The 57,671-nt window shown below is 46.3% G+C and carries 57 protein-coding genes and 1 riboswitch (2 of these 58 cut by a window edge); of the genes, 7 read left to right on the forward strand and 50 right to left on the reverse strand.

Annotation, left to right across the window (positions count from 1 at the left end; all coding sequences use genetic code 11):
- The 22 genes from DXA13_RS10775 to DXA13_RS10880 all read right to left on the reverse strand — a co-directional run.
- Nucleotides 1-1,508 carry the 5' portion of a HAMP domain-containing protein gene (locus tag DXA13_RS10775; RefSeq protein ID WP_118244291.1) on the reverse strand. It extends 1,186 nt beyond the left edge of the window, so the window shows 1,508 of its 2,694 coding nt (coding positions 1-1,508); the start codon lies at nucleotides 1,506-1,508; the stop codon falls past the left edge of the window.
- Nucleotides 1,509-1,520: 12 nt separating this feature from the next.
- Complete coding sequence (locus tag DXA13_RS10780) at nucleotides 1,521-1,901, reverse strand: DUF4280 domain-containing protein (protein WP_118244293.1); 381 nt, start codon at nucleotides 1,899-1,901, stop codon at nucleotides 1,521-1,523.
- A gap of 59 nt (nucleotides 1,902-1,960) precedes the next feature.
- Nucleotides 1,961-2,656 (reverse strand): hypothetical protein, encoded by a 696-nt coding sequence (locus tag DXA13_RS10785; protein ID WP_118244295.1) that lies wholly within the window; start codon nucleotides 2,654-2,656, stop codon nucleotides 1,961-1,963.
- A gap of 34 nt (nucleotides 2,657-2,690) precedes the next feature.
- Nucleotides 2,691-3,323: a DUF4255 domain-containing protein gene (locus DXA13_RS10790; protein ID WP_181995620.1), complete on the reverse strand. Its 633-nt coding sequence runs from the start codon at nucleotides 3,321-3,323 to the stop codon at nucleotides 2,691-2,693.
- A gap of 43 nt (nucleotides 3,324-3,366) precedes the next feature.
- Nucleotides 3,367-5,244 carry a hypothetical protein gene (locus DXA13_RS10795; protein ID WP_118244299.1) on the reverse strand — a complete coding sequence of 626 codons (1,878 nt, stop codon included), beginning with the start codon at nucleotides 5,242-5,244 and terminating at the stop codon, nucleotides 3,367-3,369.
- 15 nt (nucleotides 5,245-5,259) lie between these two features.
- Nucleotides 5,260-6,657, reverse strand: coding sequence for a hypothetical protein (locus DXA13_RS10800; protein ID WP_118244301.1), 1,398 nt, complete (start codon nucleotides 6,655-6,657; stop codon nucleotides 5,260-5,262).
- Nucleotides 6,650-7,639 (reverse strand): hypothetical protein, encoded by a 990-nt coding sequence (locus DXA13_RS21745; protein WP_243009076.1) that lies wholly within the window; start codon nucleotides 7,637-7,639, stop codon nucleotides 6,650-6,652. The genes DXA13_RS10800 and DXA13_RS21745 overlap by 8 nt, the downstream gene beginning before the upstream one ends.
- Before the next feature lie 4 nt (nucleotides 7,640-7,643).
- On the reverse strand, nucleotides 7,644-9,521 hold the full coding sequence (locus tag DXA13_RS10810) for a baseplate J/gp47 family protein (protein ID WP_118244304.1): 1,878 nt from the start codon (nucleotides 9,519-9,521) through the stop codon (nucleotides 7,644-7,646).
- Nucleotides 9,522-9,549: 28 nt separating this feature from the next.
- On the reverse strand, nucleotides 9,550-11,007 hold the full coding sequence (locus tag DXA13_RS10815) for a hypothetical protein (protein ID WP_118244306.1): 1,458 nt from the start codon (nucleotides 11,005-11,007) through the stop codon (nucleotides 9,550-9,552).
- Nucleotides 11,008-11,061: 54 nt separating this feature from the next.
- Complete coding sequence (locus tag DXA13_RS10820; RefSeq protein WP_118244308.1) at nucleotides 11,062-11,475, reverse strand: GPW/gp25 family protein; 414 nt, start codon at nucleotides 11,473-11,475, stop codon at nucleotides 11,062-11,064.
- A gap of 12 nt (nucleotides 11,476-11,487) precedes the next feature.
- On the reverse strand, nucleotides 11,488-12,264 hold the full coding sequence (locus tag DXA13_RS10825) for a phage baseplate assembly protein V (RefSeq protein WP_118244310.1): 777 nt from the start codon (nucleotides 12,262-12,264) through the stop codon (nucleotides 11,488-11,490).
- Between the two features lie 19 nt (nucleotides 12,265-12,283).
- The gene (locus tag DXA13_RS10830) at nucleotides 12,284-13,339 is read right to left on the reverse strand and encodes a hypothetical protein (RefSeq protein WP_118244312.1); all 1,056 of its coding nucleotides are present in this window, start codon (nucleotides 13,337-13,339) and stop codon (nucleotides 12,284-12,286) included.
- Between the two features lie 48 nt (nucleotides 13,340-13,387).
- Nucleotides 13,388-14,047, reverse strand: a complete 660-nt coding sequence (locus DXA13_RS10835; protein ID WP_118244314.1) for a LysM peptidoglycan-binding domain-containing protein — start codon at nucleotides 14,045-14,047, stop codon at nucleotides 13,388-13,390.
- A gap of 41 nt (nucleotides 14,048-14,088) precedes the next feature.
- The gene (locus tag DXA13_RS10840) at nucleotides 14,089-14,508 is read right to left on the reverse strand and encodes a phage tail protein (RefSeq protein WP_118244316.1); all 420 of its coding nucleotides are present in this window, start codon (nucleotides 14,506-14,508) and stop codon (nucleotides 14,089-14,091) included.
- A gap of 15 nt (nucleotides 14,509-14,523) precedes the next feature.
- A complete protein-coding gene (locus DXA13_RS10845; RefSeq protein ID WP_118244320.1) occupies nucleotides 14,524-14,949 on the reverse strand; it encodes a phage tail protein in 426 nt (141 codons plus the stop codon).
- A 50-nt stretch (nucleotides 14,950-14,999) separates the two neighbouring features.
- Nucleotides 15,000-16,733 carry a phage tail sheath subtilisin-like domain-containing protein gene (locus DXA13_RS10850; RefSeq protein WP_118244322.1) on the reverse strand — a complete coding sequence of 578 codons (1,734 nt, stop codon included), beginning with the start codon at nucleotides 16,731-16,733 and terminating at the stop codon, nucleotides 15,000-15,002.
- A gap of 33 nt (nucleotides 16,734-16,766) precedes the next feature.
- Complete coding sequence (locus tag DXA13_RS10855) at nucleotides 16,767-17,126, reverse strand: DUF4157 domain-containing protein (protein WP_207662164.1); 360 nt, start codon at nucleotides 17,124-17,126, stop codon at nucleotides 16,767-16,769.
- 333 nt (nucleotides 17,127-17,459) lie between these two features.
- Nucleotides 17,460-18,470 carry an NAD(P)-dependent oxidoreductase gene (locus DXA13_RS10860; RefSeq protein WP_181995621.1) on the reverse strand — a complete coding sequence of 337 codons (1,011 nt, stop codon included), beginning with the start codon at nucleotides 18,468-18,470 and terminating at the stop codon, nucleotides 17,460-17,462.
- A gap of 44 nt (nucleotides 18,471-18,514) precedes the next feature.
- Nucleotides 18,515-19,891 (reverse strand): dihydropyrimidinase, encoded by a 1,377-nt coding sequence (gene hydA, locus DXA13_RS10865; protein WP_118244326.1) that lies wholly within the window; start codon nucleotides 19,889-19,891, stop codon nucleotides 18,515-18,517.
- A 189-nt stretch (nucleotides 19,892-20,080) separates the two neighbouring features.
- The gene (locus DXA13_RS10870) at nucleotides 20,081-21,136 is read right to left on the reverse strand and encodes a sugar ABC transporter substrate-binding protein (protein ID WP_118244328.1); all 1,056 of its coding nucleotides are present in this window, start codon (nucleotides 21,134-21,136) and stop codon (nucleotides 20,081-20,083) included.
- A gap of 58 nt (nucleotides 21,137-21,194) precedes the next feature.
- A complete protein-coding gene (locus DXA13_RS10875; RefSeq protein WP_118244331.1) occupies nucleotides 21,195-22,241 on the reverse strand; it encodes an ABC transporter permease in 1,047 nt (348 codons plus the stop codon).
- Complete coding sequence (locus tag DXA13_RS10880; RefSeq protein ID WP_118244333.1) at nucleotides 22,241-23,737, reverse strand: sugar ABC transporter ATP-binding protein; 1,497 nt, start codon at nucleotides 23,735-23,737, stop codon at nucleotides 22,241-22,243. Before DXA13_RS10880 ends, DXA13_RS10875 begins: the two co-directional genes overlap by 1 nt.
- Before the next feature lie 111 nt (nucleotides 23,738-23,848).
- On the opposite strand from DXA13_RS10880, the gene DXA13_RS10885 reads away from it, so the two are divergent.
- Nucleotides 23,849-24,055 (forward strand): GntR family transcriptional regulator, encoded by a 207-nt coding sequence (locus DXA13_RS10885; RefSeq protein ID WP_181995622.1) that lies wholly within the window; start codon nucleotides 23,849-23,851, stop codon nucleotides 24,053-24,055.
- A 50-nt stretch (nucleotides 24,056-24,105) separates the two neighbouring features.
- Nucleotides 24,106-24,234 carry a hypothetical protein gene (locus tag DXA13_RS22400; RefSeq protein WP_278287044.1) on the forward strand — a complete coding sequence of 43 codons (129 nt, stop codon included), beginning with the start codon at nucleotides 24,106-24,108 and terminating at the stop codon, nucleotides 24,232-24,234.
- Nucleotides 24,235-25,063: 829 nt separating this feature from the next.
- Here DXA13_RS22400 and DXA13_RS10895 read toward each other — a convergent pair.
- The 26 genes from DXA13_RS10895 to DXA13_RS11010 all read right to left on the reverse strand — a co-directional run bounded on the left by DXA13_RS10895 (nucleotide 25,064) and on the right by DXA13_RS11010 (nucleotide 51,450).
- Nucleotides 25,064-26,026: an amidohydrolase family protein gene (locus DXA13_RS10895; protein ID WP_118244339.1), complete on the reverse strand. Its 963-nt coding sequence runs from the start codon at nucleotides 26,024-26,026 to the stop codon at nucleotides 25,064-25,066.
- 36 nt (nucleotides 26,027-26,062) lie between these two features.
- On the reverse strand, nucleotides 26,063-27,124 hold the full coding sequence (locus tag DXA13_RS10900) for a sugar ABC transporter substrate-binding protein (protein ID WP_118244342.1): 1,062 nt from the start codon (nucleotides 27,122-27,124) through the stop codon (nucleotides 26,063-26,065).
- A 15-nt stretch (nucleotides 27,125-27,139) separates the two neighbouring features.
- Complete coding sequence (locus tag DXA13_RS10905; protein WP_118244345.1) at nucleotides 27,140-28,114, reverse strand: ABC transporter permease; 975 nt, start codon at nucleotides 28,112-28,114, stop codon at nucleotides 27,140-27,142.
- Nucleotides 28,107-28,670: an ATP-binding cassette domain-containing protein gene (locus DXA13_RS10910; RefSeq protein ID WP_181995624.1), complete on the reverse strand. Its 564-nt coding sequence runs from the start codon at nucleotides 28,668-28,670 to the stop codon at nucleotides 28,107-28,109. Before DXA13_RS10910 ends, DXA13_RS10905 begins: the two co-directional genes overlap by 8 nt.
- Complete coding sequence (locus DXA13_RS10915; protein ID WP_118244349.1) at nucleotides 28,667-29,620, reverse strand: sugar ABC transporter ATP-binding protein; 954 nt, start codon at nucleotides 29,618-29,620, stop codon at nucleotides 28,667-28,669. Before DXA13_RS10915 ends, DXA13_RS10910 begins: the two co-directional genes overlap by 4 nt.
- Nucleotides 29,621-29,709: 89 nt before the next feature.
- Nucleotides 29,710-30,858, reverse strand: coding sequence for a LacI family DNA-binding transcriptional regulator (locus DXA13_RS10920; protein ID WP_118244351.1), 1,149 nt, complete (start codon nucleotides 30,856-30,858; stop codon nucleotides 29,710-29,712).
- A gap of 125 nt (nucleotides 30,859-30,983) precedes the next feature.
- Nucleotides 30,984-31,436, reverse strand: a complete 453-nt coding sequence (gene def / locus DXA13_RS10925) for a peptide deformylase (RefSeq protein WP_118244353.1) — start codon at nucleotides 31,434-31,436, stop codon at nucleotides 30,984-30,986.
- A complete protein-coding gene (locus DXA13_RS10930; RefSeq protein ID WP_118244355.1) occupies nucleotides 31,417-31,671 on the reverse strand; it encodes a helix-turn-helix transcriptional regulator in 255 nt (84 codons plus the stop codon). The genes def and DXA13_RS10930 overlap by 20 nt, the downstream gene beginning before the upstream one ends.
- A gap of 237 nt (nucleotides 31,672-31,908) precedes the next feature.
- Nucleotides 31,909-33,153: a hypothetical protein gene (locus DXA13_RS10935; protein ID WP_118244357.1), complete on the reverse strand. Its 1,245-nt coding sequence runs from the start codon at nucleotides 33,151-33,153 to the stop codon at nucleotides 31,909-31,911.
- Nucleotides 33,154-33,276: 123 nt separating this feature from the next.
- A complete protein-coding gene (locus DXA13_RS10940; RefSeq protein WP_118244360.1) occupies nucleotides 33,277-33,783 on the reverse strand; it encodes a signal peptidase I in 507 nt (168 codons plus the stop codon).
- Nucleotides 33,784-33,796: 13 nt separating this feature from the next.
- The gene (locus DXA13_RS21005; protein WP_181995625.1) at nucleotides 33,797-35,437 is read right to left on the reverse strand and encodes a hypothetical protein; all 1,641 of its coding nucleotides are present in this window, start codon (nucleotides 35,435-35,437) and stop codon (nucleotides 33,797-33,799) included.
- A gap of 260 nt (nucleotides 35,438-35,697) precedes the next feature.
- Nucleotides 35,698-36,264 (reverse strand): hypothetical protein, encoded by a 567-nt coding sequence (locus DXA13_RS10950; RefSeq protein ID WP_118244362.1) that lies wholly within the window; start codon nucleotides 36,262-36,264, stop codon nucleotides 35,698-35,700.
- Between the two features lie 66 nt (nucleotides 36,265-36,330).
- Nucleotides 36,331-36,543, reverse strand: a complete 213-nt coding sequence (locus DXA13_RS21750) for a hypothetical protein (protein WP_243009077.1) — start codon at nucleotides 36,541-36,543, stop codon at nucleotides 36,331-36,333.
- Between the two features lie 11 nt (nucleotides 36,544-36,554).
- Complete coding sequence (locus DXA13_RS21755; protein WP_243009078.1) at nucleotides 36,555-36,932, reverse strand: signal peptidase I; 378 nt, start codon at nucleotides 36,930-36,932, stop codon at nucleotides 36,555-36,557.
- A gap of 266 nt (nucleotides 36,933-37,198) precedes the next feature.
- Nucleotides 37,199-37,283, reverse strand: a riboswitch (cyclic di-GMP riboswitch).
- A 369-nt stretch (nucleotides 37,284-37,652) separates the two neighbouring features.
- The gene (locus DXA13_RS10960; protein WP_118244364.1) at nucleotides 37,653-38,450 is read right to left on the reverse strand and encodes a response regulator; all 798 of its coding nucleotides are present in this window, start codon (nucleotides 38,448-38,450) and stop codon (nucleotides 37,653-37,655) included.
- A 68-nt stretch (nucleotides 38,451-38,518) separates the two neighbouring features.
- A complete protein-coding gene (locus tag DXA13_RS10965) occupies nucleotides 38,519-39,622 on the reverse strand; it encodes a histidine kinase (protein WP_181995626.1) in 1,104 nt (367 codons plus the stop codon).
- A complete protein-coding gene (locus tag DXA13_RS21010; protein ID WP_181995627.1) occupies nucleotides 39,507-40,322 on the reverse strand; it encodes a hypothetical protein in 816 nt (271 codons plus the stop codon). The genes DXA13_RS10965 and DXA13_RS21010 overlap by 116 nt, the downstream gene beginning before the upstream one ends.
- A gap of 421 nt (nucleotides 40,323-40,743) precedes the next feature.
- Nucleotides 40,744-41,532: an acetamidase/formamidase family protein gene (locus tag DXA13_RS10975; RefSeq protein ID WP_243009079.1), complete on the reverse strand. Its 789-nt coding sequence runs from the start codon at nucleotides 41,530-41,532 to the stop codon at nucleotides 40,744-40,746.
- Nucleotides 41,533-41,703: 171 nt separating this feature from the next.
- Nucleotides 41,704-42,768, reverse strand: a complete 1,065-nt coding sequence (locus DXA13_RS10980; protein ID WP_181995628.1) for a sugar ABC transporter substrate-binding protein — start codon at nucleotides 42,766-42,768, stop codon at nucleotides 41,704-41,706.
- A 60-nt stretch (nucleotides 42,769-42,828) separates the two neighbouring features.
- Nucleotides 42,829-43,137 (reverse strand): hypothetical protein, encoded by a 309-nt coding sequence (locus tag DXA13_RS21275; protein ID WP_207662165.1) that lies wholly within the window; start codon nucleotides 43,135-43,137, stop codon nucleotides 42,829-42,831.
- Entirely contained in the window at nucleotides 43,137-43,844 is a 708-nt protein-coding gene (locus DXA13_RS10985) for an ABC transporter permease (protein WP_207662166.1), read from the reverse strand. The genes DXA13_RS21275 and DXA13_RS10985 overlap by 1 nt, the downstream gene beginning before the upstream one ends.
- 62 nt (nucleotides 43,845-43,906) lie before the next feature.
- Complete coding sequence (locus DXA13_RS10990; protein ID WP_118244372.1) at nucleotides 43,907-45,409, reverse strand: sugar ABC transporter ATP-binding protein; 1,503 nt, start codon at nucleotides 45,407-45,409, stop codon at nucleotides 43,907-43,909.
- A gap of 28 nt (nucleotides 45,410-45,437) precedes the next feature.
- Nucleotides 45,438-46,382, reverse strand: coding sequence for an amidohydrolase family protein (locus DXA13_RS10995; RefSeq protein WP_118244374.1), 945 nt, complete (start codon nucleotides 46,380-46,382; stop codon nucleotides 45,438-45,440).
- Nucleotides 46,383-46,443: 61 nt separating this feature from the next.
- Nucleotides 46,444-47,523 carry a LacI family DNA-binding transcriptional regulator gene (locus DXA13_RS11000; protein ID WP_118244377.1) on the reverse strand — a complete coding sequence of 360 codons (1,080 nt, stop codon included), beginning with the start codon at nucleotides 47,521-47,523 and terminating at the stop codon, nucleotides 46,444-46,446.
- 463 nt (nucleotides 47,524-47,986) lie between these two features.
- Nucleotides 47,987-49,267 (reverse strand): HNH endonuclease, encoded by a 1,281-nt coding sequence (locus tag DXA13_RS11005; RefSeq protein ID WP_118244379.1) that lies wholly within the window; start codon nucleotides 49,265-49,267, stop codon nucleotides 47,987-47,989.
- A complete protein-coding gene (locus DXA13_RS11010; protein WP_181995629.1) occupies nucleotides 49,261-51,450 on the reverse strand; it encodes an AAA family ATPase in 2,190 nt (729 codons plus the stop codon). The genes DXA13_RS11005 and DXA13_RS11010 overlap by 7 nt, the downstream gene beginning before the upstream one ends.
- Before the next feature lie 530 nt (nucleotides 51,451-51,980).
- Between DXA13_RS11010 and DXA13_RS11020 the strand changes: the two genes are divergently transcribed.
- From DXA13_RS11020 to DXA13_RS11040, 4 genes are all read left to right on the forward strand, one after another.
- Complete coding sequence (locus DXA13_RS11020) at nucleotides 51,981-53,150, forward strand: DUF6765 family protein (protein ID WP_118244385.1); 1,170 nt, start codon at nucleotides 51,981-51,983, stop codon at nucleotides 53,148-53,150.
- A 171-nt stretch (nucleotides 53,151-53,321) separates the two neighbouring features.
- Nucleotides 53,322-53,771, forward strand: a complete 450-nt coding sequence (locus DXA13_RS11025; protein WP_118244387.1) for a hypothetical protein — start codon at nucleotides 53,322-53,324, stop codon at nucleotides 53,769-53,771.
- 255 nt (nucleotides 53,772-54,026) lie between these two features.
- Nucleotides 54,027-54,374 carry a hypothetical protein gene (locus DXA13_RS11035; RefSeq protein WP_118244392.1) on the forward strand — a complete coding sequence of 116 codons (348 nt, stop codon included), beginning with the start codon at nucleotides 54,027-54,029 and terminating at the stop codon, nucleotides 54,372-54,374.
- Between the two features lie 145 nt (nucleotides 54,375-54,519).
- Nucleotides 54,520-55,725 (forward strand): glycosyltransferase family 4 protein, encoded by a 1,206-nt coding sequence (locus tag DXA13_RS11040; protein WP_181995630.1) that lies wholly within the window; start codon nucleotides 54,520-54,522, stop codon nucleotides 55,723-55,725.
- On the opposite strand, the gene DXA13_RS11045 is transcribed toward DXA13_RS11040, so the two are convergent.
- Nucleotides 55,722-56,471, reverse strand: a complete 750-nt coding sequence (locus tag DXA13_RS11045; protein WP_118244397.1) for a YegS/Rv2252/BmrU family lipid kinase — start codon at nucleotides 56,469-56,471, stop codon at nucleotides 55,722-55,724. The genes DXA13_RS11040 and DXA13_RS11045 overlap by 4 nt on opposite strands.
- 312 nt (nucleotides 56,472-56,783) lie before the next feature.
- Between DXA13_RS11045 and DXA13_RS11050 the strand changes: the two genes are divergently transcribed.
- Complete coding sequence (locus DXA13_RS11050) at nucleotides 56,784-56,984, forward strand: hypothetical protein (protein ID WP_118244399.1); 201 nt, start codon at nucleotides 56,784-56,786, stop codon at nucleotides 56,982-56,984.
- A 442-nt stretch (nucleotides 56,985-57,426) separates the two neighbouring features.
- Here DXA13_RS11050 and DXA13_RS11055 read toward each other — a convergent pair whose 3' ends face one another.
- A protein-coding gene (locus tag DXA13_RS11055) for a glycosyltransferase family 2 protein (RefSeq protein WP_118244401.1) crosses the window boundary here: on the reverse strand, nucleotides 57,427-57,671 show its 3' portion. It continues 691 nt past the right edge of the window; 245 of the gene's 936 nt are visible here — the last part of the coding sequence; its start codon lies off the right edge, out of view; it ends in the stop codon at nucleotides 57,427-57,429.

The raw sequence follows: 57,671 nt of genomic DNA on the forward strand, positions 1-57,671 counted from the left end.
TTATACTCCGCCTGTATCAGCTTTTTTTCTTCCATGGCCTTTTTCATCAGCTCCATCTGCTGCCGGTCGCGGTAATAGTCCACACGCGCGCCATAATAGCAATCGTCTGCCACAACGTAGCGAAGATTTCCTTCACGCTGCAGGTAAATCCACTGATAAGATTTTACCGTAATAATATTTTCTTTTCCGCTTTCTCCATCGATTACCGTTCTAAGCGCCTCTTTGGAATTTACGTCCTGCTCCCCGACCGCTCCCAATACCCTTTTATATTCACTTCCGTCTGGAATATCCGTCAGCAGAATGTCGTTCAGGCTGTCCACATCTGCGCTCTTCATTTCAGCTTCTCCAATCATATAGAGAAGATTATAATCCGAATACACCATCTTTTTTCTGATTCCTTCTTCAATTCTCTGGCTCAGAAAAAAACTTGCCGCAAAAATAGCAGGCAAAAGGATTCCAAGAAGTTTGACAATAACCGGCATCATATGCATATATCCATAAAAAAACCACATTCCAAAAGCCACGACTGCCTCTGCTGATGCAGCCGCCAGAACAAACAGGATTCCGTCAGCAGCCAGAAGACGTACGGACTTATTCAGCGTTTTCCTCAAAAGCAGGCATTGTCCGTTCTCATCAAACCACCCGAATACGCGGTGGTTTCCATCCATATCGACGCCCGCTGTAAAGCGGCCATACTCATCATACTGAAGCGGCAGGACATCACTGTACTCCAGTCCCTCTGCCGGAATGTCTATATGATCCGTATCAAACAGCTTCTTCTCTTCTTCTGTTTCCGTATTCACCATCCAGACGCCGCCGTCGGAAATATCTGTAAAGATGATCTGCCTGTCGCCGAGAGAAATATGGGCATGGTCATTTTTATCCTCTTCCGTTTCCCACACGTATTCTGTGTCTTCATATATTTTTCCATGATAATCGGTTACAAACAGGATGTCATTTGTCAAATCATAATGGACGTCCCTGACATTTCCATATGGTATTGGAATATCCCTTACCTTCACCACAGTTCCGTTCTGGTCCTGACAATAGAATGACGCCGCCCCTTCGTCCTCAGCGGCATAGTACAGATGTCCGTCCTGTACCTGTACTTTCATCATTTTCTGTTCCGGAAGCGTCCATACCCGCACGAGCTTTCCGCTGTCAAAATCACATCGGTAAACTGCAGAATCCACAGCCTTGTCTTCCATGGATACGCGGTATCCATATACATACACGCCTCCTTTGGAATCTGATGTCAGACTGTAATAACTGCTCCACCATTCTCCGTCCAGTTTCTTTTCCCGAATAGAAGCCATTATGGTCCCGCTTTCATCAATATGAAAAAAGTCAAAGTTCTCCCCTTCATTATCAATTAAATAGAAGCCATCCTCTGCTTTCAGAGCATCGCTGACTCCCTTCAGTGTATACAGACGGTTATGCCACATACCGGCTGCTCCGGCCAGCAGTGCAAGCATAATCCCTAAAATTCCAGTTATCCAACGCTTCATGAAATCCCTTCTCTATTTGACCTGAATATTCTTTACTCCCGGTTCCTGTACCTGAATTGTGCCTCCCCAGGCGCACTTAGTCTTAGAATCTCCTGTTGCGGCCGGTTTCCCTCCGATCATCACATGTTTGCTGCCCGGCGACCACGGTTTGATCGTTACGGGAACGCACGGTGCCTTGGTACCGGCTTTAGCCGCTATTACGGCGATTACAGCCGGATTCTGTTTTGATGAACACATTACGAATGTGGGAATATTGATGAACGGTTTCTGATCCTCTACACTGGCGACCGGAAGCCCTGCCATCACTTTTGCCGTTGGAAGCACATTCAGTACACATGGAGCGCTCCCACAGGAGCATTTTAAAATTGAACCTGTACGCAGACAATTTGCCATCGTTTACCTCCCTGTCAGCAGGACCATTGTATGCGCCGCAAAGCCATGCGATGATCCGGTTATTCCATTTCATATATCAATTTATTTGATAAATTCCGCGGAATGAGATAAGCTCCATCTCCATCCACAGCCGTATGGTAAACGAACCTGCATACGGCTCTGTCCGCCATATAGTTTACCGACAGCTGTTTCCTTAATTGAAAGCGTCTGATTATAGTACCGTCTGAACGCCTTTTTTCATCCGCATATCCTGAATTGCCCATGAGAAATACAGCTTCTCCTTTTCCATCTGCCTCAATCCATAAGACATCCGGCCATATTTCCAGCCCCCTGGTAAAAACGAGGCTGATGTACGGCTCTTCTTTTGTTCCTGATTCCGTACGGCAGTCTTCTGCCAGCCATATATTTCCCTCCGTCCCTTCCAGTGGGAGAACGATATCTTCACCGGGTACGCCCGCTTTTTCTGTCAGAGACATGTCACATTCAGACGGATAAGGGTACTTTGTATTGGGAACCATCCAGATTCTCTGCAATCCGCCCACCGGTACCGGGAATTCCTGTTCCTGTTTGAAAAAGAAGGGGCTCTCCACAAGAATTTTTCCGGCAGCCTCCCGGCTTTCCCAAAAGATCCAGACCGCCCCCTTTTTCCTTACCGGCACCCGGTTATCACATGATGTTACGATAGAAGGGAGCTCCACCGGCTTCATGGTGAATCCGTCAATCAGCTGTACTGCTGTTCCAACTTTTCTGCGCATATGGTTCCTTTCTCTTTCTACGATGCCCTGTTCTTTATTTGAATTCCGGATTGATGTCGATCTCTGTCACGCGCGTAATCTTCCGGCGCGTTTCATTTTCAAGGCGGACCGGCGATACGCGGTAAAACAGGGAAAGACGATACGATTCCCCGGCCTGCCCCCACATCTTCAGTTTATCATCGATATTCACTCTCAGCGGTTCAATATGAATTGCCATCGGGTCCGCCTTTTCTGCCGGCCTCAGCGTGCTTTCATCCAATATACAGTAATCACGAAAAATCTCCATAACCTTCATAAGAATCTTCTGTTCCTCTTCCGCCCGATACTGGATATCCACCTTGGAATAGGCAGCAATCATATAGTAGAGATCCAGATATGTAGGAGGAAACTGTAGTTCCTTTTCTCCCATACGCATCTGATAATCAGACACGCGGTCACTTTCCTGTACATCATACATCCAGATCATCAGCGACAGATCCCCCCTCTCAGACGGACTGCATATACCCACTTCTTCAAGGCCGGGCAGTATGGAAGGAACCATATGGTCCTGAAGCAGGCTTACCAGAGCTCTGCTCACCGCAGGCACAGCCATATAAGGAGAGAGCTTTGGAAGCGGCGTCTGGGCCCCTTCTTTTTTCTTCATCCACCATGGAACTTTCATCTCCATCTTTTTCCTCCCCGTGATGTCCATTTTGAGCTGCTTATATAAATCAATACGTCAGATATGCTCCCGGACCGACTTCATCTGCAGGTACGTCTGAAGCTCCTTCTCTTCCCTCTGACTGCCTGCTCTCGTTCTTATCATCCTCTCCCTGCTGCACTTGGGAGCCGCCCTTTTCATCCTCTGTCATGTCATCTTCGGAAGCTTCTCTCTGACCGTCCTCTGCTTCGTATTCCTCCTCGCCGATGTCTTCCGTACCGCTTTCTCCCTGGTTGTCTTCTTCTCCGCTTTCCTCTGCCGGCACTTCCTCGTCCTCTCCTGTAATTTCTTTCAGACGCTTGTCACGTTCTGCCTTTGCGGCTTCAATCTCCTCAATTGTAGCCGCCAGCTGGCCGCCGCGGAAATTTCCTTCCACGATTACAAGGCCTGTCGCCGTATCATAGTACGTACCTGTTCCATGGTACACACCAAGCCTGAATTCTCCCTCGTACCGCAGGGATTCCTTCTCATCGTATTCTTTCCCCGCACCATCATATTTCCCGCTGCGGAAATTGCCTTCATACTGCAGAAATCCTGTATCTGGATTATATTTTTTTCCCTCTCCTTCGTACAGCCCTTTTACGAAGCTTCCTTCGTAGACCAGCATTCCTTTTCCAGGGGCGTACTGCTTCCCCTCTCCGTCATAAAGGCCGTTTTTCAATTCCCCATCGTAGATCATCTCTCCGTTCCAATACACACAGCCTTCTCCGTCATACATGCCGTGGGAAAGCGTTCCGTCATACAGAATTTGTCCCGTCTCATCATACGCAATACCGCTTCCCTCCTCTTTTCCCATGGAAAATGTCCCCTGAAAGCTGATCTGTCCGTTCGGATAATAACGTGTTCCGCTGCCCTCATACAGCCCGTCCTGGTATGTGCCTTCATAAATAAGACGGCCGTCCTGATCCCACTCAGTCCCGAATCCCGTTTTTTTTCCATCCTCCAAAATCCCCGCAAAGACTGTGTTCTCTCCATCCTCAGAAAGCAGCCTCACTTTTCCGCTGTATCCTAAAGTCTCCGCTGATCGGTCCGCCATCTCTTTTACAAGATACCTGGACTGAATTACAGGAAACACAGTTTTTCTCCACAGAATCGGCGCAAAAATGATACAGAGTAAAATCAGACACGCGGCAGCCAGCAGCCTTGCGCAGAGTATCAGCTCCTTTTTATGCTGTTTCACCCAGTCTTTAAAGGTACGATCCTCTTTCTTTTCCTCCTGCACAGCTTCTTCTTTTTCTCTTTCCTCCATAACTGCCGGAAGCAGGCCGACATACTCCTGGTACAGAAGAATCGCCTCGTTGCCCCCGCCTGCCCCTTCCTGAGCCAGGTACTCTGAAAGGTACGCCTCTATTTCCGGGTAAAGTCCATCCGCTCTTTCCTGTGAAAACAGTGTTTCCAGAAGCTCTTTCCATGCTTCCCTCAATGTTTTTCCGGAGCTGTCCCATGGCATTCTGTAGTCCAAAAAAACTTCATTATATTCATCTATTTTAATCCGTGTAATGTCCAGCAGGTCCGCCATATGCTTTTCAGGTATCTGGTAAGCCAGACAGCGTTCCAGCGCCTTTCCGGCTGCGTCGTATCGTTCCCTCCGCCCCATACCGTGTTCCATAAGGCTGGACAGCCTTTCTCCCGGGTGAGATTGAAACACAAGTATCATCCTGTTTTCTTCCTGAATCGCTTCCTCAAAATCAGAAAATACCGTATTCCTTTCTAGCTCCATGACAACAGGAATTAATTCCGGAATCCTGTTCCTTTCCTGCGCTGCAGCGATATCATACAGTTCGGATGAATCCTCCCCGTCTCTGTATGCCTGGTAATACACCCATCCATTCTTCCCGGCCTGCTCTTCAATTGTCTCATATCGATGTTTTATGCTCTGTATTATCACGGATTACTGCCCCCATCATTCGTTTACTACGATAAATACAACTGCGCGTACGTCCGGATCCCCTTCGTTCTCTGCGGACACCCGGTAAACACCCGGCTTATTTGGAGCACGGTAAACGCCGTCTTCATCGATCGTTCCTCCGTCTTCATCCGCCACTTTCCAGAGAATCCTTTTGCTTTCCATATTCACGCATACCACACTCAGTCTGCAGCTTTCTCTCACCTTCATGGATACCATTCCCGGCTGAATAAAAATCCGCTTTTCCCCCTGCCCGAACTCATTTCTCCGCCTGTTCTTTACAGCAGTCCAGTAGACTGTCAGTTCCTTATCATCTGTCTCCTCCAGAAGCCTGGCTCCGATAACAAACGTACCTCTGTCCGGTTTCTGCCTCAGGGCCAATTCCGCCTGAATTCCCTGGATGCCATAAATAGATTTACTTTCATTCCCGTAATCCGAAAAAATCCTGCTGTCCCCTGATATCAGGCTGTCGTCTGCCTCCTGCTGAAGAAAGATCTGGGCGACTCCCGTCCCCAGCTTGTGAGGAATCTCAGCGGAAAAATAACACGTTCCTTTTTTCCCTCCTGATTCCAGCTTTATAGTGGCTTTTCCGTCGGAAAACTGCCAGTCTTCAGAAGAATCCTTCTTATGTTCCCCACCCTGCATACTTTCCGTTTCCTTTTTCCACTGCCGCAGCATTCTCACTTCATCTTCCAGGAAATGAATTCTGGTTTTTATCCATGGCACACAAGACGTATACTGGTTTCCCGGAAGGTTTTCCACGCGATCGATCATATAGAACGGGCCGGCCTTTACAAGAAATACCTTGGCCAGATAAACTCCCTGCTGGAAAATTTCCTTATCCGTCTTTTCCGCTCTCTCCTGAAGATAGCGCTTCTCTTTCTCCTGCTCCTCTTCCCGGCTCTCCTGCTCATCTGACGTCTCCGGCTCATCCCAGCTGTGAGGCTCGTCGTCCGTGACATAAAGCCCATAGCCCTCTTTCATTTTGTTGTATTCCGTCTCTTCTTCCCTCTGGACGGCGGAGTATGTAATATTCTGAACGGGTTCTGCCGGCCTTTCCTGATACCTTATACAAAGGTAAAGCGTCTCACTGCCTTCCTCTCTCGTCGCCTCTTCATACCCTTCGATATCAGATAAACGCACGATAGCCGGTGTTTCAACGACAATTTCTCTTCCCGTACAGTCCAGAGCCAGGCCCATCTCCAGCGAAATACTGTATTCATCCACCTGTATGATCTCCAGCCCTGCCACCGCGCCTACTCCGAATAAATACCGGTTGATCATGCGGCGCTTGTCATTTCCATACTGCTGTTCCTGCCTCATATCCTCTGATGTCAGCAATTTTCCATTAAAATACCTGTTTCTGGTAAATGGAATATATGTCAAATTATTCAATGTCATTTCCTCCTAACACCGCCATGGATACCATCTGCCCCCCGTCCAGCCTTGCCATTTGATACGGCCGGACCACGCTGTTAATTCCCAGATATGTATGTGCTCCTAATATCGTATAATCCCTGAGGACAACCAGGCGTATCGGAAGCCATGCCGGCCGGCCTTCCTCCACGACCTTAAGCAGAGCGTTATAAGCCTGATCCGTAGGTACAACACGCTCCCTGACATATATGGTCAGCAGGGGCGGCCCTTCTGTCTCCTCCCATAAATACGGGCGCTCCCCTGTATAGCATTCTGCCAGTTCCACCATGCCCGACCACGTACCTCTTTTCCTGTAAACTGCGGCGCCTTCTCTAAAGTACGTTCTTAATGCAGCTTCCTTCCACAGGTGAATATCTTTCATATCCAGCCACTCTGCCAGTTCCCGAAAGTCACCGGAATCAGCTGACTTAAGATCGAGCCTGGCAGCGCCTCTGTCAATCCTGCCTTCCATTTCTTCATAAATAGTCTGAAATACCGCCAGATACCGTTCCAGAAAGCTCCCTCTTTCCCTGTATGATTCCGGCAGAAACTCTGTCCAGCTTTTTACTCCAAAGAATATTTCCGCGGCGTGAATGACCGGCCGGCCGTCGTTATTTCCCCACATATGAAGACAGAACCAGAGATACCGGCCTGTCACACGCGTCAACAGGATGTCCTGTGGATTCTGTATTTCAGCCCTCTTATACTTTTGGAAAACCCGGTCTGCTTCTCCCGCTTCTTTTTCCTTCCATATCTTTCTAATGCCGTCGATTTCTTCCTGTTCTGCTGTAAAAATCTCCAGCAGTACCATCATGTTGTCGCCCCGGCTGCATTCCATCGTAAATCGATGCCATTCTGCTTCCGCTTCCCTGCTGTCCAGTATTCTGGATAGGAACAGTTCCCGCCCGGACCATTTTCCCCTTTGGAAATCCTCCGGTTTATTAAACACAAAATATTTCATAAGTTCACATCTTTTCTTCCAAAGGTATGGTGAAGCCGCACTGAATCTCCCTTAATACGGCAGTACCAAAAGGAGGAAAAAGGATATCTCCTTTTTCATTTCTCTTTGCATTTCCAGCCTCAATTTCCAGAGTCCGAATTTTACTGATTCCTGACAGTCTGTCAATCATACCGTACAATTCCCCATAAGACAGTACCTGTCCAAAATGATGGCTTTCCACCCATCGGCCGGCCACAGCCTGCACAGCGCTCCGTCCGTCCTCTTCTCTGATATGGCCTTCCAGCCTGCAGAATATCCGGACAGGATAGAATTTTGGAACCTGAAATGATATCCGCGTACCAAGAATGCGTTTTTCTTCCAGAAACCGCCTCGCATTCACACACATAAAATGAAATGGCTCCTTCTTTAGGCACTCCTCCTGGTCTCCGCCCGTATATGGGCGGATAACGACAGCCATTCTGTTTTCTTTTATATTTTCCCAGTATGCCCTGCAGTCCCTTACTGCGATCCCGGGCATATGCTTTATAATATCCTCATAATCTTCGCAGGATACAGCACGGCAGGGACTTTTTTGTTCTTCCGTATATCTTCGGATCCCTTCTTCGGCCGTCTCTTCCTCAGCTCCGCCTTCGGCAACCATTTCGTTTATTACGGCCGTTCCTTCCGGCAGGTCGTCACACCGGCTGACCGCTCCTGCTTTCACATTTCCATACGCTCCCCGCGTCCTCTGGGCACAGATGATGCGGATCCTGCCCTCTGGGATTCTTCCATGCCATCCGTCTCCAAAGATCAGGCTGCCCTCCCGGAAGTAGTAGTGACAGTCTTTTGGCCCTGAACTGTCAAAATCCTCCATGCGCTCCCATCTCCTCATTTCCATCCTGTCTGTTTCTCTGTTATTGCCGCCGGGAGAAGGGACTTCCGCTTCAATTGCCAGAGTTTTGGAATACAGTTCCGGCTCTTCCAGTTCTATCACCTGATTGGGAAGTCCATCGGCCAGAATATCTGGAAAACGGTCCAGCGTCTCTGTCTGAACGGCGCGTATGACCGACATGCTTATTCTGTCGATTACAGGCGCCATAAGGTAACGGTTCTCCCGGAGCCTTATGCATATCTGCGGGCTCTCTTCGTCCATATCCTCTGAAAGCCGGAAGTAAATCATGCCTGTCTGTATCATCTGATACGTCTCGTCTTTCTCCACCTTTACCGGCAAAAATCCAGACCTGGTCCGGTAGGATAGTTCCAGTACCGCTGCCGGGAAAAATCCATACCCGCCATATTCTTGTTCACTCAGCTCTGTAACAGGTTCTGCATCAAAACGGCCGTCCGGTGCCGAATGAAGGTAAAGACCATACGGTCTGTCTCTTTTAAGAGAGCGCGTCAGAGTCATTGTAAATGTGCTCTTTTCCGATGGTTCTTTTCCAAAGGGATAGAGAATCATGTTCTTCCCATCCTCTATCCATTTCCCTTCAAGCCTCATAGTTACGGCCATTCTCTTCTTTTCCTCATCCCAGGCTTCTGTCTCCAGCGCCTTCCATATTTTCCCGACAGCTATCTGCTCCCTCACCGCTTCAAAGCAGACGTCGTCTGCAAAAAATCTGCATCCTCTTTTCACCAGACAGTCGCTGTCTCCCGATACGGTCACCAGCGTTTCCGCCGGACAGCGCCCCCTTGGCCTGATTCCTAAGAGTTTCAGATATTTTCGCTTCTGCGCTTCGCTGATCTGCTCCATCCTGTACTTCTGCACCTGGTCCATGTATGCCATCAGTTCCAGGAGCATAATGCCGGGATCTGACGGATTGTGGTCACTCCATCCAGGATATCGTTCCATTATTCTCTTTTTCAGCGCTTCTACCGTATCCTGCCAGCTGTTTTCTGAGATCATTGCCTTCACTCCTGCCCAGCATAGTCTTCTATATCGTCACATGTATTTCGTGTTTTCCGCTTATTGGCAAAATCCACGGGATTGCCGCAGCCTCCCTGATATCAATTTCTTCCTGCCCGTATCCCCGGTCCAAAAAGGCTGCAATCCTCATCCTTTTTACGTAGCTGATCCCTGGAATTCTCTGTATTTCCTGTCTGATCTGGCTGTATCCCGGAATTTGACCGATCTTCCATCCCGACCCGTCTTTTCCGCCCGTAACGGGATCCAGATAAGAGGCCAGCCGCTTCTCAGCCAGGTCAGCCAGCTCCATTCCCCTGCTGAAATCCGCTGCTGCCAGATCTGCCTGTATATCAAGCCTTACTCGCCATGCAGCCGTCAAATGAAGCCGCGGATCCTTCCGTTTATCGTATATCTGTTTTGCCCATTTATGGTAACAGCAGTGCCCTTCCTCCTCATCTGGAATAAAGAACGCCACCAAAATCTCTCCATCTGCCTTCTTCCCCTCTTCTCCATAGCCGGGAAAGCATCTGATCTTTTCAATATTTCTGAATTCACTCTTTATAACAGCTTCATAGTCGGCAGGTGTTACCGTTTTTTCCTGATGGCGCACTGTCTGCATCTGCCTCTTTCTTTTCTGTTCTGCCGTTTCACCTTCAATACCGCCGAAACATCCCTCCGGATTCCGTATCTTTGAGACGAATCCGGCGCTTTTTTCCAGCTTCCATTTTCCTCCGGAAGCTGTATTTGCGTCTTCTCCAGTTTTCTCTGCCCTTATCCCGCCTCCATTGGCAAAAACTGCAAAATAAGTTCCATCTGTTCCATCTTCCGCTGTAATGCTGATTCTGTATTCCTTCCCCGCTTTACACGGAATTTCTTCCCAATCCCTGTAAGCCGGAAAGCATACAAGCCCGCTGTGCATAAGATTTTCCGTACCATCAATCACATTCATCGGCTCCCAGCCATTCCTTCCCAGAAACTTCCACCCGTACGTTTTCTTCCTCTCTCTGCTTTGCGTCTCAATCATAAGAAACAGGTTCACCGCCTGGCTCGGCCTCTTTCCCTCCAGCAGGATTTCCCAGCCTTCGCTGCTGCGCACGGTCTCTTTCACCCGCCACGGTGCTGCCTGGACATGCTCCTGAAGCAGATAACTCACCCGTTTTCCATTCTCACATTCCTTCATGACTCTGCTGCCTGCCAAAATCCATGCCTCATCCATTTCCATACTCGCCAGTTCAAACACGAGATATCCTTCTGCACATCTCCCTTCCGTACACTCTGAACCCAGCAGGAAAAACAGATTGTCCCTGCGTTTCTTCAGGAATTCATCCCATTTTTCCTCATTTCCTTCCATTAATTCCAGAAACAGTTCCGCTGCCGCCGTACCTAAATCAGGGGCGTCGGGACTGTATTTCCATTCCGGCACATAGGAATCGGCCAGTTCCTTTAATCTCTCTGTATAACAGCTCCCGCCATCCGGCCCTTTCACGGCTTCACCTTCCTTCTGCTGCCCATTTCTCTTCGGCTCCTTCCCTTACATGGTCTAATACCGGAGTCCCTCTTCCAGATAGAATGGGTATACCAGGTTATATGGATTGTTTGTCGAACGCACCACGTAATTGATCTCTACCTGCACGCAGCGATCCGCTTCCTTTCGTCCCGGCGTTTTCACGCGGACTTCAATATCCCGAATTCGCGGTTCCCATAAAATGAGCGCTTCTTTTACCGCTGCCTCCATCTCGCTTCTTACACGAAAGTCCGGAATTTCAAAGAGATATTCGTAAATACGGCAGCCGAATTCCGGACGCATAACGCGTTCTCCTGGCCTGGTAGAGAGAATAATTCCTATGGACTCTCTGATTTTATCTTCTCCGGAAGCTTCCATGATCTTTCCGCTTACACGGTCTGCCTCAATCGGAAATTCCCATCCCGTTCCCAGAAAATCATATACCCCCATATTCCCTTCCTCCTAATTCAGATTCAGCATTTTGCCTTTCACATTCAAGATTCCGCCTGCTTCTACCGTCATGTTGGCGCTCGTTTTTATCTCTCCCATATCACCCGATACGGAAAGCTGTTTCCCCTTAATCTCCGTTTTCCCCGATCCTTCCATGGCGACCTGACCGCTCTTCATCTCCAGCTTTTTATCGGGGCTGATGGTGACATTGTCTCCCGTGACAGAAACATCCCCCCCTGCGATAGTGATATTGTCCTCCACCGTCACCTTTTCATTAATCACTGTTTTTCCCATAACAGTAACAAGCTCTTCTTCGACAACCACCTTTTCTTTTCCGTTGATTTTCAGAATGATTTTATTAGCCGCCTCAATCTCCAGTACCTTTTCTTCCTCCCCGTCCGTCATTGATATGATATTCGTACCGTCCGGATTGGATAGGGACAGCTTTTTCAAAGACTCGTCGATCAGAATTTTAAATCCCGCTTTTGTCTGGATCAGCTTCTTATCGTTATTCTCATCAGCCGTGTCCTCCGATATGGCATTGACCGTATGAAGCAAGCTGCCGAGAACTACCGGATTGGTTCTCTTTCCGCCCAGAAAGCCTACGATTACCTCGCTTCCGATCTCAGGGAGCATGTATACTCCATAACCCGGCCCTGCATATGGAACCGTTACAGGAATCCAGCCTGTCACCATAACGCCCTTTTCCCCAACCGGATATTCTACCTTCACTCTACCCTTGTTCTCCTCATCCCAGTTCTCCTTGACAATTGCAGCCAACAGTTCCACTGCTGTTCTCCTTTCATCTTTAGCCTCCCAGTTCGACCGTCGTCGTAAAGCCATTCTCTGAGTTCATCTCATGGATGACTCCCCGGATATAATAGAGGCCGTTCCATCCCGGAACCACATCGTCGATCTTCAATGTCTTTCCGATTTCCATATCCGGTAGTCCATCCGTAGTCTTCACTGTGCCTGAAACGGACTCCCACGCTTTTCTGGCTGCCCAGGAGGCAGCTAAAGCCGTGGCCTCCTCCTGGGTTTTCATTCCGTCCGAGGCAATCGTTTCCGTCAAAGCCGAAACGGACGAATCCAGCCGGCTGCCTTTGGCCGTCTGGCTGGCCGTCACTGCCCCGTGATCTTTGTCCATAGCCGTAATCTGTATTTTTCTGTGTAGAAATTTTTTTGTAATATTTATGGAATTAAGGCCGGCTCCCGGTTTCAGCTCCAGAATTTCAGCCTGGGAGGAGTCATGTTTCTCATAGCAGGCCTTTCCGGCGCTGATATAGAATTCCCAGTCCGGCCGTACTTCGTCGATCAGCTGCCTCATGATAAATTCAAAATCCGACTCCCACTGATGTAGCAGACAGGCGTTAGAATCGTCTTCTCCTGAAGACGACGTACAAAGCCCGCTGTAAGGCGCCATGATTTGTGAAAATGCATCGCTGTATCCCGTACAATCCAGAATCCGTATCCGTTCTCCCGACTCTTGCAAAAGCTTCCCTGCATCTGAGGCAGTCACCTGGAATACAAAGCCGTTTTCCTGTGTCAAAACGGCCTTTACCTCATCAGCATATCCTTTAAATACTGTTTTTAATGAAGAGCCATATCCCAGCTTGATTTCCACGCTGCTTCCCGGCAGCAGACCGTCCATAACCGCAGATTCTGCCGAATGATTCGTCACATTGTAACAGCCGCCGACCGTAAAGCTTGCTTCTCCCGGACGGCCGATTCCCACCGAAGTCTTGATATCGCTTACACTGCATCCCCAGTCATCCTTCACGTCCTTACCGCCGATCAGGATGCTGCCGGCCGGAACCATAAAGCCGTCATACTTCTTGCGAAGAGACGCATACGTATCTCCCATCCGCCATTTCTCACCTGCTTTCTCTGTAATCTATCTGTCTTTCATAAACTATTCCTCTTTTAGGGCCGGCACTTTCAGAACGCATCCCGGTCTTATGTCAAGAGGATTCTGTATTCCGTTCGCCTCGGCAATCAGCTTCCATTTTTCACAGTCGTCATATTCCTCATAAGCGATTTTCCACAGGCTGCTCCCTTGAATCACCGTCCTGTATTTTGTCCGGTCCGGTGAACTTTTCGGCTGAGCCTTATTGTCCGCCTCTGAAGATATGGAAGAAATCGTCAGATCTATTTTTGCCCTCAGGGGCATACCGTCGATGCCGAAATATGTAAATGTCTGGTTTAAAGAAGTTACCATTCCTTTAAAATTTAAATTTCCCCAGGAAAAGGACACGGCAGGAGGCCGGTGCTGGTCGCCGTCCACGTCCGTCAGCTTGACGACGTCGTCCGTATATTCCGTAACCGCCTGATAATATCCTTCGCTGTCAGGAATCGACGTATCAAAATACAGGGAAAGGGAAAGTTCCCTTCCCTCCCCCTCCACATACTGCAGATCCTGCGTATTTTTTTCTTTGTCCGAATTCCTCGCGTATTTCGTCGTACATCGGATCGTATACTCCGCCGGATTAAACATACAGGTAATCGTTTTGTCCTCCGTTATTTTGTCCTTCTTGTATACGATGATCCTGGCCTTTTGAAGCTCGCCCGGCAAAAGACCGCCTCCTCTCCGTTTCCTGCAGCGGCCAGATGACCTTATGAGCTTCTGGTCAGCCCGTTATGGATGATTTCAATTTTTTCAATCAATACCTCATGTCCCATGGCGTCGAGTCCACCTGTTTCTATTTTTGAAACTATGCCGTAAGGAACGGTATATGTTCTCGCTGATTCAGCGCCGTCCAGAACGATCACAATGAGATTATTCACTTTGCTTCCCACAGACAGCTCCAGTTCTCCAAGCTCCGATTTCCCATTCCCCGTCCGGATTCCCCGTTCCAGGATCAGAACCTCCTGTTTCGACTTCTGCTTTGGAAGGAAGACGGGCCCCCAGTTTCTCCCGCCTTCCGCAATAATCTCGTATTCCTGTTCTTCCGATAATCCACTGACTCTTGCAAAGCCGTAGCTCACGCCGTCCATCTGAACGGCAAAATCATAATTGACCGCCAGTTTTCCCATCCTGTCACCTCACGGTTACTCTACTGTCATTCCTTCGTGAACCAGCTCCAGAGATTCGATCGCAATCTCGTTCGACGTAGCGTTGAAATCCGGCGCCGTGTACTTGGTCGGCCACGCTTTCGTGATATGCCAAGCCAGCACCTTTTCATATTTTTCATCCACAAGGGTAATCACGACTTCTTTCTGCTTAACTTCCCCTGTCAGGCCAATCACAATCCAGTCGTAAAATGCCTTTCCTGTAATCACGCCCTTCTTCAACGTCACGTTGCTGTACTTCCTCAGGCCCGCCACTTTCATGGGCGTCTCTGTCTTCATATTGCCTTCCCTGTATTCAATCGGATCGATTGACGCGTCCAGGCCGGAAACCTCCGAAAATCCGCCTGCATCTGCATTGTCGATCGTCACCTGAAAACGAAATTTTGGTTTTGGATAACCTTCCATGTTTTACCTCCTGTCTGTCATTGCCTCCCGTTTCTCTATAAGAATACCGCCTATTGTGCATCTCCCGTTTTCTGTGTAATGCGGAAGATTACGAACTCAGCCGGCTTCACCGGAGCAACCCCGATAATACAGATCAGACGTCCGTTATCGATGTCGTCCTGGGACATGGTATCGCGCCCGACGTTGACGAAAAACGCCTCGTCCGTGGATGTGCCCGCCAGTGATCCGTTCCTCCACAATGTAGTGAGGAAGAGTTCGATCGTCCGTTTGATGCGGATCCACAGCACCTCGTCATTCGGCTCAAAGACAGCCCAGTTTGTATTGGCTTTAATGGATTCCTCGATAAATATGAACAGACGGCGGACGTTGACGTATTTCCAGCTACCGTCGCTGCTGACCGTCCTGGCTCCCCATACCCTGATGCCCTGTCCCGGAAATGCACGGATCAGATTGACTCCCTTCGGATTCAGAATATCCTGTTCCCCTTTGTTAAACTGGACGTCCAGCCCTACACAGGCTCGCACTACTTCGTTGGCAGGCGCCTTATGGACGCCTCTCTGCGTATCGGAGCGGGCATAAATCCCTATAACGGACCCGGACGGCGGTATCGCAATATTCTTCCTGTCAAGAGGGTCGAATACAATGAGCCACGGATGGTAAAGAGCCGCATAGGTGGAATCGAACATGTTTCTGTGGTTTTCAATATCCTGTACTTTATGGGCGCCCTGAGGCACATCCAGCACGGCAAACCGGCTGGCCAGATTCTCACAGTGGGCTACGAGTGACAGCTGGACATTGGGGTCCGTGACTCCTGGAACCGACATGATGGACACCACATCGTTATCTACAAATGCCTGAATTCCCGTTCTCTTTCCTGCGCCGTTGTCAACGCCTATGTAATCGGCCGGCCCCGCTGCCAGCGCATTGCCGTTGCTGCCGCCCGACAGTTCTACGGAAGCGACAGCAGCCTCTGCAGGCGCCAGCTGGGCAAACGGAGGAACGGCAGTCTCCGGCTCCGCCCCAGCTGCCTCAACAGCGATCATATCGGACTTGGCCATCTTCTTTTCCACAAAATTGGGAGCTGCGATGTTAAAGGACATGTTGTCATAACTCTCCACGATGTCTTCATACCGTACTTCCATATTGAATTCACACGTAGTCAGAACCTTGTCCGGCAGAAGCTGCCGGTCCGTCACATCGCCCTCCAGAGGCGAATCAAATGATATGATATTGTCCTGACTCTTTGTGATTTTTCTGTATATAATATTTTCTCCGTCTGTAAACGCAGCAATATCACCGGACAGGAATCCCGAACCGTTCTTTACATTGTAGCTTGTCCCTTTTTCCGTCTCCAGTACTTCCAGAATCTGAGTCTTTGCCTTGCTCGCCGGAGTAATCAAAATTCGTATGCTGTTTCCCCACAGGCCTGGATTTTTAGCTTTCATCGTCAGCCTGGGCGCATCCTGAAATAAAACGGCTCCTTTTGCACACGCCGCGTCTCCCGGCGCCACTCGCATCACAAAGCACCTGGAACCGCCGTTGATGAAGAAATGCTCCACCGCATATGCCAGGAAACGATAGTCGCCGTACTCGTTCGCCGGAAGATAACCGCCGTAGATCCGCCGGAAATCAGAAAAGTTCGTTACCAGCTGGGGAAGTCCTTCTACAGGACCTCTTTCTGCCATCCCTATGAAGCCCGCTGTGCTCGTCCCGACGCCTTCCATCGGTTTCGGTCCGGAATCAAATTCCTCCACGTATACACCAGGTGACAAATACTCTGCCATAATCTGTACCTCCTCTTTCGTTTTTTCTTTATACTACCGGAATTTATCTGCCTCCGCTTCCAAAGCCGGATCATCATTCAACGGCATCCCTTTAATACTTCCGGTCGCTCTCACTCTTCCCTTCTTCTGCTGGACGACGTGACCCAGCTCATGGGGGATCACATGCTCCTTTCCCGGTGCCACAAAAATCTGATTTCCCTGGGTATACGCCAAAGCCTGCACCTGAGCCGGCCTGGAGGAATTCAGGTGAACACCTACATCAGCCATTGGAACACCACTCTTCTTTTCAGCTCTCTGAACCATTTCCAGGATACTCTGATTTCCTGCTGCCGCATAAGATGGACCAGACTGCTCAGCCTGCCGCTCTCTGGTGATCTCCGAATCCTTTTCCATAAACTCCCCCTCCTTTATCATGAAATCACTTTTTTTAGGGTATAAAAAAGAGCAGACTCTTCTATTCATAGAATCTGCTCTTAAACGTGTGATACTCATATGCAGCGGAAATTCCGCTGCGGTCCCCACCTGGTCCAATATGGAAACACTAAGCTGTTACACTTTATGGTTTCGACTCTATCGGATATTATCCAATACTGGATATTTAGCAATTTCAGCGTATCATACAGGCGGAGAATTGTCAATCTTTTTTGTGCATTTCGCATAATCAATCATATCTTTTTCTTTTTTATATATACAATTTATCCATAATGATAACTTTCAAATAACAAATCAGACCACATAGCCGTGATGGCGGGCGATCCATTCCATATAATCTTCGAATGCTTCTTTCAGGCCGTACTGAGGCCGGTATCCCGTATCCTCCTGCAGCCGTTCCAATGCCATCGGCGCGTTATCTGAATCCTGGTTGATTTTGAGGTTAACCGTCTCTTTCTCTTCTGCAATGCAGAAGGAAAATTGTGGAAACCGTTTCTGCAGCATGGCACACCACTCTGACATTGTCCAGCGTTTACCGGAAGACACTGGATAGACGTCATAATGCAGTTCTTCTGCTTCCAGCAGCCGTATGACAGCTTCCGCCAGTTCCGGCCCGTAAATCCATTCCCCTCTGCCGTTTCTGGATAAGCATGCCTTCTTCCCTTTCCTGGCCATTGCCGTTGTCTGATAAGGAAGGCTCATATGGGACCGTACCCCGCTGTAATGTTCCCATGGACCAAATACATCGCCGATCCGCACCGCGCAGCCTGCGATATGAAACAGTTCTTTATATCGAAGGAATATTCTTTCTGCTGTAAATTTAGAGATTTCGTATAGAGAAACGGGATCAGCCATACTTTCGCCTTCTATAAGCGGCTCTTTCTGAAAAGCAGTTTTTCCATAAGCGGAAATGGAGCCCAGCATGAGAAACCGGCCGGGGACCTTCTGATCAATATATGCCTTCAGCGCACTGGCCGTCCCCAGACAGTTTACTTTAATCACCATTTCTCCGCTTTCCGCCTCCATTTCAGCTCCAGGAGTGATGGCGGCTGCGTGGATGATATCCGTGATCTCCTCTTCCTTTATTATTCTTTTTAACAGTTCTGTGTCCAGAATATCGCCGCAGTAAACAGTCAGCTTTCCATGACCGCCTTTCATCTCTCCGGTATATTTTTCTTCCGGAGGCTTTATGTCAAACAACACTGTATCTGCCCCTCTTTCAAGAAGCCCGCTGCAGATATTCATTCCCACAAAGCCTGCTCCGCCTGTCACAAGTACTCTTTTTTCAGATCTTTTGCTATTCATTTCCTCCGCCTCCTGATTCAGGTACTTCATGCATTTGACGTGATTCATCTGATTATTGGCGCAAAACGTTTCATCAATTCACCCCGGAATCCGGAATCTACATATTTTCCGTTAAAAATCACGAAATTTCCTCTCACGATTGTATGTATGACTTTTCCTGTTATCTCCATTCCTTCAAACGGTGAAAAGTCAGTAACCATATGGTGGTTCGCCGCCGTATGGGTATACCTGCATTTCGGGTCGATCACGGCCAGATCCGCGTCACTTCCCACTGCGATGATGCCTTTCCTCGGATACAGTCCCATCAGTCTGGCCGTATTGGCAGACGTCAGTTCTACAAATCTGTTTACCGTAATCCTGTTTTTCATCACACCTTCTGAAAACAGAACGATCCCCCTGTTCTCAATCGTGGGCAGTCCATTGGGAATGTCGGGAAAATAACCGGCGTGAACACGTTTCTGTTTTGATGAGTAGTCCGTGTGGTCGCTGTTAATGATATCCACAAGGCCATTTTCTACCAGCTTCCACAATCCCTCCCGTTCCTCTTCCGAGCGCAGAGGCGGACTGCACACATAATTACAGCCGTCTTCTCCTTTGTATTTTTCCTCCGTCAGCGTCAGGTAATGAGGGCACACTTCTGCGAAAACAGGAAGATCACGGCGGGCTTTTTCCAGCAGCTTTCCAGCCCGTCCTGTCGTCATATGAGCGAATATAACTGGGGTTCCCGTCTCTCTTACCATAGCGGTGATTCCGTACATCGCTTCCAATTCCGTAATCGGCGGTCTGGATTTTGCATGATCCCAGGGCGTCGTTCTGCCGGAGCTGACCGCATCGGCAATATTCCGTTCAACCATGTCGGCACTTTCTGCATGAATCAGGGCCATCGCATTTTCCTCTGCCGCAATTTTCAGCATCTCATATATTCCTGACTTTTCCAGCATCAGGGAATCCCTGTATACAGTAAACATTTTTACAGACGGAAAACCGCTCTGAATAATTTCCCGTACCTCTCCATAAAACTGGCTGCTTGCTTTATTTATGCACGGATGAAACGAGTAGTCTACCACACAGTTTCCCTTTGCCTCATTCAGCTTTCTCTCAAATGCCGCGGCCGGTGTTTCTCCCTCTTTGAGAAATGAAAAGTCCACGACAGATGTCGTTCCCCCATACGCGGCGGCAATCGTTCCTGAATAATAATTGTCCAGAGAATTAAATTCTTTTCCAGTGGAAGCAATATGTGCGTGAGAATCGATCATTCCCGGAACCACGTACATGCCGTCTGCGTCGATTACCTCTTTCGCCTCTGCAAACTGCTCTGCCTTCCCCAACGCCGCAATTGTTCCGTCTTTGACCGCCACATCCACATGTTCGGATTTGTCCGCATTAACAACCAATCCGTTTTTAATAATAAAATCAAGCATGCTGCCCCTCCTTATTTTTAATTGAAAGAGGGTGTTGCAAAAAAGGAAAAAGTATTGCCATCGCTACCAGATGTAGTGACTTAGCCACTGCCTGGAACGAAATCTGGTATCGATGGCATGTCTGATTTTACTTTTGCAACACCCGCCTGATCTGCCTTAAAGGAAATTATTTCTTAATTTCCACGTATTTCACAGGCTGGCTGTCCGCCCAGTTGACCCAGTCGTCGTCCACGTTATCGCTTCCGATAAACAGGCAAGGAATCTCCATATTTGGCTTCTCCAGTTTTCCTTCTTCCAGAAGCTTGTACATATTCTGAACCAGAACCTTATTGATCGTAGAAACCATCTGGCCGCCGTTCCAACTGCCTCGCCGGATTTAATCAGTTCACATACCTCGTCCGATCCGTCTACTCCCACGATATTAACCTGGCCTGTAAGGCCGGCTGTTTTAACTGCTGACGCAACGCCCTGCGCGTTCGGGTCCTGGAAGCACCATGCTCCTGTAATATCAGGATCGGCAATGAGGAAATTGCTCATAACTTCAAAACATTTGTCCACCGTATGGGCCCCGTCTTCCACATTGACAATTTCAATATCCGGGTACTTCTCCTTCAGACAGTCATCACGTCCTGCCGCTCTCTGGCTGGCTACAGGATTGGTGCTGTTATGGAACACTACCATTTTTCCCTTACCGCCCATGGCCTCTCCCAATGCATTCATAGCAAGATATCCCGCCTCATGGTTATCCGCCATAATCGTCATATCCGCGATTTCCATATTTGCCGTACTCTCCACGAGAATACACGGAATCCCTGCATCCACAATCTTCTGTACCGCTGCGCAGCTGCCTTCATAATCAATGGGCGTCAGGATAATCACATCGTATCCCTGGGTAATACAATCCTCCACGATAGACAACTCTCTCGTCACGTCCTGATTGCTGTCAAATGTAGTAACTTTGTCTTCCGGGTGAAGCTCTGCAACGTATTTTTCCAGGTATTCCTTGTTGGTTACAAAGTATGGAATCGTCAGGGTTTTTGTAATGAGGGCGATCTCCATAGGTTCCCTCTCTTTGTCCTTAGCACCCTGGGATTCTTCGCCGCCCGTATCTGTTTTCTCCTTTGTCTCCGCTGCCGTTTCCACAGACGTCTCAGCCGCTTTTTCCGTCTTCTCCGCCTCCGTGGCTCCTGACGATCCGCTGCCACAACCGGCTGCGGCCATTGCCGTTACCAGTACAAGTGCCATTAAGTTGATAATCTCTTTTTCATCATAGTTCCTCCTTTTTTGTTTATATTGTGATCGGTTACGCTTGATCGGTCCCCGAAAAAGCTCCTTTTGTCCTCCTCTTTTTCTCCTTATTTTTATTCCTTTTTTTCTTATTCCCTTTCTTCACATATGTATCCACCAGAACCGCTGCGATAATGACAACCCCCTGGGCAATGTACTGGTAATAGTAATCCAGCTTCAGCAGGTTCATAACGTTGTTGATTACTCCCATAATCAGGGCGCCTATAAATGTTCCTCCGATCGTACCCGTACCTCCCGTAAAGCTTACGCCTCCCACAACTGCGGCAGCGATCGCCGTCGTCTCATATCCGTTAGCTGCCGTCGGCTGCCCGGACGAAACTCTGGAAGCCAGAATAATACCTGCCAGCCCGGCCAGCACACCGCTCAGCGTATAAACGACGATCAGGCATTTTCTCACATTAATTCCCGAATGTTCCGCCGCTTCCGAGTTGCCGCCGATCGCATACACATGCCTTCCGAACCGTGTCCTGGCCAGCAGCACCCACATAATAAAATAAATAATAATCATTAAAACGACGGCATATGGAAGCTCAAAGACCATTTTCTCCGCCGAATTATAGAACTTCCAGCTTCCCGCTCCGATCTTTACAAATGCCTGGTTGGATACCATGATCGGTTTTCCCTCCGTGAACAGATATGCAAGCCCTCTCACCGCCATCTGGGTGGACAGCGTAATGATAAACGGAGGAACGTCCGTATATGCTACCAGAAGTCCGTTTGCAAGCCCGAAAATCAGGCTGACGATCAATGCGATCATCATGCCGGTCTGAATCCCCATTCCCCATTCGGAACATGCTACTGCAAAAATACATCCGGACGCCGCGCAGACCGAGCCTACGGAAAGATCAATTCCGCCTGTCAAAAGGACGAGCGCCAGCGAAAGAGCCAGAATACCGCTCACACTGATCTGTCTCAGGATATTGACAAAGTTGCTCACCTGCAGAAAATTAGGCGCCATGAAGCTTGTAACAGCACACAGCACTACAAGCCCGATCAGAATGCCATAGTGCAAAGAAAAATACTTTTTCACCGCGTTTTTCATTATTCATTCCTCCCTGTTGCATATTTCATAATTCCCGGCTGGGTCAGCTCTTCCGCTACCGAATCCAGTACGGTCATAATTCTGCCTTCATGCATGACAGCGACCCGGCTGGACAAATTTATGATCTCAGGAAGATCCGAAGAAATCAGTATGATGGATATCCCCTGTTCCGCCAGTTTGAACATCAGGTCATAGATTTCCGCCTTAGCACCTACATCGATTCCTCTTGTCGGCTCATCCATAATCAGAATCTCCGGTTTGGTAGCCAGCCATTTTGAGATGACAATCTTCTGCTGATTTCCTCCGCTCAGGCTTCCCGCCTCCTGCTCTGTATCCGCCATCTTTATAGACAGGCTGTTTTTGTATGTATTGATAATGTCGTCTTCTTTTTTTCTGTCAATAAACGGTCCTTTTATAAATTCTCTCAGCACAGTCAGAGTCAGATTGAAACCGACGCTGTTCATCAATACGAGACCAGCCTTTTTACGGTCTTCAGGGACCAGGGCGATATGCGCCCTTATGGCGTCCTGAGGCCGCTTTATTACAACCTTCTCCCCTTTCATAAAAAGTTCCCCTGAATCCAGTTCATCCAGGCCAAATATGGCCCTTGCAAGTTCCGTCCGCCCCGCTCCCACCAGACCGGACAATCCCAGAATCTCCCCCTTTCTCAGAGATATGCTCACATCCTTCAGCTTACTGTTTCTGAAATTCTTCACTTCCAGAACCACTTCTTTTCCCACCGGCTTGTTCTGAGAATACAGCTTTTCCAAAGGCCGCCCTACCATGAGTTCAATCAGCTCATCTTCCGTCGTTTCCTGTATTTTTTTAGTAGCTATATACTGGCCGTCGCGCAGTACGGTCACTCTGTCTCCAATCTCAAAGGTTTCGTTCATCCGATGTGAAACATAAATAACCACGACTCCTTTTGCAGTCAGCGACCGTATCGTCTGAAACAGCGCCTGAACTTCTTTTTCCGTCAGGCTGGCCGTCGCCTCATCCAGAATCAGAATCTTCGCATCCACGGACAATGCCCCGGCAATCTCTACCATCTGCTGCTGTGCAATGGAAAGCTCCGAAACCATCATGGAAGCATCAACATCCATATCCAGACTATCAAGCAGAAACTGGGCTTTCCTCTCCATCTCTTTAAAATCTACCAGCAGCCCCTTTGTGATCTCTCTTCCTCTGTAAATATTTTCCGCTATTGTCAAATCTTGACAAAGGTGTATTTCTTGATATATCATAGAGATACCATATTGTATTGCGTCGACAGGATGTTTTACGTGGATTTCTTTTCCGTCAATAAAAATCTGTCCTGTATCCGCTTGGTGATTTCCAGTCAAAATCTTCAGAAGTGTCGACTTCCCTGCACCATTTTCCCCCATTAAAACGTGCACTTCTCCTGAAAAACAATCCATGCTGAAATTCTGTAATGCCTGTACGCCTGAAAAGGACTTGCTGACATTCTTAACACTTAAGGTTGCTTTATCTGACATGTGATCACGACCTTTCTGTATGATTTGTCTGTCGACAATCCGTTGACTGTCGACAGCTTGGGCTTTAAATTAATTCATGTATAATAATACATGAAAACTAGGAGGAAAATAATGGATTCGATCGAGAAAAAACTGCCGTATCATATTCAGGCATACAACCTGATTAAAAATGACATTTTAAATCACAGGCTGCTTGGAGGGGATAAAATTAATGAAAGTACTCTGTCGCGTGTCTTTAAAATCAGCCGCAGCCCTGTCCGTGAAGCGCTGCGCATGCTGGAGCGGGATAAGCTACTTGTAAACTCTCCTTATGGCTGATCGTCAATCCTCTGCCGACTGCCGATATCAGGGAGCTGTACGTAAGCCGCATGATGATTGAATCCTTCGCAGCAAAGCTGGCGGCAGAAACCATCACTCAGGAACACCTGGCTTATCTGTCCACTTGCATTGGCCTTGCAGAAGAAGCCCAGGCCCAGGGAAATGTGCGGAGCTACTGAATCATAATACAAACTTTCACGAATTAATTGTATCTTTATGCGGGAACAGTTTCATACAGAACTTTCACGATATTAACAGAAACCTGATTATTTTGTCCCGTTCCAATGAACTCTTCCACCGCAGTGATGCCGATTATTCATCGGAACACCGCCAGATTCTGGAAGCTCTGCGCAGTCACGACGGCTCTTTGGCCGAATCCCGCATGCGCGTACACATTCAAAACGATCTGGATTACTATCTGGAACACGTAAACAAATAATTCAAATTCAATAGAAGATTACGTTTATGTTATAAACAAGGTCTTTCCTGAAAAGGAAAAAGGGGGCTGAAAGTCATTTTCAGCGCCTTTTCTTCTTCACCGGCAGCTGACGGCCGTTTATACTGCCTGCGGTCGTGATGGGCACTGAATCGCATATGTTCGAGTCCGGTGCCTTTTATTTTGTCTTAATTATAAGTCCCTTCAACCATCTTTGTCAAACTATTCTTACTAATTATGTATATTTTCAGCATATACTTGCATTATCATCGACCGTCGACAGCTATTTTTGTGCAGTTTTTATACTTTTCCATATTTTTTTATCTTTCGTTTGGTTATTAATTATTTGAGGGCGTTGCAAAAGTCGAATCCGTATTGCCGCCGATACCAGATTTCGTTCCAGGCAGTAGCCAAGTCACTACATCTGGTATCGGCGGCAATGCTCTATTTCTTTTTGCAACATCCTCAACAAATTGCGGAATTTCAATTCGGCGAACATGAGAGAGGCCGTTTTACAGTCTCTGAAACTGCAAAACGGCCCATTTCGTTTTATTTTATTATCTGCTTTCCAGCTAACATGATCCCACTTTTCCAAACCAGACCTTGTCTGCCGTCCTTCCCAGTACGTCTTCCATCTCCTCATCCGTAAGAAAATCGCTGTGTCTCGTAAAGCAGGTCACATGCTGTTCATACGTACATGCTCTCAGTACAGTCGGCGCATCGCTTCCCCACATCAGGCGTCCGATTGCCCCCTGTTCCTTTACGGTGCGTACCACATTCTGCATGGATGGGTAAGGATACTCGTCAAAACCACTGACCATCATTGGTATCCCCGACAAGTCAAACCAGACATTTTCATTGTATTCCAGAATTGACAGCGTCTTTTTCAGGCAGTTATAGTTTCTGTCCCTGTGTTCTTCCGGATCCCATAAGCGGCTGACCCCCAGATGGGGAATGATTATTTTCAGCTCCGGATACCGTCTGGCCACCTCCAGCATTTGATCAATAGGGTAATCGTATACGCCCTTTCCCCACCCCATATCAATCACAAAATATCGGTCGTATTTGAGGATTTCCTCGAATACAAAGCTATTTTCAGGCGCCGTCATATCAAATGGAATATCCGGAGCTTCAAACTTGAGCCCCTTATATCCATATTCTCCCAGGCACAGTCCGGCTGTTTCCAAATAGGATTTTTTATCCTGTGGATTCGGAATTCCCACCGTCACATATTTGTCGGGATTCTTTGATATAATTTCGTTAATATATTCATACTGCTCCCCGTAGCACGGCGTCTGCAGGAGAACCGCTTTATCAAATCCCAGCAGCTCTTCATATCGCTGCAGCACCTCGATCTGGCAGCTGCAATCTGCAAATTCCGGCGGAAGGAACTGAATCACTTCGTCTCCGATTTTCGTCTGTCCCCAGCTCAGAGCCTTATTCGTCATTGTGTCGAACCGTCTTCCGTCCAGTTTCTCCCACACATGGCCGTGAGCTTCGATAAACAGCATGTCTTTTCCTCTTACATGTATCATTTCTGCACGTTCCTCTCTGTTGCTTTTCTTATTTTTTTACTGCCATTCCAGATACGTTTTTGCATTTTCTGCAGTTACTACATCACATCCCGTATTAATGACACGTTCAACATCTTCTCCCGCCATATACTTCTCAATGGCATCCACAACCATACGTCCCATCGTCGCCGGCTTCTGGGCGATCGTTACATCGATGGTTCCTTCCAGCACCTTCTGGGCTGCATCCGGCTGGCCGTCGAATCCGCAGACCTTTACCTGCTCTTTCTTATTGGCTGCTTCCACTGCCTGCCCCGCTCCAATTGCCATCATGTCATCTACCGCAAAAATGCCGGCCAGGTTCGGATACGCTGTTAAGAAATTTTCTGCTACCGTCATACCCTGTGACAGATCACCGTTTGCATAATCGCTTGTAACTACTTCAACGTCAGGATACTCTGCAATTGCTTCCATAAATCCTTTGTATCTCTGTGTCGTCGCATCGTTTCCGGCAGCGCCGTCTACAATGGCAACCTGGCCTTTTACATTTTCTCCGAACCACTTGGCTGCAATCTTTCCACCTTCAAAGTTATCGGTCCCGATATATGTAACATAATTGCTTTCATCCGCTCCTGAGTCCACCAGGAATACAGGAATTCCCTTGGAATCCGCTTTATTGATTACATCTACAATCGCCGTTTTGTCGCACGGTCCCAAAACGAGTGCGTCTACGTTTGCCTCTACAAAGGCTTCCGCTATACTCACCTGTTTATCTACTTCCGTCGATGCATCCGGCGCATTGCACTTGAATTCGAATCCAGCTTCTGCTGCAGCCTCTTCCATCGCATCCCGGATTGCTACGAAATAGGGATTTCCCAGCTGCTTCGGCACGAATGCGATGACTTTTTTCTTTCCCGTGTCTTCCTTTTCGCCGGATTGTGCCTTTTCTCCAGCCGCTTCCGTCTGTTCAGCTTCCGTCTCTTTTTTCTCCGTGCTCTCCTGTGTCTTTTCTGCGGTCTGCGCCGCCGTCTCCTTTCCCGATCCCGGACCGCTGCACCCTGCTGCCGCCAATGCCATTGCTGCTGCCAACCCCACTGCTAATACCTTTCTCATTCTTGCCATGTTTTTTTCCTCCTTTTATTTTTTAGCTGCCAGCCTTCTCCTGGTAACATCCAGTGAAACTGCACAGACAATAATGAGTCCCAATACAATCTGTGTAAAAAAGCTTCCTACGCCTAAAAGTACCAAACCGTTTCGGATAACCGCTATGATAACCGCGCCGATCAGCGTACCGAAAATTCCGCCTTCTCCTCCTGAAATACTTGTTCCTCCGATAACAACGGCTGCTATCGCTTCCATTTCGTAACTCTGTCCGGCCGTAGGCTGTGCTGCACTCAGCCTGGACAAATAAACCATTGCCGCCATGCCGATACAGATTCCTGAAATGATATATACTTTAATCAGGTTCTTTTCCACTTTTACGCCGGAAAGCCGGGCCGTGGCCTCATTGGAACCGATAGCGAATATATACCTTCCTGTTGCCGTATGGCTTAGAATGATATAAGCAATGATGCCGATAGCCAGGAATATGTAAACAGGCACCGGAATACCGGCCAGAAACCCCTGTCCGATAAATTTAAAGTTTTCATGTTTGACTGCAACCTGAGTTGAATTCGTTATGTACAAGGTGAATCCTCTGACTACATACATGGAGCCAAGCGTCATAATAAAAGCAGGTATTTTTACAAAAGCGATCACGATTCCGTTGATTAGTCCGACCGCCGCCCCTGTCATGACAGCCGCCAGAATACCCAGCCACATATTTCCTGTTCCGTTTATTGTCAGACAGCCGGTTACGCAGCACAGGGCCAGCAGAGAGCCTTGAGACAGGTCGATTCCCCCTGTAATGATAACAAATGTCATTCCTACCCCCATGATGGCGTATACAGCCGCCTGGCGGAGAACCTGCATAATATTGTCGACGCTCATAAATGTTTCCGTAAATACTGAAAGGAAAATTATAATTATGATAAGCGGAAGCAACGACCCAAATCCTGAAATCCCCGTAATTTTCTTCCATCCCCACTCTTTTTCTGAAATCTTTTTATTCATCACGGCCTCCTAACGCATAGTACATAATATTTTCCTGTGTAGCTTCTTTCCTGTCTATTATCTTCTTAATTGACCCTTCATGAAATACGGCTATCCTGTCACAGATTCCAAGTATTTCCGGAAGTTCCGACGAAATCACAATTACGGCGTTTCCTCCTGACACCAGGTCGTTGATAATCCCATAAATTTCGCTCTTGGCTCCAACATCGATTCCTCTGGTCGGTTCGTCGAAAATATAAATGCTGGATTTGGCACACAGCCATTTTGCAAATACCACCTTCTGCTGATTTCCCCCTGACAAAAACTTTACCTGTTTATCAGAAGAGGTGGTTTTTATATGCAGCTGATCCGTGTAATGGTCCACTGCCTCCCCTTCCCGTTTCCCGCTCAAAAGAAATTTTCCCTTCATACTGCCAAGTGACGAGAACACGATATTCCAGGCGATGCTTTTGTTCAGCACGAGTCCTTCTTCTTTTCTATTTTCCGGAAGCAGTCCGATTCCGGCTTTAATCGCTTCGTGCGGAGAGCGTATGTTGACTTGTCTGCCGTCAATCAATATCTGACCGCCGGTCCGCCTGAGACTCCGAATACCGCCTTTGCCGTCTCCGACCTGCCTGCGCCCACGAGACCGGAAAATCCTAGCACTTCACCCCTTTTCACCTGAAAGCTCACATCTTGAACCAGTCCCGGAACAGTAATATTTTTCGCTTCCAGAAGAACATCCCCAATGACAGCTTTCCTTTTAGGGAACTGTTCGTCCAGAGGTCTGCCTACGATATAGGAAATGATGTTCTCAATCTCCATCGCGCGCACGTCTTCGATGCGGACGACAAATTTACCATCTCTGAGAACGGTTCCGCTGTTGCCGATCTGCTTGATCTCCTCCATCCGATGGGAAATATAAATAAATGTAACGCCTTTTTTCTGCATTCTCCGTATGATAGAAAAGAGATTATCGATTTCCTTATCAGACAGGGACGAGGTCGGCTCATCCAGAATTACAATCTGTGGATTCTGAGAAAATACTTTTACGATCTCTACCAGCTGCTGCCCCGCTACGGTCAGTTTCTTTACTCTGATGTCCGGGTCCAGTTCCACCCCTAGCTCCTGTCCCCACCGAATGGTTTCTGACCTCATTTTTTTCCAGTCCACCAGGCCTGACCTGTTTTTAATTTCCCTCGTCAGAAAAATATTTTCTGCTACCGTCATATGAGGCACAAGGCTGTTTTCCTGAAAAACCGTACCGATATTTAACTTCCTGGCCTCCCTGATATCACAGACGTTTACCCGTTCTCCGTTGATCAGAATTTCCCCTTCTTCCGCATGGTATACGCCTGTCAAAATTTTCATAAGGGTTGATTTTCCTGCTCCGTTTTCCCCCAGAATGCAGTGCACTTCTCCCCTATTGATAAAAAAAGAAACATCTTCAAGAACCTTTACCCCTGAAAACTGTTTTGTAATATGCCGAAATTCCACAATCGGCCTTTCCTTCCCCTGGTCTCCCAATCAGACACACCCTTTCTCTCGTTAAAGTCGTTAAGTTAATCGTTTGACTAACTTTAATTTTAGCAAAGACACCGAAATGTCTTTGCTTTTTATGTTTCTGATATTTCTTTTATTTCCTTTGTAGACCCTCTGATTATAATCTGATGAGGAAAAACAATCTTCTTTTTCTCCGGCTCCTGTTCATTCATCAGAGCCAGAAGCAGCTTCATCGCCTCTTTCCCCATCTCATATTTCGGCTGATCAATCGTCGTCAGGGACGGCTCCATAATACTGCCCATATAGATATTGTCAAATCCCATCACGCTGATATCTTCCGGAATCCGGATCCCCCTTCTTTTCCAATAGCTGATACATTCGACTGCCAGCAGATCTCCCGGTATCACCAGAACAGCCGTATATCGGTCAATATCCTTCCTGACTTCTTCTGCCAGCCTGTCTGCCGCCTCATCGATAAAATCAAAGGAATCTGTACGGTAAATCATATCTTCTGTAACCTTCAGTCCCAGATCTTTCATCGCCTGTCTGTAGCCGCGCTCCCGGTCGTTGATAATGTTGAGACTCCACCTGGAAGCAATCAGGGCAATTTTCCTGTGGCCCTGGCTGTACAGCATCTGCACACAACTGTAGGCTGCCTGATAGTTGTCGATCGTAACACACGGCCATGTACCTTCAAAATCACACCGGTCGATCTTTACTACTTGAATTCCCGATTTCTTCAATTTCTTTAAAATGGTGTCTTCCTTTTCTCCCGCCTCATAAATTCCGCAGATGATAACCCCGGCTACTCTCATAGACGACAGCGTCTGCGCCGCAAACGTCTCGGCTGCCAACTGATTATCGCTGTTAAACAGAATGACATTATATCCATTGGCCTTTCCCTCATCCATGACCCCTTTTGTCATCTCTGAATAGAAGTGGTTCGTAATATTGGGTATAATCAGTCCCACAATGGATGAGTCCTTTCCCTTCAGCAGCTGCGCATTGATATCCGGCTGATAATTCAGCCTTTCCGCTATTTCCTGAATCTTCCGGACAGTCTCCACAGAAACCCTGGTTCCTGATTTTCCACTCAGTACAAGGGACACGGTTGCAACCGACACTTCTGCTTCTGAAGCGATATCTTTCATGGTCACATGTCTTTTCATGAATTCCCCCTTTAGTTCCGGTGTCCTCATCACTCCAGACATCGTAATCTGCCGTTCTTTCTCTGCGGCTTCTTTCTGAATCACTCCTTCCACAAGTGTGCCCTCGGGATATTTCTTACGAATGATTCGGCAAGCCGGTTAAGTTAATCGTTTGACTTAACCTGAGTATATCATTTTTGCCGGTTTTTGTCAATACAAAGCTCTTTCTTTTATACAATTTACCCTATTTCCTCTACTGCCTTATCCAGAAAAACTTCCCCGTCTAAATGTTCCAGCTCATGGCAAAAGCATTTTGCCATCTCGTCTTCTCCTGTAATCAGAACTTCTTCCCCGTATTCATTCAGCGCCTGTATGGTCACTTTCTGCGGACGTATAATCTTAACAAACCGGTCTGGAAAACTGAGACAGCCTTCTATGCATTCCTGTACACCGCTGCAGCCGACGATCTGTGGATTTACTAATTTCAAATAATAACCGCAGTAATCAATTACGACCAGCCGCTTCAATATCCCCACCTGATTGGCAGCCAGTGCAGCTCCGTTTTCTGTATGGTGCAGCGTTTCCATCATATCGTCGAGAAGCTGTCTGACCTTATCATCCACTGATTTTATCTCTTTGCACTTCTTGCGCAAAATAGGATCATCGTCATATCTAATATTTCTGATTGCCATTCTTATCCCCCCTGCTGCTGTCAGCCCTGGATCGTCTCTCACTCTCTTCAAATAAAAAAACTTCTTCAATCGGGCAGCCGAACACATGTGAAATATCATATGCCAGCCAGATCGAAGGTTCGAACTTCTCCGTTTCGATCGCATTGATCGCCTGTCTCGAAGCTCCTACCATTTCACCCAACTGTTCCTGCGTCAGCCCGCTTTTTTCCCGCAGCTCTCTAATCCTGTTTTTCATTGTAGCACAGTCTCCTATATGTAATGTTAACCTTACTTTCAATATCAGTATAATCTTCCTTTCATGTAATGTCAACCTTACATTATCCGAAAGCCGCCGCTTAAAATCCGCCAAGCCGGGTTTTTACGCCGTCTTTCCTATGTAACAACAAAGGACAGCGCCCCATCATCAATTCCTGCCGTTTGATGACTGTGACGCTGTTCCCTATTTCAACTCCATACCCCGTTTTATATCCCCCTACTGCTTGTCGGAACTCTCCTCGCCCGTTTCAGAAGAAGAGCTGCTGCCCGAATTCTCCTCTTTATCCGCCGAAGAGCTGCTCTTGCTGTCTTCACTTTCGGAGGAAGAATGACTTCCTGATCCCTCGGTCTTCTCTGAAGAGGAGCTGCCAGATTCACCAGCGTTTCCGCCGCCTGACGATGTGCCGTTCTCTTTATTGTTTGAACCTTCCATGGCAGAACTGCTGCTTCCTGATCCCGTCTCTGTACCAGCTTCGCTGCCGGAAGAGCCTGTATGATCCTTCGAACCGCTACTCGTATGACCGGTATTATCTGCTCCTGTGCTGTTTTCGGATGAGTTTCCCGAACCGGAAATTTCCTCCTGACCGCCTTCAGCACCGCCGGACGTATCCGCTGTGCCTCCGGAGCCGGAAACCGGTTCCCCTGTCCCCGTATCCGTATTCGTTCCACCTCCTGATCCTTCCGGATTCTGTATGCCCGAACCGCCGGATAGAATCTGATCAATGGCATCTCCCGCGCCGGAGCTGCCTGTTTTATCTTCTGTTTCTGTTACGGTTCCTGTCACCTTTCCGTCTGTTCCGTCCTGTGCGGCTCCATTTAAATCAACGGAAGAACCTGCACCATTTTCCGTCGTTCCGTTTTCTGACGTTCCTGTTTCTGATGTTCCGCCCTGGCTGCTTAATCCACCGTTTCCTTTATCCAATATACTCTGATCCGCCACGCCACTACTTTCCACTACAACTTCTGACGGCGTCGCCTCAGACGGAGTTGCTACCGGCGGCTCATAATTTTCAATTACTTCATATACCGCTATAAATTCCGTATCTCTATAAAGTTGGATTTCTGTTGGATCCACAATCGTCTTTCCATCCAGGCTCCACCCCATAAACACTTTATATCCTGCTTCTTCTCTCAGGGAATAGGTGCCGATCCCATCCTCCAAAGGAACCTCATCCATATATTCATATGGTGTACATTCCGGCGTCTCCATAACGCTCTGTCCTTCATACACGCTGGCGGTCCCTACCAGACTGCCGTCATCATCCAGAAACATAGCCTTCACTTCTGCTGCCACCTGGACGCTGATCGTTCCGTGGATCACCGTGGAATATCTGGAAAATGTCACGCTCGTCAGTCCCATACTGGCGACTCCCAGATAGAACAACCAAAGAGTGAGGGGCGTCCCGCTTTTTTTCTTTTGTTTCTGATCTTCTTCCTGCTTTTTCCTGAAAAAAACCGGCATCCTCCTTCCCCCTTCTTGCTTTCAATGTTGTGATATGAAAGACGCTGCCTTATTCTCCTTTGCAGCACCCTCATATTATCTATGGATCAGTCCGCGTTTTACAAATATCGATCGTGTCGTATATTATATGTTCTGTGACACTGCCCTCTTTCTCCGCCAATTAGGCATTTCTACAAGTAGAATCAGAATAACGATCATTACAAATATTCCCAGAGACGATTTTAAGAACAGGACAACATTTCCGAGATATGGGATCACAAGTCTGACCTTGCCGTAAATCCCATCCTCTCTGACCGCCTTTCCGTCAGGAGCATTGTTGGCATCCCCTTTTGTCAGATAGCCGTTTTCCTGCTCCTCTACGATTCTATGGGTGATAAATGCTCCCTGGTCTGCATAAGTAACGATATCGCCTGCCGTGTATCCATGTTGCTTATGGATAATAAGGCTGTCTCCAGGAGAAAATTCCGGCTCCATACTTCCCGACAAAACGGTAATCATGGAATACCCAAACAGGGAAGGCAGTTCTTCTTTGTAAACAATGCGTTTTACGAGTAAAATACCGTTCATTGCAATTATGGCCACCAGGCATACCATCAGAAATCCCTGAAGCCATCGTCCGATCCGTCTCATGTCTTATCTCTCCTTACGATATCACTTGCTCAATCTCTATAGTCACAATCACCTGATACTCCAGATTGGCGGCTGAACCAATTTTCGTATCCAGGGCGTCATTTCCCCCCTCATAAAGCCACTGCCATTCCAGCAGATACTCCTTCTGCTCCCCGGAATCCAATGTTACGGATTTGGCCGACAGCTGGTCTGACGTCAGCCACTCATTCTGGCCGCCGCATAAAAACTTATTGTCTGATTTTAACCGGTATCTAAGCGGGATCAGAAGCTGGCCTGCCGGAGCAGATATTTTCATTCTGTATGCCACTTTATAGGTATTTCCGTTGCTCACCAGAAATTCATAACTTCCTTTTGATCCGGGCAGCAGTTTTCTGTCCGCTCCTACCCCCGTTCTGTCAGCAAACAGGCTGATTGCCGTATTCTGCGTCCACACAGGTCCTCCCTTTTCCTCTACATCTACATTCAGGGGCTCTGCCGGCTCCGTTGGTTTTGTAGGCTCAGTTGGCGGCTCGGTTGGCTCTGTGGGTGTTGGATCCGTCGGCTCCGGTTCCGTTGGTTCTGTAGGGCTGGTCGGTTTCGTCGGCTCGGTTGGCGATGGGTCTGTGGGATCTGGTTTTGTAGGTTTTGTGGGTTCCGTCGGAGGCGGATTCGTCGGCTCCGGCTGGGTTGGCTCCGTTTGTGTCGGTTTCGTCGGGTCCGGTCTTGTAGGACTGGTTGGCCTGTTACCGGAAGAAGAGCCTGAACCAGAACTGTTGTTATCCCCCTGTATTCCCTGATTCGTTCCCTCTGTTGCCTTTTCGTTATTTTGCGTCTGTTCTTCTGTTCCCTGTACTTCGGAAGGCTGCGCCTCTGACTCCGGAGCTGCCGTATCATTAACAGCTAACTGGCCGCTTTCCAACTGGCCGGTCATGCCGCCTGGCGTCTCTTGCTGCAGATCCTCCTCTTTTCTTTCTTCTCCCTGAATGTTCCCTTCATCCAGCAATCCTTCTCCCGATTCCGGAACATCGTCCCTTTCATTTTCTCCTGCCCCCTGGTCGTCACCCGTCTTTCTTCCGGAAGCGTCCGTATTGCTTATATTCCCACCGCTTCTCGTATAGACCTCAGGTTCAACGGTCATTCCCTTATCATCGTCCACAATTATGTGAATCTGTACTTCTATGACATTTTCAGAAATATTCAGCTGGTATGCAGCCGAGCTTCCCCCTGTCACCTGGCCTGATTTTACTCCGGCCGTTCTGTCAATATTAATTTCGATCTCGCCCTCAATCTGACCTGCGTCGTCCAGCATAGCCAGATTGTGTTTTCCAATTTCAACGTCTTTAAAATGAAAAACCCCTTCCGAATCTGTTGTGGTTCGCTTGGGGTCACTGTGTAACTCGATCAGCCGGTTGGCACACGGCGTCCCATCCGTATAAAAAATTCTGCCCCCGAAATCGATCCTGTTCGGATCCACCGTTTCACTCTCCGGCGACAACACGATGGTATCCAGCATCTGACCCAGCCGGTGATCCGTGGCCCTTCCAATATGAGTTCCTGCGAGAAATGACGAAATCGATACAAACAGAAGAAGAATCGGAAGGAAAATCCACAAATTTCGATTGCTGCGGCCGTTCTTGCGGCCGTCTTTATATGATTGATTACCAGCCTTCGGCATGTGTATACTTCCCTTCTGTTGCATTCATACGGTAATTTGTTGCTCGATGGCTTATGTTCAGCCTCCGGCAGAGGGGGGTGCGAAATATACGGCCAGCATTGTAAATGATACCGGATTCCGTTCCAGGCAGTGGCCAAGTCACTCCATCCGGTATCATTTACAATGCTTTGTTCTATTTTATCGCAACCGCTTCTGCCCGGGGCTGAACCGCGGGATGCGGTTCGGCCCGGAAATTATTATCTCATAATAAATAGCTTTGATTATGGAGTTATGTCAGCAGCTTTCCCCTGAGTTGCAACCATTGATATTGTGTAATCTGCAGTTTTTCCTGCCATGGCAACCTCTGCATCGCTATCAGCACCAGCAGGAAGTTCCCAGAATAAGGAAACATCCTTATTCATATCAGTACCCGTTGCACTATATTCTACATCAGCTGTCAAACCATCTGCAGGAATTTCTGTAGTGCGCGCAGCGTCAGAATAGAACTTCATTCCATCTAAAGTTCCGCCATCAGCTTTTGTCACTTTAATCGTGTATGTGTATCCAACTTCTGCATCCTGTCCATAAATTTTAATATCAATCTGGCCTTTATCACCTGGTAAAATTCTGTCAGCCTTATCAGCAGATCCCTGCAAATTCATTGTCACATCCTTTAAACTTGTTCCGTCCTTATCATTGAATGCAACCTTCCACTCAGCAACCGTTGCCTTTGCTGTCCCTGTTGTACTCGTTACATACTTTGCGAACGTTCCGCCTACCAAACTGGCCGTTACAAGTGTTAAAACTACTGCTGCTGCTCCTACTTTTGCGAAAATACTCTTCTTCATTACTTTTCCCTCTTTCCTTTTAATTTTATATAATTTTTAAATTACATTCGATTAACGTTGCGACTGTCAGCCTTTTTCTGCTTTCAGGCGTTCCAGCTCGATTTCCAGTTCTCTCGTTCTGGAAACATCCCTGCGGTCCTGCAGTCTTCTCCGGATCACATCCCAGAGGATAAACAGTACCAGCGGGCATACTACAAACAGAATCATTCCGGTAGTCGTCTGCATGAACATCGCCAGATTACCGGCTCCTGCAAGCCTCTTACAGTAAATTCCTTCCACATCCTCCGGCCTTACCGAAGTCTGATCCGGGCTGTCGTTGGCATCGCCTGAGTAATGTAACGCGTCTCGCCGTTTTCCGTCGTCACGTCGATAATTCTATGTGTGATAACCGCTGTGCCGCTCTTGTAAGCGATCACATCTCCAGTCTTCAGGTTTGCCGAATCTGCTTCCTTCACAAATACCATATCGCCCGTCATGATGCTCGGTTCCATGGAGCCGGACAGTACGATAAACGGCTTGTATCCCATGAAATCCGGTACTGCTGTCGGATTCGTATAGGATTTAACAATCAATGTGACGTTAATCAGCAGAAGCGGAATGAAAATCACACAGAGTACAATACCGACGGCCCCCATGATCTTCTGCATCCAAGTATCCTTTTTCCCCATATCTTATTCATCTCCTTTCCTCTATCATATGATGAATCTGCAGGCTTGTCACAGCGACCGGAAAACGCTGTTTACCAGCCGCAGACTGTACTTCATCCGTCTTGTCTGCGCGCCTCGCAGAAGTTATGCAGTCTTATTCTATAAGATTAAGACCACAAAAAGGCAACCCTGAATCCAATCAGAGTTGCCTGAACTTTGCATAAACGCACCTTGAGCGTGCACTACACGAACCGAATAAAAATGTCCTCATCCCAGAACATTCCTATGGGGGCAACTGGCTGTCATATCATCTCTGATTTAGACCCTTTAGCTTTGCGTCGCTGATTTTCATCAGTTTTGCCAAATATGTAATTTACGTTTACAGTATAGCTTACCAAGTGCAACTGAAGTGCAACCTTTCATGCTAAATTATCCGTTTTTTCAAAATAAATACCAGGGAATTTCTTCCATTTTCTTCCCGATTAGTTATTTAAAAATATAATGATGTCAGGGACAAATGGCAGCGGCACCACATTTGAGTTCTGTCACCCAAAGCTTACAGCTCTGCCGAATTATAGGAAGCTGTATAGGCAGCTGTTTCAGAAATTTTATCCTCTCACTGCCTGACGGAGCAGGAAACGAACTTCCCGACAAGAAAAAAGTCCTCAGATAACGGTATCTATGCTCCTTCCGTAATCTGAGGATTTTCTTCTGTTCGTATTGCAAATCACCTGATATCATTTAATATTCAGAAGCCATATTCTGCAGCCTGGCATTCGTTTCCTCCGCCCAGCTGTATTCAAACATATACTCGTCTTCATAGCGGTACTGAGAATTCTTTCGATCCTTCATATATTCAAAATAATCGCACAGTACCTCTTTGTCCCTGATGTAGCATACCCCTCTGTGGTTACAGAATACGTCGGGTACACCGTGTTCTTCCATGACTGTATGAATTCCAATCACCGCTTTCCTGTAAAGCGCCTTCACGCGGCTGTCGTAATCCTTTTCCGGCCAAAGCTTATCCACGGCTTCCTCCATCGATACCTCGCCGCCCATATGATCCACACAGAGCGCCAGCAGTTCCTTACTCTTTGCATTGGAAAAGTTCACCAGCTGGTCGTCAATAAATACGTTAAAACGCCCGAAGGTTCTGAAAAATATCCGCTTCTTCTGCCCTTTCGAAAGGAGCCTGGCCCTCGTGAGGGCATCCATGATGTCCTCACGGCTGTACGGCTTGAATACGTAATAATCCCCTTTCATCTTCAGCGCATCCAGGACATAATCGCTGTAGCCGCTGACAAAGATAATAACCATGTTTTTATTAATCTCCCTCAGCTTTTTTGCCAGCTCAATCCCATTCATCTGCGGCATTTCAATATCCAGAAGTGCAAAATCCACCGGATTCCCAGAGGCATATTCCAGCGCTTCCAGTGGATTTGTAAACCTTCCAACCAGCTCAATTTCCTCTACCTGCGAACATTCCAGCTCAAATTGACGCATGGAAAGTTCTTCGTCGTCAACTACAATCGTTTTCATACTACATTCCCCATTTCTAATACGTTCTGAATCATACGCAATATCATTTCTTTTACAATCACATGCGGCTATTCGGCTGCCTTTTTCTTCGGCAGGATAACAACTGCTCTCGTGCCTTTTTCCGGAATACTGGAAATCTCCAGTCGGGCGTCCGCTATTTTTTCCAACCGGAACTGGATATTTTTAAGACCTGCCGAATTTCTGGGCGCTTCCGCGCTTGTATCAAAACCAGCGCCGTTATCCAGCACCTCGATCACATAACAGGTATCTTCTTCAAAGCTGTGGACTTTTACCGTACCTATTCCGCTCTTTCCTCTGATTCCATGTTTAATTGCGTTTTCCACAAGCGGCTGCACCGTCAGCGGCGGAACGAGAAAATCATCGGCCTCAATATGATATACCAGAGACAGTTTGTCTCCAAAACGCAGCTTTTCGATACCGCAGTAGTTTTTTATATGCTCCAGTTCTCTGGAAAACGGGATCATTCCATCCTGGCCGATGGAATCGATATTTGCCCTCAGATACTTTGAAAAATCATATACCAGGTCATACGCTTTATCCGGATCAATTTTAATCAGTGTTCTCACCGAGCTCAATGTATTATAGATAAAATGGGGCTGGATCTGGCTGATCATCAGCCTCAGCCTGGAATTCTGCAGTTCCTGTCCTACGCGTATCGCCTCTTCCCGCCTGTTTCTGGAATCCATGATCAGAGCAGCAGCCAGGCAGCTAATGTATACAAACAGGCCAAAACGCAGAAAGCTTCCGCTCATCATGTATTCCAGCCTGTAGTATAGATACACTTCGACTGCAATCGCACACGTGAGCAGGATCATTCCCACGCACTCAAGTTTAAAATCAAGGCTGACCGGCTTCTCTTTATAAAAGCGATGTATAATGATCGCGCTCAGTGTAATCACCATTATAAAAAAGCAGATGTGTGTTATCCACACAGATTCCGCAAAGTCTACTTTATCCGTAAGCTGAAGCGTGACTGAAATGAAGAAATTCGCAGAGAACAGATAACAGAGGCTTCTCAGATACGGACTGTATCTTTTAGGGAACCGGTGCAGAAGATAGACCAGGTATGCAACCGGGCTGAGCATAGCCATAATATAGCGTGTCAAAGACGACGAAAATCCACTGTTCCAGATGATATCCGGAAATTCCACCTCGCTCATCATCCATATGGAGGAAAGCACGATAAATATCCCAAGGCACCTTACCGTACAGATATTCGTAAGCATTTTTCTCAGAAAAACAGAACTGATGATAATTGCCAGGCCTATGGTAAAAAAACACCCCGCAGATCATAAACTGAGGGATATATTTATGCAGCAGATAAGAAGACAGCTGCAGGGAATCGCCAATCCATATTGGTGACAGCATTCCCGACGCGCTCCGGTAAGGCGAGCTGATCTTCAGCGTCACCTCCTGTCCCGTATATTCGATCGGAATCCGCACCAGATTCCAGTGGCTCGGAGCAGCCTTTCCGAAAGGTCTTGTACCGGATGAATCATATCGGTACAAAAGAGTACTTCCGGAACTGACTTCCACTGTCGAAAACATCGTATGGAAACAGATGGAATAGGGGATGTCTTCTGATTTCGGCAGCGTATTTTTCAGTTCAATCACTTCTGACGGAGCGGCATCCACTTTAAAAGGCATGGATATGATTCCCCTGTCTTCTCCGCTCAGAATCAGAGTCCAGCCGGAAGAAAAGTTCACAGGCGGGGAGCCGTTTACCAGCTTCTCCGCCTGTGCATCGAACTGTCTGTTTCCGGCCCATAAAATAATTGACAATGCTGCTATCATTGCTGTCAGAAACAATATATATGCTGTTCTGTTATCCTTGTTCTCTTCATCGAACATTTCCTAATCCTGCCTATATAGTATTTTGTATCGTATCATAATATTTTGTCTAGTAAATATTTCGTCTGTTCCGCTAATCGCAGCCCAGGGCGCGAGTTCATCTGCCCATTTGCCAGAAAATCTCAGGTTCCCTCTGCCTGGTCTGGCCCGGATTCATGAGCCTGCTGACTCTTGCTCTCGTCTTTTCTTTCGGAACGGTTCATGCCCTGCCCCCTTCGTACACATAAACACCTGTTAATTTCACTATACCAAACAGCCTTATAAATTTCAAGGGACTTCTGTAAAAGGATGCCGGCATTGAACCGTTCCGCAGATTAAAAAACGATCTCTTCTACCACCCGTTTTTCAATTCCGAATCTCATTGTCACGAGAGGGTCTACGATCTGGCATACCTGGATGTCCGCAAACTGAGACAGCAGAATCATGATTTCATAATCAGAATATCGTTTTGTCCTCTTACGAAGAATTCCATCATACCCTGAACCGCTTTATGGCCGGCCTCTTCCATGGTGCTGCAGGATGCCACCGTATACCACATATCCTCCGTCTCGATCACCGGCCACATCTCTTCCCGGCCTTTTACAACCTCCAGCTTCAGCTGAATCTCTCCGGACACTTCCAGGCCGCAGACGATTTCCCCGTCTCCCTGGTAAGCATGAATGTCGCCGGCCACTACGAGGCCACCTTCTACCTGGACAGGTACATAAAATACGCTCCCTTTCGTCAGCACTTTACAATCCATATTGCCTCCGAACCTGCCGGGAAACATGGTGCTGATCTTCTCTGTCGGAGCCAGGCCAAGGCAGCCCGGGAAGGGACGCAGTTTGACCTTATTGCCGAATATATCCGCTTCATCGCCTTCTATTGGTATTTTTATAACCTGTTCCTCGCAGACATAAGGCGCGAACCCCTTTAAAACAAGGTTGTCATTCACTACCATTGTAGCATGGGAGGACCCTACCCGTACATCTTCAATTGTAATTTTCATCGTATCCCCGGGCAGAGCTTCTTTCACATATACCGGACCGTTCAGGGGATTCAGGGCAAAGCCTGCCATATCTCTTCCCACGCTGCTCGTCTCATCAGGCAAACGGTCATTGTATGTATCCATACACTGAAATACCACGCTTTCTCCCGAATTTACCTGCATTGCCACCTGATTGTAAGGGCTGTAATAATGTACCTGATATTTTTTATCTACTGTTTTCATTTGATCCCTTCTCCTATTCCAAGAAAAACACATTACGCCCGATGCCAGACGGAGCGGCTCAACCGCTGCTTTAGAACAAATCTGGTATCGGGCGTATCTGTCATTTTAATTTTTCCACGCCTGCGGCAGCTACCCGTTTATCGCTCTTATTCAGCCGGGTAATACAGCCGGTCAGCTATAATACTTATCCAGATATTCCTGGACATTGTCTTTATTTACTTCTTCAAAATCACTGTATACGTCCTCATGGGTATCCGCCTCGGATTCCACCATGTCAACCAGCACATTGTACGTATTTGTTGCCTGTTTTACGTAGTTGTAGAACATGGAAACGTCCAGGCTTCCCTCTTTGATGTATTCCATCGCGTCCTTTGTACCGTCTACACCGCAGACATGAATCTTGCCCAGCATGTCACGTGCCTTGATCGCTTCTACAGCTCCAAGAGCCATATTGTCATTCAGTGCGAGAACTACATTAATCTTGTCTCCGTATGCCTGAAGCCAGTCTTCCATCAGAGCCATGCCTTCCTCACGTTCCCAGTTTGCTGTTTTAGAAGCCAGGATGGTTACGTCCGGACGTTTCTCTGCAAACACTTCTTTAATTCCCTGAATACGGTCCAGACTGTTGGCTCCGCCTGCCTGCCCTTCCATAATCACTACGTTTCCGTTTTCAGGGAGCACGGTACATGCCCACTCTGCCATCTGCCTTCCGCAGTTTACGTTTGATCCGCCTACATAGACGAAATCTTCTTCCGGAGCTGCAATGGGATTAACGAAATCAATCAGCGGAATTCCTGCTGCCTGGCACGCTTCCACGCACGGTACGCAGCCGTTCGTATCACTGGATGACATGACAATGTAATCACACCCCTGGGAAATAAAACTTTCGATCTGTGACAGCTGGATGCTGGAATCCATTTCCGCTCCCACGAACGACGCTTCCCAGTCCGGCTGATTCTCCGCAATCAGCTGCTCCAGATAATCCGCAACCATTTTTGTAAACGTATCCGTGTCCGCACAGTTGGAAACGCCGATTTTCACCTTTTTCTTTTCGGATGCTTCCTGCTTCTCCTCTTTTTCCTCTCCTTTTTTCTCCTCTGCCGTCTCTTCCTTCTTTTCTTTTGCAGCCTCTGCCTTTGTCTCTGCAGGTGCCTGCGTCTCTTTTGGCTTAGAGCTGCACGCCCCCATGGAAAGGATTAATGATGCCGCCAGCAGTGTCCCCAATACTTTTTTCATATAGTTTTTCCTCCTTGTTTTCGTGTTTTTCATCATTTTCCTGATGCCCCTGTTTTTCCCCTATGATTTTTGAATTAATTCTTTTGTCTTATAATCCACGATCACCGCCCCTACGATAATGAGTCCTCTGATAACCATCTGCCAATAGGTACTGATTCCTTTTAAATTCAGGATATTGTTCAGAATAGCAATAATACAGCAGCCGATAAATGTTCCGCTCAGCTTTCCGCTCCCTCCCATCAGACTGGTTCCGCCGACAACACATGCCGATATGGCGTCAAATTCATAGTTCTGAGCGCCCTGAGGCTGCCCGGAATTCATTCTTGACATCAGGATTACTCCTGAAATGGCTGCCAGTATGCCAATCATCAGATAGGAACGGAAAATAACGGCTTTTGTTTTATTCCGGAAGCTTTCGCTGCCTGGATATTGCCCCCTGTTGCATATGTATAGCGCCCGAATCTGGTTTTATTAAGCAGTGTGGAGCAGAATATAAACACCAGAACCATGATCCATATCGGCAGCGGTATGTCGCCGATTAACGGTATATTCAGGTGAAACAGGGTATTGATCGATCCCTGGCCCAACACCTTAAATCCGTCTCCCATGCCTGAAACCGGCTGCCCGTTTGTTACAAGATAAACGGTTCCCCTTGCGATTGTCTGCATGGCAAACGTCATAATAAATGCCGGAATTGCCGTCCGTACGATAATAAAACCGCTGATACATCCGCAGCCTGCCCCTACAAGAATTCCAGCTCCTATTCCCATAACTGCGGATCCCGTTTTTGCCCAGACGATTGCCGTACAGCAGCCTGCCAGCGCCATGACGGAACCGACAGACAAGTCGATCATTCCCAATATCAATACAAATGTCATGCCGCATGCGCTGATTGCCGTAATAGACATAAGACGCAGAACATTCATAAGATTATCTTTTGTACAGAAAGCTTCACTGGCCAGACATGAGATCCCGAACATAACGATAAAAATCACAAACATACCGTACGATGTGTAAAGATTTGCCAGCTTCCGCTTATTGTCTATGCTTAGTATTGACGAAGTACCCTTCTCCATTTCATCACTTCCTCCGCTTTTGAGTCGCTTATTTTACCAAATGCCCCCGTAATTCCACCGTCTCAGAGAAGATAATTTGCGATTGCACAGTGCATGATCTTTTCCTGAGTCGCTTCTTCTCTCGTAAACTCTCCCGTAAGCTTCCCCTGGCTCATCACGTAAATCCTGTCGCATATGCCCAGCAGCTCCGGTATTTCAGAAGAAATGACAATGACCGCCAGCCCTTCTTTCGCCATCTCGCCGATCATTTTATAGATCTCATATTTTGCGCCTACATCGATCCCTCGCGTCGGCTCGTCCAGTATCATCACCTTCAGATCGTGAAGAAGCCATTTTGCCAGGACCACCTTCTGCTGATTGCCGCCGCTGAGATTGGAAACGTTCTGCTCCGCCGAGGCCATTTTCACCTTCATCTTATCTGTCATCGACTTTACGAGAGACAATTCCCGTTTTCTGTTCAGGAGGCCTCTTTCTATAATCTGATCCATATTCGGCAGCATGACATTCTCCCGTATGCTTCTGCATAAAACGAGCCCTTCCATTTTTCTGTCTTCACTGGCCAGAGCAACTCCTCTGTTAATCGCATCGCCCGGATGGCGGATGTTTATCTCTTCCCCATCGAGATAAACGGTTCCGGAATCCCGTAAATCCAGACCGAATATGGTCCTCATAATTTCCGTTCTGCCTGCTCCGACCAATCCGGAAAATCCCAGAATTTCCCCTCTCCTGGCATAAAACGATATATCCTCAAAGGCTCCTTTCTTTGAAAGGTTTTTTGTCTCCAGCATGATATCCCCAATTGCTGAGTCCATTTTCGGGTAGACATTTGTCAGTTCACGCCCTACCATCTCTGTGATAATCCGCTCCATGGTATAACTGCATTTTGGTCCTGTGCTGATTTTCTCCCCATCCCGCATAACCGTTATTTCATCAGCAATCTGAAATACCTCATCCAGTTTATGGGTAATATAAATAATCCCGATTCCTTTTTCCTTCAGTCTGCCGATTTCCCGGAAAAGAATCTCAATTTCACTGTCTGAAAGGGAAGAAGTCGGTTCATCCATGATTACAAGCGCCGCATCTCTGGAAACAGCTTTTACCATTTCCACCATCTGCATGTCGGCTACCGTCAGCGCCGCCATCTTGCTCTTCGCCCGAAACCGGCCCCCCATGTCCTGAATCAGAATCTCCGTATCCTCTTCCATTTTTTTATAATCCACCATACCAAATTTCGTCAGAGGCTCCCGTCCCAGAAATATATTTTCCGCAACGGTGAGCTCCAGCACAGGGCTCAGTTCCTGCTGTATCATGGAGACGCCCATTTTCAGCCCTTCTGCCGGGGTCAGGTTTCTGATCTCCCGTCCTTTAAAATGGTATTCTCCCTTTTCCAGGCTATAGATTCCGCATATAATCTTCATTAATGTGGATTTTCCCGCCCCGTTTTCTCCCAGCAGGGCGTGAACCATTCCTGCTTTTACAGACAAATCAACATGATTTAATGCTGTCACACCTAAAAATTCTTTATGGATATTGTGGAGTTCGACAATAGTTTCCGTATCTGCCATATCGCCTCATCGCCTCCAATCGTATCTGCTATTTTTCGAACCAGACCTTTTGTGCTGTCCTTCCAAGGATGTCCTCCAACTCATCATCAGAAAGGAAATCGCAGTGTTTTGTGATGCAGTCTATATGCTGCTGATATGTACATCCCTTGAGTACGGTCGGCATGTCGCTCCCCCACATCAGACGCCCGATCGCTCCCTGTTCTTTCACGGTCTTCACTGCGCCGGCGATCGACGGATACGGGTACTCATCAAATTCTCCTACAATAATCGGAAGCCCGGAGAGATCAAACCACACATTTTCATTGAGATTAAGAATCGACAACGTTTTTTTCAGAAATTCATAATTCTTATGCTCGTCCGGATCCCACAAATGGCTGATCCCCAGATGGGGCAGAATAATTTTCAGCTGAGGATATCTTCTGGCGATCTCCAGCATGCTGTCGATCGGATAATCATACGGTCCTTTTCCCCATCCCATGTCCATCATAAAATATGCATCGTACTTCATGATTTCTTCATAGACAAACGCATTCTCCGGCGCTGTCATGTCAAAGGGAATATCCGGAGCTTCAAATTTCAGTGCTTTATAACCATATTCCCCCAAACAAAGCCTGGCTGTTTCCAGATATTCTTCTTTTACCTGCGGATTCGGCACCCCTACCGAAACGTATCTGTCAGGATATTTCTTTAAAATACTGTTAATATATTCATACTGTTCCCCATAGCACGGCGTCTGCAGAAGCACCACCTTGTCAAATCCCAGAATCTCCTCGTACCTCTGCATTACTTCGATCGGACAGCGGCAGTCTGCATATTCCGGCGGCAGAAACTGTTCTACTTCACCGGCAATTAACGTCTGCCCGTAACTGATCGGCGTATTTGTCCCCGTGTCAAAACGCCTGCCGTGAATCTTGTCCCACACATGGCCGTGGGCCTCGATAAACAGCATATCCCTTCCCCTTACGTGAATCACTTTGTTTCCTCCTTCTCCATTTTGCAAATCTTAATGGAATCTTGCAATCATTGATATGATCCTATCCCATCTTTTTTACAGAATCCTTCATAAGGACTTCGTAATTTAATATAATGCTGTTTTGATGCGCCTGCCTTCCACCGATAATCGAACATAGCATATCCACCGCCGCTTCCCCCATAGCAAATTTCGGCTGATAAACAGTAGACAGCTTCGGTGTCATATAATCCCCCATATAAATGCCGTCGAATCCTGTCAGGCTCAGTTCTTCCGGTATCTTCACCCCCCTCTTTAAAAATTCCTGCATACATTCGATTGCAAACACATCAGATCGTGCAACAAACAGCGCTGATACTTCTCCTATATACTTCATAAACTCGTCAACGACCTTAACCGCGTTGTCGTGAGACGTATCATCTACAAAAAACATGATGTTCTCGTCGATTTCCAGCCCAAGATCCTTCATCGCGTGACGATATCCCCGTTTTCTTTCATTCAGCGTGTGAAGGCTCTGTTCCATGCCGATAAAACCGATTTTTTTATGGCCCAGTTCCGCCAGATGTTCAACCATTTCATAAGCGGCCCTGTAGTTGTCAATTCCCACATATGGGATATTTCCAATGGAAGCATAGCGGTCGACCTGCACAATCGGCAGTTTATCCGCCTGTATGCTTTTCAAAAGCTCATATTCTCCCTGTTCCTGTTCATAAACGCCGCTGACGATGATACCGGCCACCTTTGCCGCCCTCAGTGTATCAATGGAGGCGATTTCATTTTTATAATTCTCATCTGAATCAAACAGCATCACGTTATAGCCCAGCTGCGTGGCTCTCCTCGCTATCCCCTTTGCCAGCTCCGGATAGAAATGGTTGGAGAGATCGGGAATAATCAGCCCGATGGTTGATGAACTCCTTCCCTTTAGTGTCTGTGCGTTGATGTCCGGAAGATAATGGAGCTGCCGGGCGACTTCCCTGACCTTCTGTTCCGTCTTTTCTGAAACCCTTCTCCTCGTCTGTGTCGCCTGATTCTCACTGGAGATACCATTTAGTACGATAGAAGCTGTAGCTACTGATACGCCGGCCGCCACGGCTACATCTCTCAATGTGACTCTCTTTTTTTCAATTTCTACTTCCTTTTTCATCTTTTTTTCATAGCCCTTCTTCCATTTAGTTATACGTATAACCTTTTATTTTTTACTAATTTGCTGATATATACGAAATATTCCACAAATTAGTTCCAGCATTTCCTATTCAATTGTGTTATTTTATCTTAAACGTTTAACTATCTTTTGTTTCAGTTTATACTATTTGTCGTTTTTTGTCAATAGGATTGTTTTATTTTTGTTTATTCTTTCCAAAGCACCTGAAAGTGAATACAAAAATCCAATAAAGACTGCATGAAAAAAGTCAGGCAAGTCAAATTTTCAAAACCGAATTTCACCTTTCGAGCGCCTGCCCATGTTCAAAAATCCGATTTTAAATACTTGACTTACTTGACTATATGGGCCTTTCCCCAATTTTTTCGCTTTCCGCTGCTTTTTCTCGCTAATCTTCTTTTTCTTTTTAAGCGATTTTACAGTACATTCTGGCAAATGATACTTAGCCTTAATTATGTTTCACTACATCATATGTCATTTTAGCCAACAGCTCTTTTCCAAAGTTTTCCTCAGAAAGACTTGTTCCATAAAGGATCCTGTTCTGTTCCTCTTCTGACATCACCAGGCCTTTCGTTAACAGCCTTGACAGGTATCTGCCGTACGCTCCCGATATATTAAATCGTTTCCACAAGATCTCTTTGATGTCCTCTTTGTGATACTGGTAAATTTCGTTCAGCCGGAACATCTCTATATTATTCCTGATCCGTTCCTCAATATCCCTGGGCTGTCCCGGCTGTATCTTCCATTCCAGGTTAAACTTCATGTTTCTCCCCGCACTGGCTTCAGTATTTTCGTAATCCAATGTCAGAATACAACTGTCATTGAATCCTCTGATCGTCGGAAAAAGGATCTTTTTCGTACTTGTCCATTTAAATATCTGGTTACAGGGCTTACAGCATGGCATAAGGTTCCACAGGGACATGGAAAACAGCTGATAAATATCTTTCAGGTACAAGTGGTCCAGGTCTCCCAGATAGCGGCTCCTTCCGTCATCAAAAGGCTGTATATACTGGCGGTTACAGTAAGGGCATACAGAGACATCCATCTTCCTGACCAGGCCGCCGCGGATATCCCCCGGTATATAATCATAGGCAAAGACTTTTTTTATCTTTTCATTCAGTTCTTCCAGCCTGCGGCAGGCCGCCTTATACAGCCGGCCAAATTCCGAAAAATTCTTCGCGTAATCATCTGCCTTTTTTCCCTCCACTGCCATCAGACGATCCAGCTCCTCACCGGAAAACTTGATTATAAACGCCTTCCTCTCCATTTTATACCATGATTTTATTCCACTTTTCCCGCTGCTTTTACTTCCGATTATACCTCCAATCTTTCCGCCACTTAGGCCGCCGCCCGACTTCAGTTCTTTCACAAAAAGGCTGTAAAAGGCCGTAAAATCGCAAAGCTTTCCATATTCCTTAATCCAGTCATACTTTTTCTCCAGACCGCCCCGTTCCAGAAAAAGGATGTCGCATATTTCATCATCCTTTAAATAAGATAAACGTTCTTCGATGGCGGGCGGCGTAGAAGAAACCGGTACGGTTGGAGGAAATGAAGCAGTATACACAGCAGGAGAAGGAGGAAGTGAAGCCCCGGACAAAGTTCCCGATAATGTTGGTGATGGAGGCAGACTCTTTTTCAGGTCATCTGCATGCGCCCTGATTATAGGTAGTATTTTGCTTTTATACCAGTTTTTTATTGAAGTGGAACGAGTATATGTGACCCCTACCATAATTGCCTCCTGAGTGTATGGATTTTTCTCTCCAGCCCTTCCCGGATGATCGGTTCATCGATAATTTGGATTTTCACTTCCAGACGATGCAGCTGCTGTTTCTCTTTTACAAATGCTTCCTTGTTATAAAATTTATTTCTGTCATCGTCCTGATCCTGCCGCCTGTACCGTGCTACTCTTCTATGTCCCAGCTTCTCTTCACTCCACTTGCCCTTCAGGCTGGCTTTCTGCCCTGTCTCCTGGATGGTTTTTCTGTTTTCCTTCTTTTTATTCTCTATGCGGTCTTCCAGCCTCCCCAGCTCTTCCATAATGCCATCGACATACGTTTCTGCGAATGCTCCGAAAGGTGACTCCACAAAAAAGCTGTCCAGTAGAATGTCGTTTATATTACTCATAAATCCATAGGCAGCTTTGCTCTGTACTGTATACCCGTCCCTGCATTCCAGGCAGCAAATATTCTCCTTTGGCACGTCCGACAAAAGAAGGGGCGAATGGGTCGCCATAATAATCTGGTACTGGTAATCCGAAAATGGCTCTGTCTGCAGAAGTTCCGTCAGATTCTTGATAAACTGCCTGGACCACTCCGGATGGAAACGCTCGTCCGGCTCATCTAAGAGCAGGATACAGGTATCCCCCTTCGAATACGCGCTATTTCTCAGGATACCGGAATATAGCGAGGCATACAGCCCAATAAAACGAATCTCTCCGGAGCTGAGATTTTCTACCGATACCCGCAGAAATGCCTCATGGTTCAGCGTATGGCTTTCCTTTTGGTTTCTGTCATAGACCTTCATAAATGGAATCAGGAAATTCTCCTGGCATTCCTTCAACGGGACCGATACCAACTCTCCCCTTTCAAAGTATGGTTCCGGTATCTGTTCAATTGCCCTGCAAAAATCCTCTGCCAGCCGATAGTCTTCCGAATCCAGCAGCATGCCGGAGTCATAGTTTTCTTCATATTCTACCTTCAGCAGTTCTTTCAGGAAGGCCAGAAGGTATCCTTTCCTGTATTCATATCTGGCTTCGGCTCCATTTCCGGCTTCATCCGGCTCCTGGTATTTGATTTTACTGGGAACCTGTTTTCGAATTAAAAGAGTTCCCAGAACATTTTCCAGGTATTTAATTACCATACACTGACGGAAGGTGTATTCCTCTTCCTGCTGATAATTCTTTTTCATATAGGCGCTGATTTGAGGGATTGGCATAGAAAGCAGCTTCTGATCTTCTCCATAGATCAGCCGGCCGACGCTGAATTTGACTTTCCGGTCCGCCTGTGCGGCATAGTCTATAGTTTCAGGCGCTGCGGAATCGTAGGCCTGCTCCTTTTCCCTCAAACGGTCTGACAGCTGAATACGTATTTTGACCGCCGATGGAACGCTGGCAATCTTCTCTTCCATTTCCCGGTTATGTACCGCATCGTACAGATATCTGCAGACACCTGCATAATCCGGCTCTCCTATGTAGGTCCGGCGGAACATAAATCCCAGCCCCCCGTCTTCCATCCTCCTGCTGTTGGAAGAATACCATGGCGCCGGCGTCTGGATATGGTAGGATAAGTAAAGCAGGTGGTTTAACGGATTACTCTTTATACACTTACTTTCAATATACTTCTTTTCAATATGCTTCTTTTTAATATCGTCCTCGATAGAGTTTCCGCCGGATTGTTCGAAAAACTCGCCCGGCATGTCTAGTTCCTGCAAAGCCTGTATACTCCCCGGTACAATATCCTGTTTATTAAAATCATACTGAAATCCCACCGAATAATGGTGCTGAAGCCACATGCCGGATGTTTGGGACCGATCCAGCAGCTCCGGACCATATCCTTCTGCAGCAAATGTATCGCCCGCCAGATGATACAGCGCAAACCATGTATGGCCGGTCTCGGCTGACGGCCAGTTTCTGTCACTATAGGGCGGAAATTCATCCTGCCGGTCTTCCCGCTTCATCCCTAAGAGGTTCAGGATCGTAGACTTCCCGCAGCCGTTTCTCCCGACAATCAGATTCAGGGATTTAATATTTACGCCGAAAATGGGGAAAATGGGGGCTGACTGGGATGATTTCTTTGTTATATGCAGACGATGAGATATTTCGTCGTATTGTATGGCGAAGTCGGTGGAAAAAGGAAAGCCCTGGGATTCGATGCAGCGGGATAGGTGGGCGATGTAGAGATAGATGAGACACATGAAGGGAGCCTCCTTAAAAGTTCTTTTTATCATTTGCTGTATGAATTATATCATGATAAATATAACTTGTATAGAAAAACAGGTCGGTGATGGTAAAATTTCAGATTTTTTAGGAATCCATGTTTTTTATAACGACAATATCAGGAAAAACTATGATATACTGTCCTTAGAGTGGACATTATGTTATGCGCATAACGGTTTCTGCGTCCACTGCAGAAAGCCGGGCGCTAAGTTCCACCGGAGGCTCATGGCCGCGCAGCGGTTATGATGTAGCGTCTTTAAATTGAAAGGGGGAGGATTATGACTAGTACTTTTAACTTAGGGAAGATAAAAACGGTGACATCATGCTTTTAAGCGTAAGCACCCAGGCGGGCTATTTATCCACTACTGTTTTAAAAGACGACAACGATTATAACGATTTATATATCAACCTGGCGTCCTGGTTTCCAAAACCATAATGCCGTCAGCAAGCGTTTTTATGGTTTGCCAAGGTTGATTTTTGTTCATAACACTGAATAAAGGAGGCGCAAATGGATTTTAATTTTCATTACTGCACAGTTAAGGTTTTGGCACGGAAGGCCGGCTTTTCGGAGGAAGACAGCCAGCTGCTGGCGTCTTACTCACAGTTTGTAGATGATTTTGACACCTATCGCGATCTTCATTTTACGGAAGTGCCGGAATATGCCCGCCATCTGGCAACAGAAGGCCCTCTATATTATACGTTTCACCCTGTAACTACGGGATTTAACAGCTTGCTCCTCGATTATCCCAGGCTGCTGACATTAGAAAATCAGAAGAAGATTACCGTGCCTTTCCATTTTATTCCCTTTAACAGCCTGGCTACGATCCCCCGTACAGACCGCGCACGGTACAGAACCCAGCCTTCATATATCGGTGACAGTTCAATGATCTCTGATTTGATGATCCAAGCCCGGAACTATTACTTAGCCAGTGGACAGACTCGAAAATATAAAATCTGCATTGGACTGCTGCTGCATATCTTCGCAGACACTTACGCCCATCAGTATTTTTCAGGATTTAGCGGATGGGAAAACGAGGCTAAGCTGTCCCTCTGCATAAACAATGAAAATGAAGTGAATATCACCAGTAGTCAAATACCAGCTGTATCCTTTCCCCTAGGGCACGCTTCTATCTTACATGCGCCAGATCTCACCTGCGCCAGATTTAACGTGGAGCTTAAAATGAGTGCAAACAGCACCGAACCGCTGGACTATCAACGAAGCAATACATACGACTTCTGCCAGGCGGCCAGAAATATATTGGATTACCTTTTGAGCCTGCAGAAAAGGGATCCTATATCCACGGATGACTGGCGGGCGATGATCCCGAGACTGACACAGGGATTTTTCACCGGATTAGAATCCAATAGAAAAAAACTGATGGAGCATTGGTTTACCCTCTATCCGGATATCGGATTTCATTACGATAAAAATGATATGTATTATGATTTCTTCTCCGTCCCTGAAGACGTCTGCCGCGGAACCGGCATGTCGGAGACAGAAGTTATCGACCAGATTATCCAGAATCCTGTCGCAAAGGAAACAGACGCCCCAATCCTGTTATCAGCCAAAAACGAGGCTTTCTTCCAATATAACGTATTGGCACATTCTGTTCGTTATCGCGTAAATTATGGATTTAGGGTTGCGGGTGGAAGTAAGGACATCGGCGCGGTGTTGTGATCCCCCATAAGAGTCAGATGCATATCCAGAAATGGCCGAATGTCATCCATCACTGCAGGTGAATCGCTTAAGTACTGGGTAAGAGTAACGCTTAGCATAATTAAAAACCAAATATAGAACTGACCTTTTTATTATGATACAATATAATAAAATAGTATTGGAGGGGGTTTCATGAGGCATTCTAATATTAAGCGACGTTTAGCATTAATTGAGTCGAATAAGACGGCACATATAGACCATCGCAAATTGGTAAAACATCGTAGATTGGTAAAACCTGCTTTTATATATTTAACAGTAGTTAGAGGGCTCCGAAAAACCAATCTTACTATCCTCGCTTCAGAACTTCCTCCTTTAGAGTCAATCGGGAAGCACAATGTCAACATTCTTGGATTCAAAAAAAATACTTGTGTACGAATTTCAATTTCTCCCTCAGTTGCTAATGCTATAATAGTAAAATATCAAAGCGATATCAATGTGTCTAGCATTCGGACAAACCTTGTTGTTACTATTAAACGCAATGAAAATTTTAAAATCACTCCCATTACAGGTGGCAGGCGTCCGCCACGTTTACCTGGCGAAAGGAAAATTACAGGAGGTGGTTTAAATTATAGATCTTTCTAAGATATTGCCACTTTTTATGTGGAATATTATTTATGGATATTGTATTATAAAAATATACCACTTTGTAACTTTAAAACGTAACTCAAACAATATAGAACATGTTCTTATTAATTCTTTTGTTGTAGGATTTCTGGTTGATTATTTTACTAATATTGCAGAGGATATTTTTAAAAAATCACGATACAGCCTGTATGGATTTTATGTTTTTCCTCTTTATTAGCCTATAGTATTGCAAAAATATTGCATAACAACAATATGATTTATCAGCTATGCGATTTATTAAAAATCAGTAATAGCCTGAATGATTATATTTGGGACGATTTAATTGATTGGAAAAATCCAACAAAGCTATGTGTTCACTATCCCAATAGAATAATTGAAGGGTATATCCATTTTACAGAAAACTATAGTAACGTTCCCTCTTTATCTCTTGCAGGCTATGTGATTAAAGACAGTTCCGGACAAATATTGATTGATAATCGACATACGGAAAATAAAGTGATTTTTATTGAATTGGATAAATCAGAGTATGTTGAAATTGAATATTACGATAAAAGTTCTATGTGCATTGATATAAAGACATTAGCGAGTAATAATCATTAACTACTCAATATCCTTTATGAAAAATAGCCAGCTCAATAGGTATTATTCTTTACCGCCATTACTACATAGTGCAGCCGGTAACAGTCTCTCTCCTGCGTTATACCAGAAGAAGAAAATCACACTAGAAAAGGTTCGGTATTTAAAAATGGAAATCACCAAAAAAGCGCTATTAGTAACCACCGTAAGTGGTTTTATCCCTCAATTTGAAATGAATAATGTCCGTCTTCTGCAAAAAATGGGGTATGAGGTTCATTATGCCTCTAATTATCATACACCTTCTTATGGTACTGATAATCACCGTTTGGACGGAACCGGTATTATACGCCACCAAATCGATTTCGTTCGCAGTCCATTTAAAGTCAAAAACATAACTGTTTATCGGCAATTACGGGATCTTATGCGTAAAGAACATTTTGATTTAGTCCATTGCCACACACCAATGGGCGGCGTCATGGCCCGTCTTGCCGCACACGCGACTCATACCGCCCCTGTTATTTATACAGCCCATGGTTTTCACTTTTTTAAGGGAGCTTCGCTTATCAACTGGTTGTGTTATTACCCAATGGAATGGTTTTTATCCCGATATACCGATCAGCAAATCTGTATTAATCAAGAAGATTACGAGAGGGCTAAAGGATCATTTCACGCTGCAAACGTAGACTATGTCTCCGGAGTTGGTATTGATCACAAAAAGATTCCGGCCCGAAATGAACTTCTGATTCAGAAGAAAAAGCAGAATTTAGGCTTTCCTTCAGATAAGCTAATTCTATTGTCTTCCGGAGAATTAATAAAGAGAAAGAATCACGAGACCGTTATCCGGGCAATTTCAGAAATCAAAAAAAGACATCAGGATAATCCTGATGTTTCTGTTGATATGCTCTATGTAATATGTGGCCACGGAAAATTAAACGATTACTTGAAAAAGCTCGTTCAGGAACTTCATGTCGAAGATATTGTCACCTTTCTCGGATACAGAGAAGACATGATGGACATTTATCAGACTGCGGATATCTTTGTATTTCCTTCTTATCAGGAAGGGCTACCGATGTCCCTCCTGGAAGCAATGGCCAATGGACTTCCAGTCATATGTTCCGACATCCGCGGAAGCAGAGATCTGATGGGGTGTCCACTGTCAGAAACAGGCGATTTGGAAATCTGCCAAGGCGGCATTATGGTGAAAAAGGCGGATCATGGTGAAGCATATTGTGAGGCGATCCAGTATTTATTCGATAATAAAACGACTTTGCGGAAACTCGGGGAAGCGAATGCTTTAAGGAGCAGGGATTTCAGTATAGAGGTAGTGAGTAAGATGATGGAGAGGGTGTATGGGAGGATGGGGGACAAGCATTAAGAACTAATAATTCTTAATGCTTGTCTGCAATTGCTTATTTCAATTTTTTGTGCTGCTCCACCAAATTCCCCATCCAGTGTCCACTCCATTAAATCTGATTCTACCTTTAGATTACCTGTTTGTATGTAAATAAACATCTTTTCCTCATAAATTTTTTGGCCAAGTAAGCTGACTATTATCTGCTGTAACTCATTCAGACTTTGAGGCGTTCTAATTAACAAAACTTCAAATAAACCATCATCCAAAACTACATCTTGACTTACCGGATTCTTGAAGCCACCTATTGATAATGAATTCATTACTAAACCAATACAAAATTCGCCCTTCTCAATTTTTCCATCATATACAATTGTTAAGGAATATGATTTAATATCCGTCACTTTTTGTATTCCCTTTAGAAGATACGCAAAATGGCCAAGTATATTTTTAGTCCACTGCGGCGTTGAATAGGATACTTCGGCCAAACTTCCAAAAGCAGCTACATATACAAAATACTGGTCATTAAACTTCCCGATATCGATCCTCCGTTCAGCGCTCATGCAGCTTTGCTTTAATATTTCTGTAAAGTCTGAACTAAATCCCAATGTACGGGCAAAATCATTGGTAGAACCCACGGGGAGATATCCAATTGGTAAGTCGCACCCTATTTCCATGCATCGGGAAATAACGTTATTTAGTGTACCATCACCACCAGCGCATATTAAAAGATCGAGGTATTTATTTCGAACTTTAGAATTTCTCTTAATTCATATGATGTTCCTGTAGGCAATGCTGTCACTAGATATCCTTCTTTAGTATAAAACTCGATAATAGAATAAATACGATTTACGATCTGCGCTTTACCTGCAACTGGGTTAAAAACAAACAATAGTTTTTTCACTATGTATTACTCCATTATAATGTATTTTTGATTATTACAAGGATCTGCTAAATAAAGTAAACGCTCAATAGCCAGTACCTTGTCCACAACTGAAACTCATGGCATAATTACTCCATAGTTTAAAGTATAAAAAGTTGAGTACTAAACTTTTTATTCTCTCTACAAGGAGGTTAGTACCATGAAAACCAAGGCAAAATTAGTTGCCGAATCTGTTCGTTTGAAACAATGGAGTCAACAGATCCGTGAATGTCAAAACTGTCCTGTCGGCTTGACAAAGAATGACTGGTGCTGGCTGCAGGGAATTACAAAAGCTAACCACTATTATCGACTACGCCGCGGCCGCCAGGCAGTGCTAAACTACACAGCAGAAGAAAACTAAAGTCGCAAACAGATCCTTGACTTTGTGGAGCTTCCCGCATCGGCTGGCTGTTTGTCTCCGGTAATACCTAATAAATAGACAATGTCGGAAAAGTCAGCTGCATAGATTGTTATCTGTGGAAATAATGGTATTGCAATTGATGTTTTCCCTGAAACATCACCAGAGCGCATAACTGTGACCCAACAATTTTCAAGGTACTGGCTATTGAGCGTTTACTCTTTAACTTTCATCAGCAAAGGATTATATGTGACCACTACCTTGTAATGCCTATATACTAATTACCAGAAAAATTAGTTAACACAAAAATAGTATTCAATAATAGGCCTTTTTAAAAAATGTTATTTATAGCTTTTATCACAAGTAAATAATTCGATGGAGTTACTTTACCGTATAATTTTCACATTCTTAAGAGGAAACTTATTTCCACAACATAACAAAATAATCAACTTTTTTCTTGATATGAAATAAACTCCCTCTCAATAAAAATGGGCCTATTTTTTACTTCAATATGAACTCTTGCTAAATATTCACCGAGTACGCCTAATACAGTCAATTGAATTCCCCCCATTAAAAGAATTAGTACGATAATTGTTGGATATCCTGGAACTTCAATCCCCAAAATTATTTTTTGACCTATAACAACTAACATATATATTAATGCTAATACTGAAGTAATTCCTCCTAACA

Source organism: Clostridium sp. AM58-1XD (assembly GCF_003464085.1).
Classification (GTDB): domain Bacteria; phylum Bacillota; class Clostridia; order Lachnospirales; family Lachnospiraceae; genus Lachnoclostridium_A.

Bases quoted from the DNA above. Each gene is read 5' to 3' on its own strand.
- DXA13_RS11035 (WP_118244392.1), top strand. From the start codon at position 54,027: ATGATTTATCAGCTATGCGATTTATTAAAAATCAGTAATAGCCTGAAT.
- DXA13_RS10905 (WP_118244345.1), bottom strand. From the start codon at position 28,114: ATGAATAAAAAGATTTCAGAAAAAGAGTGGGGATGGAAGAAAATTACG.
- DXA13_RS21755 (WP_243009078.1), bottom strand. From the start codon at position 36,932: ATGGGGAAAAAGGATACTTGGATGCAGAAGATCATGGGGGCCGTCGGT.
- DXA13_RS10885 (WP_181995622.1), top strand. From the start codon at position 23,849: ATGGATTCGATCGAGAAAAAACTGCCGTATCATATTCAGGCATACAAC.
- DXA13_RS11005 (WP_118244379.1), bottom strand. From the start codon at position 49,267: ATGGTAGGGGTCACATATACTCGTTCCACTTCAATAAAAAACTGGTAT.
- DXA13_RS10850 (WP_118244322.1), bottom strand. From the start codon at position 16,733: ATGGCAGAGTATTTGTCACCTGGTGTATACGTGGAGGAATTTGATTCC.
- DXA13_RS10840 (WP_118244316.1), bottom strand. From the start codon at position 14,508: ATGGGAAAACTGGCGGTCAATTATGATTTTGCCGTTCAGATGGACGGC.
- DXA13_RS21005 (WP_181995625.1), bottom strand. From the start codon at position 35,437: ATGCCGAAGGCTGGTAATCAATCATATAAAGACGGCCGCAAGAACGGC.
- def (WP_118244353.1), bottom strand. From the start codon at position 31,436: ATGGCAATCAGAAATATTAGATATGACGATGATCCTATTTTGCGCAAG.
- DXA13_RS10985 (WP_207662166.1), bottom strand. From the start codon at position 43,844: ATGGAGAAGGGTACTTCGTCAATACTAAGCATAGACAATAAGCGGAAG.
- DXA13_RS22400 (WP_278287044.1), top strand. From the start codon at position 24,106: ATGATGATTGAATCCTTCGCAGCAAAGCTGGCGGCAGAAACCATCACT.
- DXA13_RS11020 (WP_118244385.1), top strand. From the start codon at position 51,981: ATGGATTTTAATTTTCATTACTGCACAGTTAAGGTTTTGGCACGGAAG.
- DXA13_RS10990 (WP_118244372.1), bottom strand. From the start codon at position 45,409: ATGGCAGATACGGAAACTATTGTCGAACTCCACAATATCCATAAAGAA.
- hydA (WP_118244326.1), bottom strand. From the start codon at position 19,891: ATGCTTGATTTTATTATTAAAAACGGATTGGTTGTTAATGCGGACAAA.
- DXA13_RS21275 (WP_207662165.1), bottom strand. From the start codon at position 43,137: ATGATTGGCATACTGGCAGCCATTTCAGGAGTAATCCTGATGTCAAGA.
- DXA13_RS10880 (WP_118244333.1), bottom strand. From the start codon at position 23,737: ATGTCAGATAAAGCAACCTTAAGTGTTAAGAATGTCAGCAAGTCCTTT.
- DXA13_RS10810 (WP_118244304.1), bottom strand. From the start codon at position 9,521: ATGATCTCAGAAAACAGCTGGCAGGATACGGTAGAAGCGCTGAAAAAG.
- DXA13_RS10980 (WP_181995628.1), bottom strand. From the start codon at position 42,768: ATGAAAAAAGTATTGGGGACACTGCTGGCGGCATCATTAATCCTTTCC.
- DXA13_RS10780 (WP_118244293.1), bottom strand. From the start codon at position 1,901: ATGGCAAATTGTCTGCGTACAGGTTCAATTTTAAAATGCTCCTGTGGG.
- DXA13_RS10870 (WP_118244328.1), bottom strand. From the start codon at position 21,136: ATGGCACTTGTACTGGTAACGGCAATGGCCGCAGCCGGTTGTGGCAGC.
- DXA13_RS10900 (WP_118244342.1), bottom strand. From the start codon at position 27,124: ATGGCAAGAATGAGAAAGGTATTAGCAGTGGGGTTGGCAGCAGCAATG.
- DXA13_RS11010 (WP_181995629.1), bottom strand. From the start codon at position 51,450: ATGTGTCTCATCTATCTCTACATCGCCCACCTATCCCGCTGCATCGAA.
- DXA13_RS10855 (WP_207662164.1), bottom strand. From the start codon at position 17,126: ATGGAAAAGGATTCGGAGATCACCAGAGAGCGGCAGGCTGAGCAGTCT.
- DXA13_RS10845 (WP_118244320.1), bottom strand. From the start codon at position 14,949: ATGGAAGGTTATCCAAAACCAAAATTTCGTTTTCAGGTGACGATCGAC.
- DXA13_RS10935 (WP_118244357.1), bottom strand. From the start codon at position 33,153: ATGCCGGTTTTTTTCAGGAAAAAGCAGGAAGAAGATCAGAAACAAAAG.
- DXA13_RS10820 (WP_118244308.1), bottom strand. From the start codon at position 11,475: ATGGGGGTATATGATTTTCTGGGAACGGGATGGGAATTTCCGATTGAG.
- DXA13_RS10875 (WP_118244331.1), bottom strand. From the start codon at position 22,241: ATGAAAAACGCGGTGAAAAAGTATTTTTCTTTGCACTATGGCATTCTG.
- DXA13_RS11000 (WP_118244377.1), bottom strand. From the start codon at position 47,523: ATGAAAAAGGAAGTAGAAATTGAAAAAAAGAGAGTCACATTGAGAGAT.
- DXA13_RS11040 (WP_181995630.1), top strand. From the start codon at position 54,520: ATGGAAATCACCAAAAAAGCGCTATTAGTAACCACCGTAAGTGGTTTT.
- DXA13_RS21745 (WP_243009076.1), bottom strand. From the start codon at position 7,639: ATGAAATATTTTGTGTTTAATAAACCGGAGGATTTCCAAAGGGGAAAA.
- DXA13_RS10975 (WP_243009079.1), bottom strand. From the start codon at position 41,532: ATGAAAACAGTAGATAAAAAATATCAGGTACATTATTACAGCCCTTAC.
- DXA13_RS10830 (WP_118244312.1), bottom strand. From the start codon at position 13,339: ATGGGAGATACGTATGCGTCTCTTCGCAAGAAGTATGACGGCTTTATG.
- DXA13_RS10960 (WP_118244364.1), bottom strand. From the start codon at position 38,450: ATGAAAACGATTGTAGTTGACGACGAAGAACTTTCCATGCGTCAATTT.
- DXA13_RS11025 (WP_118244387.1), top strand. From the start codon at position 53,322: ATGAGGCATTCTAATATTAAGCGACGTTTAGCATTAATTGAGTCGAAT.
- DXA13_RS21010 (WP_181995627.1), bottom strand. From the start codon at position 40,322: ATGTTCGATGAAGAGAACAAGGATAACAGAACAGCATATATATTGTTT.
- DXA13_RS10895 (WP_118244339.1), bottom strand. From the start codon at position 26,026: ATGATACATGTAAGAGGAAAAGACATGCTGTTTATCGAAGCTCACGGC.
- DXA13_RS10930 (WP_118244355.1), bottom strand. From the start codon at position 31,671: ATGAAAAACAGGATTAGAGAGCTGCGGGAAAAAAGCGGGCTGACGCAG.
- DXA13_RS10785 (WP_118244295.1), bottom strand. From the start codon at position 2,656: ATGCGCAGAAAAGTTGGAACAGCAGTACAGCTGATTGACGGATTCACC.
- DXA13_RS11050 (WP_118244399.1), top strand. From the start codon at position 56,784: ATGAAAACCAAGGCAAAATTAGTTGCCGAATCTGTTCGTTTGAAACAA.
- DXA13_RS10860 (WP_181995621.1), bottom strand. From the start codon at position 18,470: ATGAATAGCAAAAGATCTGAAAAAAGAGTACTTGTGACAGGCGGAGCA.
- DXA13_RS10950 (WP_118244362.1), bottom strand. From the start codon at position 36,264: ATGAAGAAGAGTATTTTCGCAAAAGTAGGAGCAGCAGCAGTAGTTTTA.
- DXA13_RS10940 (WP_118244360.1), bottom strand. From the start codon at position 33,783: ATGAGACGGATCGGACGATGGCTTCAGGGATTTCTGATGGTATGCCTG.
- DXA13_RS10790 (WP_181995620.1), bottom strand. From the start codon at position 3,323: ATGGAGATGAAAGTTCCATGGTGGATGAAGAAAAAAGAAGGGGCCCAG.